The sequence below is a fragment of the Mycobacterium rhizamassiliense genome (assembly GCF_900157375.1).
Taxonomy (GTDB): Bacteria; Actinomycetota; Actinomycetes; order Mycobacteriales; family Mycobacteriaceae; genus Mycobacterium; species Mycobacterium rhizamassiliense.
In genome coordinates this window covers 3718388-3773129 of record NZ_LT721901.1, presented here as the reverse complement: position 1 = coordinate 3773129, position 54742 = coordinate 3718388, and the positions used below count along the sequence as shown (strand labels likewise).

Annotated in this window: 58 protein-coding genes, 3 tRNA genes and 1 pseudogene (2 of these 62 cut by a window edge); 30 read left to right on the top strand and 32 right to left on the bottom strand. The window is 64.7% G+C overall.

All coding sequences use genetic code 11. The annotated features are described in order from the left end of the window. Positions 1-237 carry the 5' portion of a TetR/AcrR family transcriptional regulator gene (locus MRAB57_RS18365; RefSeq protein ID WP_077088618.1) on the bottom strand. 366 nt of this gene lie to the left of the window's left edge, so 237 of the gene's 603 nt are visible here — the first part of the coding sequence; its start codon is at positions 235-237; its stop codon lies beyond the left edge, outside the window. 91 nt (positions 238-328) lie between these two features. Here MRAB57_RS18365 and MRAB57_RS18360 point away from each other — a divergent pair, with 91 nt between their 5' ends. Continuing rightward, positions 329-1249 (top strand): metal-dependent hydrolase, encoded by a 921-nt coding sequence (locus MRAB57_RS18360; RefSeq protein WP_077088617.1) that lies wholly within the window; start codon positions 329-331, stop codon positions 1247-1249. 5 nt (positions 1250-1254) lie between these two features. Beyond that, positions 1255-2343, top strand: coding sequence for a hypothetical protein (locus MRAB57_RS18355; RefSeq protein ID WP_077088616.1), 1089 nt, complete (start codon positions 1255-1257; stop codon positions 2341-2343). On the opposite strand, the gene MRAB57_RS18350 is transcribed toward MRAB57_RS18355, so the two are convergent. Then, positions 2340-2627 (bottom strand): hypothetical protein, encoded by a 288-nt coding sequence (locus tag MRAB57_RS18350; protein ID WP_077088615.1) that lies wholly within the window; start codon positions 2625-2627, stop codon positions 2340-2342. The genes MRAB57_RS18355 and MRAB57_RS18350 overlap by 4 nt on opposite strands. Before the next feature lie 227 nt (positions 2628-2854). After that, positions 2855-3103 carry a hypothetical protein gene (locus MRAB57_RS18345; RefSeq protein WP_077088614.1) on the bottom strand — a complete coding sequence of 83 codons (249 nt, stop codon included), beginning with the start codon at positions 3101-3103 and terminating at the stop codon, positions 2855-2857. Between the two features lie 118 nt (positions 3104-3221). Between MRAB57_RS18345 and MRAB57_RS18340 the strand changes: the two genes are divergently transcribed. Then, positions 3222-3992, top strand: a complete 771-nt coding sequence (locus MRAB57_RS18340; protein WP_077088613.1) for an enoyl-CoA hydratase — start codon at positions 3222-3224, stop codon at positions 3990-3992. Here the strand turns inward: MRAB57_RS18340 and MRAB57_RS18335 are convergent. Beyond that, positions 3989-4900, bottom strand: a complete 912-nt coding sequence (locus MRAB57_RS18335; protein ID WP_077088612.1) for a bile acid:sodium symporter family protein — start codon at positions 4898-4900, stop codon at positions 3989-3991. The two genes, MRAB57_RS18340 and MRAB57_RS18335, sit on opposite strands and share 4 nt — an antisense overlap. Before the next feature lie 271 nt (positions 4901-5171). On the opposite strand from MRAB57_RS18335, the gene MRAB57_RS18330 reads away from it, so the two are divergent. Next, the gene (locus MRAB57_RS18330; protein ID WP_077088611.1) at positions 5172-6542 is read left to right on the top strand and encodes an HNH endonuclease signature motif containing protein; all 1371 of its coding nucleotides are present in this window, start codon (positions 5172-5174) and stop codon (positions 6540-6542) included. Here MRAB57_RS18330 and MRAB57_RS18325 read toward each other — a convergent pair whose 3' ends face one another. From MRAB57_RS18325 to MRAB57_RS18290, 8 genes are all read right to left on the bottom strand, one after another. Next, positions 6543-7724, bottom strand: a complete 1182-nt coding sequence (locus MRAB57_RS18325) for a dihydrolipoamide acetyltransferase family protein (protein WP_077088610.1) — start codon at positions 7722-7724, stop codon at positions 6543-6545. Next, positions 7721-8755 carry a 3-methyl-2-oxobutanoate dehydrogenase subunit beta gene (gene bkdB / locus MRAB57_RS18320; protein WP_077088609.1) on the bottom strand — a complete coding sequence of 345 codons (1035 nt, stop codon included), beginning with the start codon at positions 8753-8755 and terminating at the stop codon, positions 7721-7723. Before bkdB ends, MRAB57_RS18325 begins: the two co-directional genes overlap by 4 nt. A 10-nt stretch (positions 8756-8765) precedes the next feature. Next, entirely contained in the window at positions 8766-9857 is a 1092-nt protein-coding gene (pdhA, locus tag MRAB57_RS18315; RefSeq protein ID WP_077088608.1) for a pyruvate dehydrogenase (acetyl-transferring) E1 component subunit alpha, read from the bottom strand. Positions 9858-10019: 162 nt separating this feature from the next. Further along, a complete protein-coding gene (locus MRAB57_RS18310) occupies positions 10020-10832 on the bottom strand; it encodes an HpcH/HpaI aldolase/citrate lyase family protein (RefSeq protein WP_077088607.1) in 813 nt (270 codons plus the stop codon). Then, entirely contained in the window at positions 10829-11326 is a 498-nt protein-coding gene (locus MRAB57_RS18305; RefSeq protein WP_077088606.1) for a MaoC family dehydratase, read from the bottom strand. The genes MRAB57_RS18310 and MRAB57_RS18305 overlap by 4 nt, the downstream gene beginning before the upstream one ends. Then, the gene (locus tag MRAB57_RS18300; RefSeq protein ID WP_077088605.1) at positions 11323-12468 is read right to left on the bottom strand and encodes an acyl-CoA dehydrogenase family protein; all 1146 of its coding nucleotides are present in this window, start codon (positions 12466-12468) and stop codon (positions 11323-11325) included. The genes MRAB57_RS18305 and MRAB57_RS18300 overlap by 4 nt, the downstream gene beginning before the upstream one ends. Beyond that, the gene (locus MRAB57_RS18295; protein ID WP_077088604.1) at positions 12465-14438 is read right to left on the bottom strand and encodes an acetyl-CoA carboxylase biotin carboxylase subunit; all 1974 of its coding nucleotides are present in this window, start codon (positions 14436-14438) and stop codon (positions 12465-12467) included. The genes MRAB57_RS18300 and MRAB57_RS18295 overlap by 4 nt, the downstream gene beginning before the upstream one ends. Positions 14439-14443: 5 nt before the next feature. Continuing rightward, positions 14444-16024 (bottom strand): carboxyl transferase domain-containing protein, encoded by a 1581-nt coding sequence (locus MRAB57_RS18290; protein WP_077088603.1) that lies wholly within the window; start codon positions 16022-16024, stop codon positions 14444-14446. Positions 16025-16211: 187 nt separating this feature from the next. On the opposite strand from MRAB57_RS18290, the gene MRAB57_RS18285 reads away from it, so the two are divergent. From MRAB57_RS18285 to MRAB57_RS18275, 3 genes are all read left to right on the top strand, one after another. Next, positions 16212-16703, top strand: coding sequence for a nuclear transport factor 2 family protein (locus MRAB57_RS18285; protein WP_077088602.1), 492 nt, complete (start codon positions 16212-16214; stop codon positions 16701-16703). Positions 16704-16774: 71 nt separating this feature from the next. Beyond that, positions 16775-17386, top strand: a complete 612-nt coding sequence (locus tag MRAB57_RS18280) for an SACE_7040 family transcriptional regulator (RefSeq protein ID WP_077088601.1) — start codon at positions 16775-16777, stop codon at positions 17384-17386. A 69-nt stretch (positions 17387-17455) separates the two neighbouring features. After that, positions 17456-18247, top strand: coding sequence for an MmpS family transport accessory protein (locus tag MRAB57_RS18275; protein ID WP_077088600.1), 792 nt, complete (start codon positions 17456-17458; stop codon positions 18245-18247). Here MRAB57_RS18275 and MRAB57_RS18270 read toward each other — a convergent pair. Beyond that, the gene (locus tag MRAB57_RS18270) at positions 18244-19581 is read right to left on the bottom strand and encodes an MFS transporter (protein ID WP_077088599.1); all 1338 of its coding nucleotides are present in this window, start codon (positions 19579-19581) and stop codon (positions 18244-18246) included. The two genes, MRAB57_RS18275 and MRAB57_RS18270, sit on opposite strands and share 4 nt — an antisense overlap. A 70-nt stretch (positions 19582-19651) precedes the next feature. Here MRAB57_RS18270 and cmrA point away from each other — a divergent pair, with 70 nt between their 5' ends. After that, positions 19652-20458, top strand: coding sequence for a mycolate reductase (gene cmrA / locus MRAB57_RS18265; RefSeq protein ID WP_077088598.1), 807 nt, complete (start codon positions 19652-19654; stop codon positions 20456-20458). Positions 20459-20551: 93 nt separating this feature from the next. On the opposite strand, the gene MRAB57_RS18260 is transcribed toward cmrA, so the two are convergent. Continuing rightward, positions 20552-22114, bottom strand: coding sequence for a helicase HerA-like domain-containing protein (locus MRAB57_RS18260; protein ID WP_077088597.1), 1563 nt, complete (start codon positions 22112-22114; stop codon positions 20552-20554). A gap of 106 nt (positions 22115-22220) precedes the next feature. Between MRAB57_RS18260 and orn the strand changes: the two genes are divergently transcribed. Together orn and MRAB57_RS18250 are read left to right on the top strand one after the other, a co-directional pair. Next, entirely contained in the window at positions 22221-22868 is a 648-nt protein-coding gene (gene orn / locus MRAB57_RS18255) for an oligoribonuclease (protein ID WP_077088596.1), read from the top strand. A 46-nt stretch (positions 22869-22914) separates the two neighbouring features. After that, positions 22915-22990, top strand: a tRNA-His gene (locus MRAB57_RS18250). Positions 22991-23051: 61 nt separating this feature from the next. Here the strand turns inward: MRAB57_RS18250 and MRAB57_RS18245 are convergent. The 3 genes from MRAB57_RS18245 to MRAB57_RS18235 all read right to left on the bottom strand — a co-directional run bounded on the left by MRAB57_RS18245 (position 23052) and on the right by MRAB57_RS18235 (position 25050). Then, positions 23052-23273, bottom strand: a complete 222-nt coding sequence (locus MRAB57_RS18245; protein WP_157900631.1) for a hypothetical protein — start codon at positions 23271-23273, stop codon at positions 23052-23054. A gap of 211 nt (positions 23274-23484) precedes the next feature. Then, positions 23485-23808 (bottom strand): hypothetical protein, encoded by a 324-nt coding sequence (locus MRAB57_RS18240; protein WP_077088594.1) that lies wholly within the window; start codon positions 23806-23808, stop codon positions 23485-23487. Positions 23809-23853: 45 nt separating this feature from the next. Continuing rightward, positions 23854-25050: a L,D-transpeptidase gene (locus MRAB57_RS18235; protein WP_077088593.1), complete on the bottom strand. Its 1197-nt coding sequence runs from the start codon at positions 25048-25050 to the stop codon at positions 23854-23856. Positions 25051-25519: 469 nt separating this feature from the next. On the opposite strand from MRAB57_RS18235, the gene MRAB57_RS18230 reads away from it, so the two are divergent. Beyond that, a tRNA-Lys gene (locus tag MRAB57_RS18230) sits at positions 25520-25592 on the top strand. A 297-nt stretch (positions 25593-25889) separates the two neighbouring features. Here MRAB57_RS18230 and MRAB57_RS18225 read toward each other — a convergent pair. The 3 genes from MRAB57_RS18225 to MRAB57_RS18215 all read right to left on the bottom strand — a co-directional run bounded on the left by MRAB57_RS18225 (position 25890) and on the right by MRAB57_RS18215 (position 29118). Further along, positions 25890-26516 carry a hypothetical protein gene (locus MRAB57_RS18225; protein ID WP_245835952.1) on the bottom strand — a complete coding sequence of 209 codons (627 nt, stop codon included), beginning with the start codon at positions 26514-26516 and terminating at the stop codon, positions 25890-25892. A 5-nt stretch (positions 26517-26521) separates the two neighbouring features. After that, positions 26522-28288, bottom strand: a complete 1767-nt coding sequence (locus MRAB57_RS18220) for a putative alpha/beta hydrolase (protein WP_077088591.1) — start codon at positions 28286-28288, stop codon at positions 26522-26524. Positions 28289-28857: 569 nt separating this feature from the next. Next, a complete protein-coding gene (locus tag MRAB57_RS18215; RefSeq protein WP_077088590.1) occupies positions 28858-29118 on the bottom strand; it encodes a helix-turn-helix domain-containing protein in 261 nt (86 codons plus the stop codon). 252 nt (positions 29119-29370) lie between these two features. Here MRAB57_RS18215 and MRAB57_RS18210 point away from each other — a divergent pair, with 252 nt between their 5' ends. The 8 genes from MRAB57_RS18210 to MRAB57_RS18185 all read left to right on the top strand — a co-directional run bounded on the left by MRAB57_RS18210 (position 29371) and on the right by MRAB57_RS18185 (position 35249). Next, positions 29371-29718, top strand: a complete 348-nt coding sequence (locus MRAB57_RS18210) for a DUF732 domain-containing protein (protein WP_157900630.1) — start codon at positions 29371-29373, stop codon at positions 29716-29718. Between the two features lie 21 nt (positions 29719-29739). Further along, on the top strand, positions 29740-29967 hold the full coding sequence (locus MRAB57_RS28625; RefSeq protein WP_157900629.1) for a hypothetical protein: 228 nt from the start codon (positions 29740-29742) through the stop codon (positions 29965-29967). A 358-nt stretch (positions 29968-30325) separates the two neighbouring features. Further along, complete coding sequence (locus tag MRAB57_RS28620; protein ID WP_157900628.1) at positions 30326-30982, top strand: hypothetical protein; 657 nt, start codon at positions 30326-30328, stop codon at positions 30980-30982. 53 nt (positions 30983-31035) lie between these two features. After that, complete coding sequence (locus MRAB57_RS18205) at positions 31036-31329, top strand: DUF732 domain-containing protein (RefSeq protein WP_077088588.1); 294 nt, start codon at positions 31036-31038, stop codon at positions 31327-31329. A gap of 288 nt (positions 31330-31617) precedes the next feature. Beyond that, positions 31618-32577 (top strand): hypothetical protein, encoded by a 960-nt coding sequence (locus MRAB57_RS18200; RefSeq protein WP_077088587.1) that lies wholly within the window; start codon positions 31618-31620, stop codon positions 32575-32577. Positions 32578-32671: 94 nt separating this feature from the next. Continuing rightward, on the top strand, positions 32672-33736 hold the full coding sequence (locus MRAB57_RS18195; protein WP_157900627.1) for a hypothetical protein: 1065 nt from the start codon (positions 32672-32674) through the stop codon (positions 33734-33736). A 92-nt stretch (positions 33737-33828) separates the two neighbouring features. Next, a complete protein-coding gene (locus MRAB57_RS18190) occupies positions 33829-34488 on the top strand; it encodes a recombinase family protein (protein WP_245835951.1) in 660 nt (219 codons plus the stop codon). Positions 34489-34628: 140 nt separating this feature from the next. Then, the gene (locus MRAB57_RS18185) at positions 34629-35249 is read left to right on the top strand and encodes an HNH endonuclease (RefSeq protein ID WP_077088586.1); all 621 of its coding nucleotides are present in this window, start codon (positions 34629-34631) and stop codon (positions 35247-35249) included. Positions 35250-35289: 40 nt separating this feature from the next. Here the strand turns inward: MRAB57_RS18185 and MRAB57_RS18180 are convergent, their stop codons facing one another. Next, positions 35290-36039, bottom strand: a complete 750-nt coding sequence (locus tag MRAB57_RS18180) for a GIY-YIG nuclease family protein (RefSeq protein ID WP_077090674.1) — start codon at positions 36037-36039, stop codon at positions 35290-35292. A gap of 82 nt (positions 36040-36121) precedes the next feature. Here MRAB57_RS18180 and MRAB57_RS18175 point away from each other — a divergent pair, with 82 nt between their 5' ends. Next, positions 36122-36949 carry a hypothetical protein gene (locus tag MRAB57_RS18175; protein WP_157900626.1) on the top strand — a complete coding sequence of 276 codons (828 nt, stop codon included), beginning with the start codon at positions 36122-36124 and terminating at the stop codon, positions 36947-36949. A 420-nt stretch (positions 36950-37369) separates the two neighbouring features. On the opposite strand, the gene MRAB57_RS18170 is transcribed toward MRAB57_RS18175, so the two are convergent. Together MRAB57_RS18170 and MRAB57_RS18165 are read right to left on the bottom strand one after the other, a co-directional pair. After that, on the bottom strand, positions 37370-38266 hold the full coding sequence (locus MRAB57_RS18170) for a hypothetical protein (protein WP_245835950.1): 897 nt from the start codon (positions 38264-38266) through the stop codon (positions 37370-37372). A 586-nt stretch (positions 38267-38852) separates the two neighbouring features. Further along, positions 38853-38925 (bottom strand) — tRNA-Ser (locus MRAB57_RS18165). A gap of 381 nt (positions 38926-39306) precedes the next feature. Here MRAB57_RS18165 and MRAB57_RS18155 point away from each other — a divergent pair. The 3 genes from MRAB57_RS18155 (at position 39307) to MRAB57_RS18145 (ending at position 41122) form a co-directional block, all read left to right on the top strand. Beyond that, on the top strand, positions 39307-40251 hold the full coding sequence (locus MRAB57_RS18155; RefSeq protein ID WP_077088583.1) for a DUF6602 domain-containing protein: 945 nt from the start codon (positions 39307-39309) through the stop codon (positions 40249-40251). Between the two features lie 272 nt (positions 40252-40523). Continuing rightward, the gene (locus MRAB57_RS18150) at positions 40524-40907 is read left to right on the top strand and encodes a helix-turn-helix domain-containing protein (RefSeq protein ID WP_245835949.1); all 384 of its coding nucleotides are present in this window, start codon (positions 40524-40526) and stop codon (positions 40905-40907) included. Next, positions 40907-41122 carry an excisionase family DNA-binding protein gene (locus MRAB57_RS18145; protein ID WP_077090672.1) on the top strand — a complete coding sequence of 72 codons (216 nt, stop codon included), beginning with the start codon at positions 40907-40909 and terminating at the stop codon, positions 41120-41122. The genes MRAB57_RS18150 and MRAB57_RS18145 overlap by 1 nt, the downstream gene beginning before the upstream one ends. 616 nt (positions 41123-41738) lie before the next feature. On the opposite strand, the gene MRAB57_RS18140 is transcribed toward MRAB57_RS18145, so the two are convergent. From MRAB57_RS18140 to MRAB57_RS18120, 5 genes are all read right to left on the bottom strand, one after another. Then, a complete protein-coding gene (locus MRAB57_RS18140) occupies positions 41739-43055 on the bottom strand; it encodes a hypothetical protein (protein ID WP_157900625.1) in 1317 nt (438 codons plus the stop codon). Further along, positions 43052-43453 (bottom strand): hypothetical protein, encoded by a 402-nt coding sequence (locus tag MRAB57_RS18135; RefSeq protein ID WP_157900624.1) that lies wholly within the window; start codon positions 43451-43453, stop codon positions 43052-43054. Before MRAB57_RS18135 ends, MRAB57_RS18140 begins: the two co-directional genes overlap by 4 nt. Positions 43454-43708: 255 nt before the next feature. Next, positions 43709-44122 (bottom strand): hypothetical protein, encoded by a 414-nt coding sequence (locus MRAB57_RS18130; RefSeq protein WP_157900623.1) that lies wholly within the window; start codon positions 44120-44122, stop codon positions 43709-43711. Between the two features lie 75 nt (positions 44123-44197). After that, positions 44198-44386: a helix-turn-helix domain-containing protein gene (locus tag MRAB57_RS18125; protein ID WP_077088578.1), complete on the bottom strand. Its 189-nt coding sequence runs from the start codon at positions 44384-44386 to the stop codon at positions 44198-44200. Between the two features lie 112 nt (positions 44387-44498). Then, positions 44499-45770: a tyrosine-type recombinase/integrase gene (locus MRAB57_RS18120; RefSeq protein ID WP_077088577.1), complete on the bottom strand. Its 1272-nt coding sequence runs from the start codon at positions 45768-45770 to the stop codon at positions 44499-44501. 330 nt (positions 45771-46100) lie between these two features. Here MRAB57_RS18120 and MRAB57_RS18115 point away from each other — a divergent pair, with 330 nt between their 5' ends. Continuing rightward, positions 46101-47852 (top strand): DUF3556 domain-containing protein, encoded by a 1752-nt coding sequence (locus MRAB57_RS18115; RefSeq protein WP_077088576.1) that lies wholly within the window; start codon positions 46101-46103, stop codon positions 47850-47852. Between the two features lie 44 nt (positions 47853-47896). Here MRAB57_RS18115 and MRAB57_RS18110 read toward each other — a convergent pair whose 3' ends face one another. Then, entirely contained in the window at positions 47897-48124 is a 228-nt protein-coding gene (locus tag MRAB57_RS18110) for a DUF3618 domain-containing protein (protein ID WP_077088575.1), read from the bottom strand. A 90-nt stretch (positions 48125-48214) separates the two neighbouring features. Between MRAB57_RS18110 and bcp the strand changes: the two genes are divergently transcribed. The 4 genes from bcp to MRAB57_RS29225 all read left to right on the top strand — a co-directional run bounded on the left by bcp (position 48215) and on the right by MRAB57_RS29225 (position 51199). Then, positions 48215-48688 carry a thioredoxin-dependent thiol peroxidase gene (gene bcp, locus MRAB57_RS18105; protein ID WP_077088574.1) on the top strand — a complete coding sequence of 158 codons (474 nt, stop codon included), beginning with the start codon at positions 48215-48217 and terminating at the stop codon, positions 48686-48688. A gap of 455 nt (positions 48689-49143) precedes the next feature. Beyond that, positions 49144-49425: a DUF1883 domain-containing protein gene (locus tag MRAB57_RS18100; protein ID WP_077088573.1), complete on the top strand. Its 282-nt coding sequence runs from the start codon at positions 49144-49146 to the stop codon at positions 49423-49425. A gap of 530 nt (positions 49426-49955) precedes the next feature. Beyond that, positions 49956-50357 carry a DUF2510 domain-containing protein gene (locus MRAB57_RS18095; protein WP_077088572.1) on the top strand — a complete coding sequence of 134 codons (402 nt, stop codon included), beginning with the start codon at positions 49956-49958 and terminating at the stop codon, positions 50355-50357. 17 nt (positions 50358-50374) lie between these two features. Beyond that, the gene (locus MRAB57_RS29225) at positions 50375-51199 is read left to right on the top strand and encodes an Rv1352/Rv1906c domain-containing protein (protein ID WP_483869922.1); all 825 of its coding nucleotides are present in this window, start codon (positions 50375-50377) and stop codon (positions 51197-51199) included. A gap of 198 nt (positions 51200-51397) precedes the next feature. Here the strand turns inward: MRAB57_RS29225 and MRAB57_RS18085 are convergent, their stop codons facing one another. Next, a complete protein-coding gene (locus tag MRAB57_RS18085; RefSeq protein WP_157900622.1) occupies positions 51398-51730 on the bottom strand; it encodes a hypothetical protein in 333 nt (110 codons plus the stop codon). A 12-nt stretch (positions 51731-51742) separates the two neighbouring features. On the opposite strand from MRAB57_RS18085, the pseudogene MRAB57_RS29220 reads away from it, so the two are divergent. Continuing rightward, positions 51743-51808, top strand: a pseudogene (locus MRAB57_RS29220) (peroxiredoxin); the annotation flags it as partial. A 9-nt stretch (positions 51809-51817) separates the two neighbouring features. On the opposite strand, the gene MRAB57_RS18080 reads toward MRAB57_RS29220, so the two are convergent. Next, on the bottom strand, positions 51818-53170 hold the full coding sequence (locus tag MRAB57_RS18080; RefSeq protein ID WP_077088569.1) for a cytochrome P450: 1353 nt from the start codon (positions 53168-53170) through the stop codon (positions 51818-51820). Between the two features lie 116 nt (positions 53171-53286). Between MRAB57_RS18080 and MRAB57_RS18075 the strand changes: the two genes are divergently transcribed. Next, positions 53287-53727 (top strand): nitroreductase family deazaflavin-dependent oxidoreductase, encoded by a 441-nt coding sequence (locus MRAB57_RS18075; protein ID WP_077088568.1) that lies wholly within the window; start codon positions 53287-53289, stop codon positions 53725-53727. Here the strand turns inward: MRAB57_RS18075 and MRAB57_RS18070 are convergent. Then, positions 53724-54742: the 3' portion of a dipeptidase gene (locus MRAB57_RS18070; protein WP_077088567.1), read on the bottom strand. The gene runs 307 nt beyond the window's last position; 1019 of the gene's 1326 nt are visible here — the last part of the coding sequence; its start codon lies beyond the right edge, outside the window; its stop codon occupies positions 53724-53726. The two genes, MRAB57_RS18075 and MRAB57_RS18070, sit on opposite strands and share 4 nt — an antisense overlap.

Sequence of the window (54742 nt, the reverse complement as noted above, 5' to 3'; positions counted from 1 at the left end):
GATCTGCACGACAAAGCCCCCCAGCGCGACTTCGGCAACGGCGGTGAACAACTCCTCGGTGCCGGCGAAGTAGCGGTAGACGGTGCGCCGGGTGATCCCGAGCGCGTCGGCGATGTCGGAGACGGTCGTTTGTGCCGCGCCGCGCCGGTCTACCAGCCGAAGGGCGGTGTCGACGATGCGCTTGCGCGCCTCGGCATCGTCCGCGGGCGGCGCACCCGCCCATCCCTTGCGTGCCATCAGCCTTGACTCTCCCCTTCGGTTCAGCCAAGAATACACACATAACACATGCATGGGCATTGTGTGTAATGACTAGTCCGCCGGAGGAGCCATGACGACCCTCGAGGTCCGCCGCCCCAAGTTCGACTTCACCGGCGACGTTCCGTGGGAATGGAATCCGGCCAACCCGCAATTCTCGTTCTTCATGAACGCGACGTCGATCATCGCGATCTGCTTCGAGCAGATGATCGTCGCCGCCGTCCAGGAGGCCAAGCCACTGCTCACCGACCCCGAGGCCGCCGCCGAGGCCAAGGCGTTCCTGCGCCAGGAGGCCCAGCACGCGAGCACGCACCGCAAGCACGTGGCCGCGCTGATCAAGCGCTACCCCGGGCTGCAACACACCCTCGACACCGCGATGGCCAGCTTCGACAACGTCACCGCGACCACGCCGCTGAAATATCGGTTGGCCTACATCGCCGACCTGGAGGCCACCTTCACCCCGAGCTTCAAGATGATGCTCGACAACGAGCAGACCCTCTTTCGTCCCGGCGACGAGCGGGTGGCGTCCCTGTTCATGTGGCATTTCGTCGAAGAGGTCGAACACCGCAGCTCGGCACTCATCGTCTACGACGCGGCATTCGGCGACAGCTGGTACCGGATGCGCGCGCTGCCCCGCGTGTTCCGGCACCTGACCGCGGTGACCCGGATCATCGCCGACGGCGTGAATGATCATGTGCCCGAACAGGATCGCAAGCTCGACGCGCGCACTCTGCTGCCGACGTTCGGGATACGAGAGGCGCTGCGGCAGCGGCTGCCGTTCGGCGCCAAGCCGTCCACGCCGCCGATGCCGAACGCCTTCGCCACCGTCCCACGCAAGGAGCGCTACGTCGCCGTCGGCCGCGTCCTGCTGAGCCAGACGCCGTTCCACAACCCCGCCAACGAGCCGCTCCCCCGCTTCGCCGACCGCTGGTTCGAACGGTGGAACTCCGGCGGTGATGTAACCCGTTGGTACACAGCCGAACCCGTGGCCTGACGCCGATGACTCAGCAGTGCACCGTTGACTTCGACACCATCGCGCACCACCTGGGCGGTTTCACCTGCCAGCACGCCCCGGCCTTCATCCACCTGCGTAACCCGCTGGCGCTGAGCAACTGGACGCTGCCGGTGCTCGAGCTGATGATGGTGGCGGGCGCCGTCATGGCGCTGGTCCACTCCATCCGCCGGCTGCGCCGCGAGGGCGACCCGACCAACCTGGCGCTGTGGTTCGCCACCGTCGCCTACCTGTTCGTCATCGAGATCCCGCTGTACTTCCCCAATGTCTTCGGCGTTCAAGACCAACTCGGAACGGTGTTCGCGCACAACGCTTTCACGGTGCAGTTTCTCTACGAGCGGCTGCCCCTCTACATCATCGCGCTCTATCCGGCGGTGGTCACCCTCGCCTTCGAGATCGTCCGCAGCCTCGGGGTGTTCCGCGATCGCGGTGTCGTGGTCGGCGCCATCTGCGTCGGCTTCGTGCACCACTGCTTCTACGAGATCTTCGATCAACTGGGCCCGCAACTGCGGTGGTGGGAGTGGAACGGCGCCAACCCCATCAACCGTCCGATGTTCGCGTCCGTGCCGATGACGAGCGTCTTCATCTTCGCCACGCTCGGCCCGATCGTGGTCACCGCGCTCGTGCTGCTGTTGGTCGGGAAACGCGTCCCCCGCACCGGACGTGCCGTGGCCTGGCGGACGGTGCTTGCCGGGGCGCTGGTGCCGATTGGCTTGGCGCTGTTGAGCATTCCCACATCGTTGTTCGGCGGCCCCAACCCCAACACGACGGCCCAGGCCATCATCTTCGCGATCGAGCTGGGCGTCGTCGCGCTGATCGCCCTGCCAGTGTTGATCGGGCAATGGCGGCGCGGCCGACGGGTCTCCTCCAACCGATTCGTGCACGCGTTCGGCCTGGTGTACCTGATCGTGCTCGCCGTGCTGTGGGGAGGCGCGCTGCCCGAGTACCTCGGCGCGGTGCAGGGAGTCACCGCCGACGGCACACCGACCGGGAACCTGGTCTACGCGTCGGTCTGCTTCGTGATCGCGGCCCTGGCCGTCGCTAGCGTCAGCGGTCGGGGCGGAGACGACGGCTAGGCCAACCCCGCCGGAATGGCGTTGCCGCGGCGGGCACGTAGGCGATTCCGGTAGCGCCGGATGCGGCTCAACTTGCCGGTGTCGCTGTGCCGCTCGGCCGGCGCCGCCTGGAAGTCAGTCGCCGCGCGCAACACCACGGCGTCAGCAACCGCGTAGTGCTCGGCAGTGCGCCGAGCCGCGTACTCGGTTCCCAGCACGTCCACGACGCGGTCGCCGTGAATGTTGGTGTACTCGACGGCCCACACCTCGGATGGCGGTCGGTGGAACACGTATTGCTGGTCCATTGGGCCTCCTTCAGCACCGCGCCATGCCGCACTGCATAGGGTTTCGTCAAAAACGGCGCTCAGCAAACGAACATTCGCTGAACTGAGAGATTTATCGCTGCCGGACCGGCGTCCCCAACACCGCGGCGCAACGGCTTTAGCTGCGGAATCGTCCGAGCCTCGCGGTGGTACGACCGCGGAACATTCGTTTTGATCAGGTCGCGACGAATGTCCTGCCACGCGGTCAGCTATGTCAATTTGTAGTGCCACACCAGCTGGCGATGTCCGGTCGAGGCCCGGTCACACCACATGGTGCGCCCATCGGCGTCCTGAGCGGTGGCGTGCCGGACCGAGCACGACTGACCCGACGACGGCGCGTTGAGGAGGGCGACGACGATGCCCACCGCGACGACGCCCGCCAGAATCAGCGAGACGATCGCCAACCGGACGACGCAGGTCGACGTGCTGATTCGTACGTTGTGCAGGGTGCCGACCATGGGCGCCTCCGTCCGTTGCTGTCCGGTTCTTTGAGCAGCATCACCGCGGGGTCTTGGCGGATTCTCAAAAGATCCTTGGCCCCGAAAGCCGGGCCCGGCCGCGAAGTACGCTGGCCCGATGGCCCCAACTGACCTGGTCTTGTACCGCGTGGACAATCACGTCGCAGTCATCACGATCAACGACCCCGATCGCCGCAACGCGGTGACAGGTGAGTCGTCGGCGCTGCTGCGCGCCGCCGTGGAACAAGCCGAAGCCGACACCGACGTGCACGCCGTGGTCGTCACCGGCGCGGGCAAGGCGTTCTGCGCCGGCGCCGACCTGAGCGCGCTGGGGGCCGCGGGCGGCGGCGCGGCGGAATCGGGACTGAAACAGCTCTACGACGGATTCATGGCCGTGGGCAGCTGCACGCTACCCACGATCGCGGCGGTCAACGGCGCGGCAGTCGGGGCCGGGTTGAATCTGGCACTGGCCGCCGATGTGCGGATCGCCGGCCCCAACGCGCTATTCGATGCCCGGTTCCAGAAGTTGGGGCTGCATCCCGGCGGGGGCGCAACCTGGATGCTGCAGCGCGCGGTGGGCCCCCAGGCCGCCCGGGCCGCCCTGCTGTTCGGCATGCGCTTCGACGCCGAGGCCGCCGTGCGATACGGGTTGGCGCTCAGCGTCGCCGACGATCCCGTTGCCGCCGCCCTCGAGCTGGCCGCGGGGCCCGCAGCCGCTCCGCGTGAGGTCGTGCTGGCGACCAAGGCCACCATGCGCGCGACCGCTAGCGTGGGGTCGCTGGATAACGAGCAGCACGACCTCGCCATGCGTACCGAGCTTGGGCCGCAAGCACACTCGCTCCAGTCGCCCGCGTTTGCCGAGCGGCTGGCCGCGGCGCAGCGCCGCTAGGCGGGCTGTTCGTCCACGACGTTCTCGACGCTGCTCTCGACGCGGGGGACGTCGCGGAATGCGGGGTCCAGCCGGCGCACGGTGCCGATGAACGCCAACGCGATGAAGGGTGCGACCATACCGTAAACGGCTGCCGGGGTGGCCATTTCGAGACTGTTGAGCAGCTGCGGGCTCAGCGCGATGCCCAGCGCCACCGTGGCGTTGTGCATGCCGATCTCCAGGCTCACGGCGATGGCTTGCCGTGGAGCAAGGCGCATCAACCGTGGCACCAGATAGCCGACCGTGAGGCTCACGGCGCAGAAGCACACCACCGCGCCGGTCAACACGCCGAGGTTGCTGAAGAGCGTCGCGTGCCCCTTGATCACCGACGCGGTGATGACCAGCACCAGCAGCAGTGCCGCCACTACTCGGACGGGCCGCTGAAGCCGCTGGGCCAGGTCCGGGAATCGATGGCGTATCGCGATACCGACGGCGACCGGCACGAGGACAAATCCGAACACCGCCAGGAACTTGCCCGGCTGTAACGGGATGAAGTGACCGTCGCCTTGGAACCACGCCATCGAGACCGCCAATATCGCCGGCAGGGCGAACACGGACAACACGGCGTTGATCGCGGTGAGGGTGACGTTGAGGGCCAGGTCGCCGTTGAACAGATGACTCAGGACGCTTGACGTCGTCCCACCGGGAGTAGCCGCCATCAGCATGAGGCCGATCGCCAATACCGGCTGGAGATGAAAGGCCTCGGCGATCATCAGGCACAGCGTCGGCAGCACCAAGGACTGACAGATCAGGGCGACCGCCAGCGGGCGCCGCACGGTGGCGGCCCGCTTGAAGTCGGCGACGGTAAGCGTCAGCCCGAGGGCGAGCATCACCACCACGATGACGAACGGGAAGTACCGGTTGTCCATCACGCTCCAGGGTATTGGTGCACGGCCGAGGATTTCGACCGACGAATGCTAGCTTGCCTTATACCCCGGCATGTTGCCCGACTGAGACAACGGCCGCTCGAAATGATCGATTTCCAAAACTTCGGTCGCCCCGGCCCCGGCGGTGTGTTGTTTTGCCCGCCTCCGAGCGACAAATCACCACCTTCGCACACTCGTTAATCTCTTGTGTCACTTTGGTTTCAGTGGTCTCTGAGCGGGATTTTGTGTCGGTGGGTGGGTCTAGTTTCGGGGTATGAGTTCGGCGGATGACGAGGCGGCCACGGCGGCATTTGATGCCTTGGATAAGGCGCTCGCCACCGTGGCCGCGCTGAACTTCACCGCATCCAACACTCGCAACCGGCTCGCCTCACTAAATCGCTGCGAGCAGGTGCGCCGCCGATTGCCCGCCGTGGAGCATCCGCTGATCAATCAGCTAGCTCGCGAGGCCACGCCAGAAGAGTTGGGCGGCACCCTGTCGCATTTGATCGCCGAGGCCACGCTGATCAGCCGCGCCGAAGCCAGCCGCCGGGTGCGGGAGGCCGCTGATCTCGGCGAGCGCTGTGGGCTGACCGGCGAACCGTTGGAGCCGGTGCTGGCCGCGACCGCCGCCGCCCAACGGGCCGGTCGGCTGGGTTCCGGGCAGGTGGCGGTGATTCGTCGCTTCTATCACCAGCTGCCGGGCTTCGTCGATGTCGACACCCGCGCGCACGCCGAGGCCCACCTGGCGGCGCTGGGTACCCAACACCGGCCCGAATCGTTGGCGGACCTGGCGGTCCATCTGATGGATTGCCTCAACCCCGACGGCTCATTCACCGACGACGACCGGGCACGCCGGCGTGGGCTGACCCTGGGCAACCAGCAGCCCGACGGCATGTCGGCGCTGCGCGGCTGGCTCACCCCCGAGGCCCGGGCGTCATTGGAGGCGGTGCTGGCCAAGCTGGCCGCACCGGGCATGTGCAACCCCGCCGATGACACCCCGTGCATCGACGGCGCACCCACCGAAGACGCCATCGAACACGACGCCCGCAGTGCGGCGCAGCGCAACCACGACGGGTTGAACGCCTCGCTTCGCGCGGTGCTGGCGTCGGGGGAATTGGGGCAGCACAACGGATTACCGGCCTCCATCATCGTGTCCACCACGCTGGCCGAGCTTGAGCAAGCCGCGGGCCGCGGCATTACCGGCGGGGGGACGCGGTTGCCGATCAGTGACGTGATCCGCCTGGCCCGCCACGCGCATCACTACCTCGCCGTGTTCGACAAGGGCCAGGCCGTGGCGCTGTATCACTCCAAACGGCTGGCCGCACCGGGTCAGCGAATTGTGTTGTACGCCAAGGACCGCGGTTGCAGCGCTCCCGGATGCGCGGTGCCCGGCTACTACTGCGAGGTCCACCACGTCACCGACTACGCCCAATGCCGCAGCACCGGCATCGACAACCTCACCCTGGCCTGCGGGCCCCATCACCGACTGCTGGGGCCCCGCGGCTGGACCACCCGAAAACGCCGCAACGGCGACACCGAATGGCTGCCACCGCCACACCTAGACCGCGGCCAACCCCGCACCAACAACTTTCACCACCCGGAGAAACTGCTACGGGAATCCGACGCCGAGGACGACGCCGCGTAGCTACAAATCCAGGAGCGCGGTCTCGGGCGACTCGATCAGCTCGCGCAGCTCGCCGATGAACTTGGCCGCCTGGGCACCGTCGGCGATGCGGTGATCGAAGACACACGTCAACGTCATCGTCGAGCGTGCCACGACCTCGTCGTAGACGACGACCGGGCGCGGCTTGATCGCTCCCATGCCGAGTATCGCGGCCTCGGGGTGATTGATCACCGGCACTCCGTCATCGGCCCCGAGCGCCCCGAAATTCGAAACCGTGAACGTCGAGCCACGCAGCTCGGCGGGGGCGAGCGTGCCGTCGCGCGCGCCGGAGATCAATTCGGCTGTCCTGTCGGCCAATTCGCGGGTCGTCTTGGCCTGGGCGTCGGTGATCACCGGAACCAGCAGCCCGCGCGCGGTCGCCACGCCGAAGCCCAGGTGCACGCTGGGGTGGACACGCAGCTGCGGGCCCTGCGGCGAATCCAACCACGTCGAGTTCAGAATCGTGTTGTGCGTCAACGCGATAACGAGCAGCCGCAGCGTCAGGACGAACGGTGTGATCTCCGGGTGCGCGGAACGGAATCGGTCGCGCAGCCGGAGCAGCGCGGTGCAGTCGACCTCGACGCTGACCTTCGCCGCCGGAATTTCGCGATGCGACAGCGCCATCTTTTCGGCCATCCGGGCCTGCACGCCGCGAACGGGCCGAACGTCGGGCCCGGCCGCGGCGCCGCGGGCGGCCGCCAACACCTGGGCGCGGCTGATCACCTCGCCCTCGCCATGCGGCACCAAGGTCAGGTCCACCGCCAGCTCTTTGGCCAGCTTGCGCACCGGGGGCGCGGCCAGCGGGCGGCCGGTGCGCCGGCTGGTGTCGATGCCCGCGTCGGCGCCGTAGCCGACCAGCGTGGGTGGCGGCTCCGCGTGGCCGTTGGTCGCGTGCACCTCACCGTTGAGCGGCGCCGTGTCGATGCGAACCAGCACCGCACCCACGTTGAGGACGTCGCCTTCCTCGCCCGTCCGGTGCACGACCCTGCCCGCGTAAGGACTCGGGATCTCCACCTCGGCCTTGGCGGTCTCCACGGTGCACAGAACCTGGTTCAGCTCAACGTCATCGCCGACGGCCACGCTCCAGCTCGACACCGTCACCTCTTCCAGCCCCTCACCGAGATCGGGGACCTGGAACGACTTGACCCTGTCGTCTGGGCTCACGGTTGTTCCAGCGTTCGCTCGACGCAGTCCAGCAGCCGGTCCGGGCCGGGCAGCCACAATCGCTCCAACCGGGCCGGCGGATAGGGCGTGTCAAAACCGCACGCGCGCAACACCGGAGCTTCCAGTTCGTAGAACATCTCTTCCTGGATGCGGGCGGCCAGGCCGGCTCCGTAGCCCAGGCTGCGCGGCCCCTCATGCATCACCACACACCGCCCGGTCCGGTGGATGGACTCGGCGATGGTATCGAAGTCCAACGGGACCAGCGATCGCAGGTCGATGACGTCCAGGCTCCAACCCCGTTGCCGCTGAGCCTCTTCCGCGGTACCCACCGCGGTGGCCACCAGGCTGCCGTAGGTAATGACGGTGACGTCGGTGCCGGGGTGACGCACCATCGCCCGGCCGATGGGTGGTTCCGGCCGGGAGGTGTCGACCAGGCCGCGGCCCTGATAGCGCCGCTTGGGCTCCAGGTACATCACCGGGTCCGGGCAGTCGATCGCGTGCCGCAGCAGCCAGTAGGCATCCGACGGGCTGGACGGGACGACCACCTTCAACCCCGCGGTGTGCGCCCAGTAGGACTCGGTGGAATCGGAATGATGTTCGGCCGCACCGATACCGCCGAACGACGGTATCCGGACGGTGACCGGCATGTTCACCTCGCCGCGGGTCCGAGCGCGGTACTTCGCCAGATGGCTGACCACCTGATCGAACGCCGGGTAGGAGAATCCGTCGAACTGGATCTCGGGCACCGGCACGAAGCCGCGCAGCGCCAGCCCGACGGCGATGCCGATCAACGCTGATTCGGCCAGCGGGGTATCGAAACACCTTTCCTCGCCGAATGTTTCGGCCAGACCCTCGGTGACGCGGAACACTCCGCCCTCGACCGAGACGTCCTCCCCGAACACCAGGACCCGATCGTCGGCGGCCATCGCGTCGCGCAGCGCGCGGTTGAGCGCCTGCACCATGGTCAGGGACTGCACACCTGTTTCCGGCTCGACCGCGGGTACGGCCGGAGGGTCGGCGAGCTGAGTCATCAACGCCCCCTTAGTCGTTCCGGGCCAGTTCGGCGCGCAACTGTTGGCGCTGCGCCTCCAGGCCGGGCGTGATCTCGGCGTACACGCTCGTGAAGACCTCGTCGATGTCGACGTCGGGCGCGTCGAATACCGCGTCGCGCAGCTCGGTCCGCAGCCGCTTGGATCGGGCGGCGACGCGTTCCTCCAGGCGCTCCGACCACAGGCCCTGGCCCTGCAGGTAGGTGCGATACCGCGGGATCGGGTCCAGCGCCGCCCAGTGGTCGACTTCCTCCTGGGTTCGGTACCGGCTCGGGTCGTCCGACGTGGTATGCGGGCCAAGGCGGTAGGTGACCGCCTCGACCAACGTCGGGCCGCCGCCGGATCGCGCGCGGGCGGCGGCCTCGGCCATCACCCCGTAGCACGCCAGCACGTCGTTGCCGTCAACCCGGATTCCGGGCATTCCGTAGCCGATCGCCTTGTGCGCGATGGACGGCGCGACGGTCTGCTTCCAGATCGGCACCGAGATCGCCCATTGGTTGTTCTGCACGTAAAAGACGCACGGCGCGCCGAATACGGCCGCGAAGTTCAGCGCCTCGTGCACGTCCCCCTCGCTGGTGGCGCCGTCGCCGAGGAATGCCACCGTCACCGAATCCTCGCCGAGGCGTTGCGCGGCCATCGCCGCCCCGACCGCGTGCAGCGTCTGGGTGCCGATGGGAATCGACATCGGGGCGCAGCACTTCTTGGTGAATTCCATTCCGCCATGCCAGGTTCCGCGCCAGGCGGCGCCGACGTGCCCGGGTGGGATGCCGCGCACCAGATACGCGCCCAGTTCCCGGTATTGGGGAAACAGCCAGTCGGTCTTGCGCAGGCAGGCGGTCGCGCCCACCTGTGCGGCTTCCTGTCCACGGCAGGACGCGAACAGCGCCAACTGGCCCTGGCGCTTCAGGTTGACGAACTCGGTGTCCAGCTCCCGAGTGACGACCATCATCTCGTAGAGCCAGCTCAGCGTCTCGCTGGGAAGGTCACGGCCGTAGCGCCGTTCGGTCGTCGGGGTGCCGTCGGCGGCGATGAGCTGCACCGGCTCCAGGTCGACAGTGATCGGCATCTGGGGAATTTCTGCCATACCGCCTCCCTGGCTCAGGGTCGCGCGGCATGAGGCCACAGCGGGCCGGAAAGGCTTCGCTCGCTGCGACACTGGCGTACTGACCATTATGCGCTCAAATGCGAAGACGCGGAGCTGATCGCGGATTAGACGCGAACGTGTCGCCCGAGGGGCGGCCAGCGATTAGGACTCGCCGGCCCGCTTCAACATCGCCGCCGCGTGCTTGAGGACCGGGCTGTCCACCATCTGGCCTTCGAACGCGAAGACCCCGCGCTCGCTGCGCGCGGCGGCCAAAACCCTTCGCGCCCAATCCAATTTCTCGTCGCTGGGGCGGAAGGCCTCGCGCACCACCGCGACCTGGCTCGGGTGGATACACACCGTTCCGTTGAAGCCCAGCGCCACGGCGTCTTCGGCTTCGGCCCGCAGACCGTCAAGGTCGCGGATGTCGAGATGGACCGCATCGAGCACGACCCGGCCGAAGGCCGACGCCGTGAGCAGGGCCGTCGACCGGACATGGCGGGCCACGTCGCGATACGTGCCGTCGGCGAAGCGGCTGGAACTACCGCCGAGCGTGGCGACCAGGTCCTCGGCGCCCCACATCAGCGCCACCGTGCCCTGGGCCGCCGCGATCTCGCGGGCGAACACCGCGCCGCGCGGCGTCTCCAGCAGCGCGATCACATCGAGCGGTGCCAGCGCCTCCACCTGCGCGGCCGACTCCGTCTTGGACAGCATCACCGTCTTGTACGGGGTACCGGCCAGGGCCTCGAGGTCGCGGGGGTACTCCGCGGTGTCGGCCGCGTTGATGCGCACCACGGTGCGCTCCGGGTCCAGCGGCGTGTCCTGCAGCGCCTTGCGGGCGGCCGGCTTGTCGGCCTCGGCCACCCCGTCCTCGAGGTCGAGGATCACGACGTCGGCCGCGGTGGCGGCCTTCGCGTAACGCTCGGGTCGGTCGGCCGGGCAGAACAGCCACGCGGGACCGGCGGCTTGCAGGTTCACTGAGCCTCCCCATCGGCCGGGCGCTTTTGCACCAGGGTCTTGCGAACCGCGCGCGCGACGACGTCGCCGTGCTGGTTGCGTCCGGTGTGCTCGAGGCTCACGATGCCTTCGCCGGGCCGGCTCTTCGACTCGCGCTTGTCGGTGCACACCGTCTCGGCGTACAGGGTGTCGCCGTGGAAGAGCGGCTTGGGGAACGACACCTCGGAGAAGCCCAGGTTGGCCACGATGGTGCCCAGGGTCAGCTGCGTCACCGACAGCCCGACCAGCGTCGCCAGGGTGAACATCGAATTCACCAGCCGCTCGCCGCGAAAGCCCGGCTGTTCGGCCGCCCAGGCCGCGTCGAGGTGCAGCGGCTGGGTGTTCATCGTCACCGTCGTGAACAACACGTTGTCGGCCTCGGTGACGGTGCGGCCCGGCCGGTGCAGGTAGATAGTGCCGATCTCGAATTCCTCAAACCACAAGCCGCGCTGGATAATTGACTTACCGTCTGTCATGAGAGTCCTAGGGATCGGGCGATGAGCATCAGCTGCACCTCGGTGGTGCCCTCCCCGATTTCGAGGATCTTGCTGTCACGGTAGTGGCGCGCCACCGGATACTCGTTCATGAAGCCGTATCCGCCGTGAATCTGGGTAGCGTCGCGGGCGTTGTCCATCGCCGCCTCCGACGCGATCATCTTGGCGATCGCCGCCTCCTTTTTAAAGGGCTTGCCAGCCAACATCTTCGCGGCCGCATCGTAATACGCGGTGCGGGCGACGTGTGCACGCGCCTCCATCCGCGCGATCTTGAAGCTGATCGCCTGATACGAGCCGATCGGCTGGCCGAACGACTGGCGCTCCTTGGCGTACTTGACGCTCTCGTCGACGCAGCCCTGGGCCGCGCCGGTGGACAGGGCGGCGATGGCGATGCGGCCCTCGTCCAGGATCGACAGGAAGCCGGCGTATCCCCTGCCGCGAGCACCCAGCAGGTTTTCCTCCGGCACGCGGGCGTCCTCGAAGCTCAGCGGGTGGGTGTCCGACGCGTTCCAGCCGACCTTGTTGTAGACCGGTTCGACGGTAAATCCCGGAGTGCCGTTGGGCACGATGATCGTGGAGATCTCCTTCTTGCCGTCGACGGCGGTGCCGGTGACCGCGGTGACGGTGACCAGTGCGGTGATGTCGGTGCCCGAATTCGTGATGAACTGCTTGGACCCGTTGATCACCCAGTCGCCGTTGTCGAGCTTGGCGGTGGTGCGGGTGCCGCCGGCGTCGGAACCCGCGCCCGGCTCCGTCAGCCCGAAGCCCGCCAGCGCCCGGCCGGCGACCAGGTCCGGCAGCCACTTCTGCTTCTGCTCTTCGCTGCCGAACCGGTAGATCGGCATGGCGCCCAGGCCTACACCGGCCTCGAGGGTGATCGCCACCGACTGGTCGACCTTCCCGAGTTCCTCGAGGGCCAGCGACAGCGCGAAGTAGTCGCCGCCCATGCCGCCGTACTCTTCCGGGAACGGCAGGCCGAACAGCCCCATCTCGCCCATCTTGGCGACGACCTCGTACGGGAAGCTGTGCTCCTCATCGTGTTTGGCCGATACCGGCGCAACCACGCTCCGCGCGAAGTCGGCCACGGTGGCGCGAAGGTCTTCGTATTCCTTGGATAGCGTCATGATTCCTGATCCTTAATTCGTGCCAGTACCTGGTCGACCTTCACCTGATCGCCGACGGAGACCAGCACCTCTACAGTTCCCGAAGCCGGGGCGGCCAACGAGTGTTCCATCTTCATCGCCTCGACCACGACCACCACGTCGCCCTCGGCGACCTCGGTATCCGATTCCGCTTGCACCGCAATCACATTGCCCGGCATGGGACTGAGAACTTCGGCCTGCTTTTCGCCGGCCGCGCGATGGATCTTCTGTTCCTCGGCCTCGCGAAGGTGCCAGGTGCCGCGGTCGTCGGCGATCCACAGGTGCTGACCCTCCTCGGCCCACCGGTAGTCGCGGCGCACCCCGTCCAGCGTCACAGTCATCGCGTCGGGCCCGACTTGCGCACTCGCCAAGACGGTTTCGCCGTCGCCAACCTGCACCGTCGCGGCCTCTGGGGGCCCCCACACCGAAACCGTCTCGGTGCGCAGCGGATTGCCCAGCGCAGTGCGGACGGGCGCCACCACACCGCCGACGCGCCACCCCGTCGGCGCCGCCCACAGATCGCCCTGCGCGCGTTGGGCCAGGGCCCACTGTCGGTACAGGCCGCCCGCGGCGAGCACGTCGTCGGGCACCGGTAGCGGCGCGAAGTCCGCCACCCGCTCGTCGAGCAGCGCGGTGTCCAGGTCCCCGGCGCGCACCCGGTCGTCGGCGAGCAGGAATCGGAGGAACTCGATGTTGGTCTGCACGCCGAGCACCGCCGTGCGCGCCAAGGCTTGGTCGAGCCGCCGCAGGGCCTCGTCGCGGTCGGCCCCGTGGGCGATCACCTTGCTCAACATCGGGTCGTAGTCGCTGCCGACCGTCGTGCCCGCCAGCAGCGACGAGTCCACCCGCACGCCGGCCCCAACGGGCTCGACGACACCGAGCACCTGTCCACCGGTGGGCAGGAATCCGCGCGCGGGATCCTCGGCGTACACCCGGGCCTCGATCGCGTGACCGTTGAGTTCGATGTGGTCCTGGGCCAGCGTCAGCTTCTCGCCTGCGGCCACCCGCAGCTGCCACTCGACCAGGTCCAGGCCGGTGACCGCCTCGGTGACCGGGTGTTCGACCTGCAGCCGGGTGTTCATCTCCATGAAGAAGAACTCGTCGGGACGATCGGCCGAGACGATGAACTCCACGGTGCCGGCGCCGAGGTAGTCCACGCTGCGGGCGGTGTTACACGCGGCGGCGCCGATGCGCGCCCGGGTCTGCGGGTCGAGCAACGGCGAGGGCGCCTCCTCGATGACCTTCTGGTGGCGCCGCTGCAGGCTGCACTCACGCTCGCCGAGGTGGATCACGTTGCCGTGGCTGTCGGCGAGCACCTGCACCTCAATGTGCCTGGGCCGCAACACGAACCGCTCCAGGAAAAGTGTGTCGTCGCCGAACGACGAAGCGGCCTCGCGCCGGGCGGTCACCAGCGCGTCCCGCAGCCGGGCCGGGTCGTCCACCAGATGCATGCCCTTACCGCCGCCGCCCGCCGACGGCTTGATGAGCACCGGGTAGCCGATGTCGTCGGCCGCGGTCACCAGGTCGTCATCGGTCAGCCCCGGCTTGGCGATCCCGGGCACCACCGGCACGTCGAACGCGGCGACCGCGTTCTTGGCGGTGATCTTGTCGCCCATCACCTCGATCGCGCGCGCCGACGGCCCCAGGAAGACCACGCCGGCGCGTTCGCATGCCGCAGCGAATTCTGTTCTCTCGGAGAGGAACCCGTAGCCCGGATGGATCGCCTGGGCTCCGGTACGCGCCGCGGCGTCGAGCACCCGGGCGATGTCGAGATAGCTCTCCCGCGCGGGGGGCGGGCCCAGCCGCACGGCGGTGTCGGCCTCCCGCACGTGCCGCGCACCGGCGTCGGCGTCGCTGTAGACGGCGACCGAGCGGATGCCCAGCCTCCGCAGGGTGCGGATCACCCGGACCGCGATCTCGCCGCGGTTGGCCACTAAGACGGTCTCGAACACTGCACTCACATCCGGAATACGCCGTAGGAAACGGGTTCCAGCGGCGCCTGGGCGCACGCCGAAAGGGCAAGCCCGACATGCATTCTGGTGTCCGCCGGATCGATGATGCCGTCGTCCCACAGCCGCGCCGTCGAGTAATACGGATTGCCCTGGTCTTCGTACTGCGCGCGGATGGGCGCCTTGAAGGCGTCCTCTTCGTCGGCCGACCACGGCTTGCCCGCCCCGGCCAGCTGCTCGCCGCGAACGGTGGCCAGCACGGACGCGGCCTGCTCGCCGCCCATCACCGAGATTCGCGCATTCGGCCACATCCACAGGAAGCGCGGCGAGTACGCCCGGCCACACATCGAATAGTTACCCGCGCCATAGGATCCGCCGATCACGACTGTCAGCTTGGGCACCCGGGCACACGCCACCGCGGTGACCATCTTGGCGCCGTGCTTGGCGATGCCGCCCGCCTCGTAGTCGCGGCCCACCATGAAGCCGGCGATGTTCTGCAGAAAGAGCAGCGGGATGTTGCGCTTGTCGCACAGCTCAATGAAATGCGCGCCCTTCAAAGCGGATTCGCTGAACAGCACACCGTTGTTGGCGATGATGCCGACCGGGTGGCCGTGGATACGCGCGAACGCCGTCACCAGCGTCTTGCCGTATTTCTCCTTGAACTCGCTGAATTCACCGCCGTCGACCAGTCGCACGATGACCTCACGGACGTCGTAGGGCACCCGCGGGTCCGGGGGCACGACGTCGTAGAGCTCGGCTTGGGAGTGCGTGGCCTCGACCGGTTCGCGCACCTCCCACGGGCTGGGCTCGCGCGGGCCGAACGTCGCCGCGATCGAGCGCACGATGCGCAGCGCGTGCTCGTCGTCGTCGGCGAGATGGTCGGTGACGCCGGAGACCCGCGAGTGCAGGTCGCCGCCGCCGAGGTCTTCGGCCGAAACGATCTCTCCGGTAGCGGCTTTCACCAGTGGCGGCCCTCCGAGGAAGATCGTGCCCTGCTCGCGGACGATGACCGCCTCGTCGCTCATCGCCGGCACGTACGCGCCGCCCGCCGTGCACGAGCCGAGCACCGCCGCCACTTGCGGAATCCCCTTGGCGCTCATGGTCGCCTGGTTGTAGAAGATCCGCCCGAAGTGCTCGCGGTCGGGGAACACCTCGTCCTGGCGCGGCAGGAAGGCGCCGCCGGAGTCGACGAGATAGATGCATGGCAGCCGGTTCTGCAGCGCGACCTCTTGCGCGCGCAGGTGCTTCTTGACCGTCATCGGGTAGTAGGTGCCGCCCTTGACCGTCGCATCGTTGGTGACGATCACGCACTCGCGCCCCGACACGCGGCCGATTCCGGTGATGATCCCGGCACCCGGTGATTCGTCGTCGTACATGCCGTCGGCGGCCAGGGGGGACAGCTCGAGAAACGGGCTGCCGGGATCGAGCAGGCGGTCCACGCGCTCGCGGGGCAGCAGCTTGCCGCGGCTGACATGGCGCTCGCGCGCACGCTCGTTGCCACCCAGGGCGGCGGCCGCGAGTTTCGCGTTCAGCTCGCCGACCAACCGGCGATGCTCGTCGGCGAACGACGGCGCAGCCGTTACGGACATGCTCACGACGGGCCTCCTCGCCGAAACCTGGCGTTCAGTTAATGATCATTAACTGGCGCTGAGGATACCACCGGTCGCGGCGCCGCGTCCAGGGTCCGCGGTCGCCCACCGTTCGCCCTGCGTCGCCCCATCCGCGCCGCCCGCGGCACCGAATACGAGGTGTTAGCGGGACGCAGGAGGAAGACAAATGAATCGCGACCAGATGATCGAAATATGGGAGCAGCACATGGCGTACGAATTTGAGCATCGGGACGCCGATCTCGCGGTCTCCACCATGGTTCTCGACGCGACCGTCATGCACCTGCCGACCATGAGCGGCGGCGTGGGCAAGGAGTGCCTGCGGCGCTACTACGCCGACGTATTCATCCCCGGCATCCCGGCCGACACCGCCAGCGAGCCGATCGCCCGGTCGGTCGGCGACGGCGTGATCGTCGACCAGTTCATCATGCGGATGACCCACGACCGCGAGATGCCGTTCCTGCTGCCGGGACTGTCACCAACCGGCCAAACATTAGAAATACCAACGGTGGTCGTCGTGAAGTTCCGCGACGAACTCATGCAAAGCGAACGGCTGTACTGGGATCAGGCCAGCGTGCTGAGCCAGCTGGGCCTGATCGACCGGGACCTGCCGGTCGCCGACGTCACCGCGATGTCGTGCTTCCTGCGAAAGTTCGGATGATTGCCGGCAACTCGTGTTATGTTAGTGGCGATTAACTGAAATTCCGGACAAGTCGCGGGCGGAGGTCCGTTATGACGGAAGCCCCAAATCGCCGCAGCCAGTTGAAGTCTGACCGGCGCCAACAGCTTCTGTCGGCGGCCGAACGGCTGTTCGCCGAACGCGGTTTTCTCGCGGTGCGGTTGGAAGACATCGGCGCGGCCGCCGGCGTCAGCGGTCCGGCCATCTATCGCCACTTCCCCAACAAAGAGTCGATGCTCGTCGAGCTGCTGGTCGGGATCAGCGCCCACTTGCTGGACGGGGCCCGCGGCGTCACGGACGCAACCTCGGACGCGACCGCCGCGCTGGACGGCCTGATCGATTTTCACCTCGACTTCGCGCTGGGCGAGCCCAACCTGATCCGGATCCAGGACCGCGACCTGGCCTACCTACCGGCCGCCGCGGAGCGGCAGGTACGCAAGGCGCAGCGCCAGTACGTGGAGGTCTGGGTCGGCGTGCTGCGCGAGCTGAACCCCAAACTGGCCGAGGCCGAAGCCCGGCTGACGGCGCACTCGGTGTTCGGCCTGCTCAACTCGACACCACACAGCATGAAGTCGCCGGAGCGGCCGGTCCGGGCGGCACGCTCACGCGCCGTCATGCGGACCATGACCGTCGCCGCGCTGGGCGCTGGAGGCCAGCTGCGCTGAAGCGCGCATCAACAGAAGAGTTCACGCCCACCCCGTTGGCCCAGGTACCCTGCAAACCATGAGGTGGACATGAACGATCCGCGGCCGACAGAGCGGCTTGGTCCTGCTCTACCGCGTTCTGGATCGACCGGGCCGCAGGGCCCGTCGTATGCGCCTCCCGCCGATCCGGCGTACGCCGATCAGGCGCCTTACGCGCCGACGTATGGCGGCTACGCCCCGCAGTGGGCGCCGGGCCCGAATGAAACCAATTCGACCAGACGGCTGCCGGCGTATTGGCAACAAGGCGAGCCGCCCCCGGGCGGAGGACTGCCGCCGGAGGACCACGCACCCCCGCCGCCCGAGGGCCCGAGATCGCCCCGCTGGTTGTGGATCGCCGCCGGGGCGGCGGTGCTGCTGGTCGTCGCGCTGCTGATCGCGCTGGTGCTCACGAACGGCAGCGTCAAAGACCAAACCGCGGTGCCGCCGCTGCCCGCGATGCCCGGGTCGAGTTCGGAGAGCCCGACCCCGCCGCCGTCGACGCGCGCCTCGACCCCGCGCGCCCGGCCGCCGTTGCTCCCTCCGGGCGCCACCACGCCCGGGACGACCGCCCCGGGCGTGCAGCAAAACGTCGTCTATAACGTCGACGGCGACGGACGCGCGATCAGCATCACCTACTGGGACACCGGCGACGTCATCCAGACCGAGTTCAACGTCGCACTGCCGTGGAGCAAGCAGGTAAGCCTGTCCCAGTCGGCCGCACATCCGGCCAGCGTGACCATCATCAACATCGGTCACAACGTCACCTGCACGGTCACCGTCGAGGGCGTTCAGTTGCGCCAGCGCACCGGGGCCGGCATCACCATCTGCGACGCCGGGCGCTAGGACGGTTCCGGCGCCATTTGGCGCGGCGGAACCCGAACCACCAGCATCGCCAGCAGCCCGGCGACGAGCACCAACGCGATTCCGCCCAGCCCCGCGCGGACAGCGCCGAAGGTGTCGACGAAGACGGAGAACAACCACGGCGCGATGAATGCGACGGCCCGACCGGTCATCGTGTACAGGCCGAACGCCACGCCTTCCCTGCCGTCCTTGACCATCTGCAGCAGCAGGGCACGCGCCGATGATTGCGACGGCCCGATGAACAGAGCCAGCAGCAGGCCGCACGCCCAGAAGGCCACCGAACCCGACAGCGCCAACAGCGTGAGCGTTACGGCGACGATCGCCGCCAGCGACGCGACAATCACGGGCTTGGATCCGATCCGGTGGTCGACGAAGCCGCCCGCGACCGCGCCGACCGCGGCCACCACGCTGGCCGCCACACCGAAGATCAGCACGTCGGCTTGGGTGATGCCATAGACGCTGACGCCGAGCACGGCGCCGAAGGCGAAGATCGCCGAAAGCCCGTCCCGGAACAGCGCGCTGGCGCCCAGGAAGTAGACCAGGTTGCGGTCCCGCCGCCATTCCGCGGAGATCTCCTGCCAGAGCTTGCGATAGCCGCCGAGCATCGTCGTCGGCCGGTGTGTCTCCGCCGAGCTCGGTAGCCGATGCGCGACCAGCAGCAGGGGCAGACCGAATACCGCCAGCCAGGCCGCGGCCGCCAGCATCGCCACCCGGACGTAGAGCCCGTCGTGCAGGGGCAGCCGCAGCAGCCCGCGCGTCGCATCAGGGCCGGAGCCGGAGCCGGAGATGAAGCAGGTATAGATCAGCATCAGCAGCACGACGTTGCCCAAATAGCCCGACGCCCAGCCCAGGCCGGAGATCCGGCCGGCTGTCGACGGCGTCGAGAGCTGGCGCAGCATCGCGTTGTACGGAACGCTGGCCAGGTCACCGCAGGCCGCGGTGGCCCCGAGCAACGCCAGCCCCGCCCACAGGTAGCTGGGTTGATCGCGAATGAAGAACATCGCGCAGGCCAGCGCCACGGCCAGGGCGGTCAACACGCTCAGCACCATCCGTCGGCGATGCGGGGACTCCACCCACACGCCGATCAGCGGGGCCAACAGCGCCACGGTCAGACCGGCGATGGCCCCGGCCCGCCCGAGCCAGCTCGCGGGCGTGGTGTCGCCGGGAAGGCCCACGCCCACGCTGCTGGTCAGATACACGGAGAACACGAACGTGGCCACGATCGCGTTGAGGCCGGTGGAGCCGCAGTCCCACAGCGCCCACGCCGCGACCTGGGAGCGCACCACTTTGCCCGACGCCGATTCCGGCTGACCCATGCCCGGCACTCTATGTGTCGCGCGGGCCACGCGCCGCGTCCGGCTACGGCGGCTGTCTACGATTGGGCCCATGCCGGTACCCGCTCCCAGTCCCGACGCGCGCGCAGTTGTCACAGGGGCTTCGCAGAACATCGGCGAAGCGCTGGCCACCGAGCTGGCCGCGCGCGGACACAGCCTGATCGTCACCGCGCGACGTGAGGACCTGCTCAACGCCCTGGCGACGCGCCTGACCGAAAAGTACAGCGTCGCCGTCGAGGTGCGACCGGCCGATCTCGCCGACCCCGCCGACCGCGCGAAGCTGTGCGACGAGTTGGCCGCGCGCCCGATCTCGATCCTGTGCGCCAACGCGGGCACCGCCACCTTCGGTTCGGTCGCGGAGCTGGACCCGGCCGGTGAGAAGGCGCAGGTGCAGCTGAATGCCATTGCGGTGCATGACCTTACGCTGGCGGTGTTGCCGGGTATGATCGAGCGCAAGGCCGGCGGCATCCTGATTTCCGGTTCGGCGGCCGGAAATTCGCCGATCCCCTATAACGCCACCTACGCGGCGACCAAGGCGTTCGCCAACACCTTCAGCGAGTCGTTGCGCGGCGAGCTGCGCGGCTCCGGTGTGCACGTCACGCTGCTGGCGCCTGGCCCGGTGCGCTCCGATCTGCCCGACGACGCCGAGCGGTCACTGGTCGAGAAGCTGGTGCCGGACTTCCTGTGGATCTCGACCGAGCACACCGCCCAGATCTCCCTGGATGCGTTGGCGCGCAACAAGATGCGCGTCGTTCCAGGGCTGACGTCCAAGGCGATGTCGGTCGGGAGTGGGTACGCCCCGCGCGCGATCGTGGCACCGATCGTGGGCGCCTTCTACAAGAAACTCGGCGGCGGCTGACTTTCGGCGCGGTCCGCGACCGTAACCTGGTTGCGAAAAATCACGAGAAATTCCGCAATGCCGTTACGCTCGCGGCTCACGGGCGGCTAGCCGCTACTTCCGCCGACCCCGGCCGCCGCTGAAGATGTTCTTCACCACTTCACGTATCACGGTGTTGATTCCGCTTTTCACCGTCGGGTTCTTCAGCACTTCCTCCCACACCGCGGGGCCCTTGGGTTCGTAGGGCTCGGGCATCGGCGGGATATCGAAACCCGTTGACGGCGGACGATAGTCAGGTTCGGCGGACCGTTGCTCCGCTGGCGTCGCGGGCGCCGACGGCGTCACCGATTCGTGCGCGATCGTCTGTCCGTACTTGGCCTGCAGCGGGCTGGCTTTGGCCGCGGCGGCGACCTCGTCGGTGCCGATGGCCGCCATCAGGGAACGCGGTACCCGCATGCGCGTCCACGCGACCGGTGTCGGAGCGCCCTTTTCGGACAGCACCGTGACGACGGCCTCGCCGATGCCCAGCGAGGTCAACGCCGACTCCAGGTCGTAGACATCGGTTTTCGGGTAGGTGCGCACGGTCTTGGACAGCGCCTTCTGGTCATCGGGGGTAAATGCCCGCAGGGCGTGCTGAACGCGGGCGCCCAACTGGGAGAGCACGTCGTTGGGCAGGTCCGTGGGCAACTGGGTGCAGAAGAACACCCCGACTCCCTTGGAGCGAATCAGCTTAACCGTCTGTTCGACCTGTTCGAGGAACGCTTTGGATGCGTCGGTGAACAACAGGTGCGCCTCGTCGAAAAAGAACACCAGCTTGGGCCGGTCGACGTCCCCGACCTCGGGCAGCACGGTGAACAGGTCGGCCAGCAACCACATCAGGAAGGTGGAGAAGATGACGGGCCGCATCGACTGGCCAGTGAATTCGAGCAGCGAGACGATGCCGTGGCCGTTGCTGTCGACCCTCAGGAGATCGTGCGAATCGAGCTTCGGCTCACCGAAAAACGTGTCGCCGCCTTCGGATTCGAGATTCAGCAGGGCCCGTAGGATGACACCCGCCGTCGTCGAAGACACCCCACCCAGGTTCTTCAGGTCGTCCTTGCCCTCGTCGCTGGACAGATAACTGATGACCGAGCGCAGCTGATTCAGCGTGACCAGCGGACGATTCTTGTCCTTCGCCCAGTGGAAGATCAGCCCGAGCGTCGATTCTTGGGTGGCATTGAGGCCCAACACCTTTGACAACAGAACCGGGCCGAAGCCTGCAACGGTCGCCCGAACCGGCACACCGATCCCGTCGGTGCCCAGCGACAGGAACTCGACCGCGAAGCCCGTCGGCTGCCAGTTGTCACCGGTGTCCATGGCGCGCGCGGCGGTCCGGTCGTTGGCCTCCCCCGGCTTGGACAGACCGGACAGGTCGCCCTTCACGTCGGCCATCAGCACCGGGACCCCGGCGGCGCTCAGCTGCTCGGCAATCAGCTGCAGCGTCTTGGTCTTCCCGGTACCGGTTGCCCCGGCCACCAGCCCATGCCTGTTGATGGTGGCCAGCGGGATGCGAATCTGAGCGGTCGGGTCGGCCACTCCGTCGACCACGACGGTCCCCAGCTCCAGCGCCTGACCATCGACGGCGTAGCCGTTCGCAATGCGTTGCGCGGGCCCGCCGGCCGCCGATTCGGTACTCATCCTTGCCGCGCCTCTTTTCTGTAATCCCCCATACAGTTCGGCATCGTTCACACTACTTGCCAGGGGGCGGCAACCCCAGCGCTCACGTGGGCTTACGCTGAGCGCTGTGCGCGACGAATTGGTGTGGATCGACTGCGAGATGACTGGGCTCGATCTGGGCTCGGACAAGTTGATTGAGATCGCGGCGCTGGTAACCGATGCCGACCTGAACATCCTGGGCGACGGCGTCGACGTGGTGATCCACGCCGACGACGCCGCGCTGTCGTCGATGGTCGACGTCGTCACCGAAATGCACACGCGCTCCGGGCTGATCAACGAGGTGAAGGCCTCCACCGTCGATATGGCAACGGCCGAGGAGATGGTGCTCGACTACATCCGCCAGCATGTCAAGCAGCCGAAGACCGCGCCGCTGGCCGGCAATTCGATCGCGACCGACCGGTCGTTCATCGCGCGCGACATGCCCGGCCTGGACTCGTTTCTGCACTACCGGATGATCGATGTGAGCTCGATCAAGGAGCTCTGCCGGCGCTGGTACCCCCGCATTTATTACGGCCAGCCGGCCAAAGGGCTCGCGCACCGGGCCCTGGCCGACATCCAGGAGTCCATCCGCGAGCTGCAGTTCTATCGACGCACCGCGTTCGTGCCCCCGCCGGGGCCGTCTACCAGCGAAATCGCGCAGGTCGCCACCGAGCTGGGCGGCACGCCCGACGAATCGGGGGAAATGGATTCGGCGGCCGAGCCACCGAGCCGCTAGTATCGACAGTCGCTGCAGGTGCCGACGCGTTCGGCGCGCAGCCATGGTGGGTGTAGTTCAGCTGGTAGAGCGTCAGGTTGTGATCCTGAATGTCGCGGGTTCGAGTCCCGTCACTCACCCCAACTGGGTCGGAGGGGCATGTGCCCCTCTGACCTTTTTCTTTTGAGGTCGCGGGTGCGCTGACTACGCGGTGTGGTACTCGTGAAATTCCGCGCAGATCGCGAACCACACACCGCGGCCCTGGCAGCCGCTCAGGCAACGAACCTGCTGGATCTCCGGTGTGAGCCACGTGCCCGCGGCGGTGCACTCCTGCTTCAGGTACAGCACCAAAGGGCCGTCGCATATCTCGCAGGCGTCTTCCTCGGTGTAGTACTTCGACGACATCGGTGCTCCGTTGGCATTCATGAATCACCCCCTTGGTGAGACTGCTGGTTACAGAATCCTCCATGGGGAGGTCACACAAGCCAACGCCACGCCGAAGGGCAACGAACCACATCGCTTGTGACACAACAGGCCGGGCGAGCGGCAGGTCTGCCCAGGGGCCCGAAACACGCTCCGCGGCCATTACATTCGCGCGAGCTGGTCAGGGCCACGGGAAGCCGGATCCCGATGGCGATTACTTGCCCGGGTGGACCGGCCTTTTCAACGTGCAGACGATGCTCCACTCGAAGCGCAATTCCCCGCCTTTTTCATAGCCACTGAAATGGTGGGTGACCTGGGTGCGCTGTACCGGGGAGGCGACGACCTCCCAGCCCTGTTCGCCGTAGGCGTTCAACTGCGGCGTGGCCTCAGCGATCAGGGCGTCCAGCGAATCACTGGTGTAGTAGACGAATTTGGTCTCCCAGCGCTGGGGATACCACTGACCGTCGGACGCCAGCCACCAGCCCGGCCCGGCCCGGGCGAAGGAGTAGTCATAATCCCGGCACCCTACTTTGTTCACCTTGTCAGATGAGTGAATGACAAATGACGGAAAGGTGCCGACGCGTCAGGTGTTGGCGTTGCCCGCTTTCCACTGTGGCCAGGGCATGTTCCAGTCGCCGAGCCCCTCGGTCGCCGGCAGGGTCGACCCGACGGTGTTGATGACCTCGACGATGTCCCCGCTCTTGCTGTGGTCGTAGAACCACTCGGCATTGCTCGGACTGACGTTCAGGCAGCCGTGACTGGTGTTGGTGTGCCCCTGCGCGCCCACCGACCATGGCGCCGAGTGCACATAGACGCCGCTATAGGACATCTGCGTGGCCCAGTCGACTTCGGTGCGATATCCGTTGGGCGAGTTGACCGGAACCCCGTAGGTCGAGGAGTCCATGATGATGTGCTTGAACCGGCCACCAATGATGTAGTCGCCGTTGGCCGTTGGGGTGCTGTCCTTACCCATCGACGTCGGCATGGTCCTCACGACCTCACCGTTGACCCGCACGGTCACCATCTTGGTGCTGTCGTCGGCGGTCGAGATCACCTCGTCGCCGATGGTGAAGTGCGTCTTGACGTTGTCTTCGCCGAACATCCCGTCGCCCAGGTCGACACCGTAAGTGTTGACCGCCACGTCGATGGCCGTTCCGGACTTCCAGAAATGCTCTGGGCGCCAACGCACTTCGCGGTTGTTCAGCCAATAGAACGCGCCCTCGACGGGCGGGTTGGTGGTGATCTTGATGGCCTTTTGAGCCGCGGCGCGATCGGCGATGTTCTCGTCGAACCGGATCGCCACCGGCTCTCCGATGCCGACGACCTCGCCGTCACCCGGCGCGACGTAGGGCATGGTGAGGTGGGCTGGCGAACTGGTCGAGAAGGCCATCTGGCGGCTCGCCGCGCCGCCCAGCCCGAGCGCCTTAACCGTGAGCGTGTAATGCCGGTTGTAGCCGAGCTGCTCGGTGGTAGACCAGCGCAGCCCGTCGGGGCTGAGCTGGCCGTTGATCGCCTTGCCGTTGTCGTTGACCATGGTGACCGCCCCGAGCACGCCGTCGGCGACGCTCACGGTCACCGGGGCGTCGACGGTGACGCCGACGGCGCCGTCGGTCACCGACGAGGTGAGCTTGGGGACCAGCAGATCGGCGAACGGCGTGCCCTTGTCAAAGATGACCTTCGCCGGCGCGGCGGTGTGGCTGCTGCCACAACCAACGCTGACCACAGCAAACACGGTCATCGCGGCAGCCAGCCATAATCGGCTTCTGCGCAAAGGCGTCATTCAGTGACCTTCCAACTCGATCCACGTTCATTGGTCACCGCTGACCAGCAACAGTGCAAGTATTCTAATGGTTTTTCACCGCTCCGAAGACCGACTTTTCGGTGCGTCGCGGCGAAGTGTCGCGATCGGGGCTGGCTACGCCGACTGGCCGACCGGGTCGCGCCGCCGTTCCTCGACGCGTTCACCGGTCGCCACCGCCTCGACACGCGCGAGCTACGATCGCCATCATCGTCAACACCAGGACCGCCGACGCCCGGGCGAGCATCCCGAAGCGGCTCCGAACGGGCACCGTTGTGCGGAACGGTGTTCTGACACCCGCAGTGTCACAAGACTTTTCGGATTTCGGCCGATTGCCACGTCGCCCCCCGGGCCCCCGGGGTCGACGAGGCGGCCACGCTTGGCCGCACCAGCGATTTCGCCCTGGGTTAGAATATTTGTTATTGTCGCGGACGCGGTTCTGCCGCACCAAGCGCCGTTAGCTCAGTTGGTAGAGCAGCTGACTCTTAATCAGCGGGTCCGGGGTTCGAAACCCTGACGGCGCACAGCTCAGAGGGCTTTTCATGACCTGACTGTACACATTCCTGTACACATTCGACGTGGCTTATTGGCCATGCCGAAGAAACTCACCACCGGCTCCGACGAGATGTCAGTGTTCGCGGGAATCCGGCTGCGATGCAAGGTGTTCAACCGCGGCAACGTCGTGACACTGGGCCGCCGTCGGACCCCCATCGCCGCATCCCCTTGGTCGGCACCGTCCCCCAGTTCCAACATCATTGTGGGGTTCTCCTGCAGCGGGGTCTTGCTAATCGTCGGTGTCCGCGGTGGGGCGACAGCCACAGCTAGCTTCCGGGCGGGCTTTGGCGAATCACCTTGGGGAACGGTATGTCATCTTTTCGTAAGTTACCGGCGAAGCACGGGGAGATGACCGTGAGGGTCGGCGAATAGTTTGCGGGGTACGCCGCTTCGATTTGAAGGCGGTAGCCGTCCGGGGCGTATGCGAAGCGGTTGGGTTTCTCAAACCCATCGCGCTCCATGACGGTGACATTCCAGCTCTGCCAGAGCTGCCCGGTGCGGGTTATCAGATCTGCTGGCCGAATGCCCTGGGGGCCAATGACGTGCAGGGCAGCTGTGTACTCGGTTGGGCCGGGGCCGGGGCCGGTGTAATTGTCGTCGCAACCCAGGTTGCTTCCGCCCTGAGCGTCGCTGCTATCGAGCACAGTGCCTGGCGGTAACCCGTTGACCGTCTTTTGCAGGTACTGAAGGACGGTGGCTTGCGCCTCTTGCTGACTGTTCGGAACCTTCGGTGACTGGGCGACAGGGGTGTGGTCCATCGGGCCTCCTGGGATGGGTGTGGCGCCGGAAGGGGTTTTCGGGCCGAGCGGTGTCATTGGTTTGGTAGAGGAGCAGGCGCCGACGAGCGCCGCTACCGCGGCGATGATGACGAAGTATCGAGACGATCGGGTCATAGTGGTCATGGTGTGAAGGAGGGTGGGGTGACATCGACCCTGCCTGCGATGATACGGCCCATGTTGTTCAGGGCTGGGTTGCCCGGATCCCAGTAGCTGCTGTGCGCGGCCACCGTCGGCAGGCCCAGTGGCCCGCCCGGTCCAGGTGATGCTTCAAACGGGATGCCGCCAAATCGTGAACTCATTGGGTCGGGGCCGAGTGTCATGCCGGTGACCACGCCGATGACGTCGTTTTCTGCTCGGGTCGCAAAAACATGCGCGCCAGGGTCAAGGTTGAGGTCGGCGGCATGTCCAGCGAGTACCCCGGGGCTGCCCACAGCGATGACATTGTTGGCGTCGAGATGGTGGCCGCCGAGCGCGGCTGCTCCGACTTCGGTCGATCCGTAGCTGTGTCCGATGACTGTGTTGATTGAGGGGCCACCTGCCACCGTGTCGTTGTGGGAGGCTCGAATTCCGGCTTGGAAATCATCGAGCGCAGCGGCCCCGTTGCGGGCGTAGCTGGGATCCGCGGCGTCAAGCAGATTCATCGGTCGGTCATACCCCATCCAGGTGGTGACCGATACGTCGCCGGGTTGAAGTGTTCGGTCGGCGTTTCGGGCCGCCCAGTACATCTTCTGCGACTTATCGGCGCTGCCGCTGTACCGGGTGGTGTCCTGGCCGGTACCGGGGACGAACGTGGCGTTGCGTTTCGCCGTATCGGGGTTGTTGATGGACGACGCGGCGTGGCCTTTGTCGTCGACGATGAGGAGATATTGGGGCAGCTTGCCCGAGGACGGGTCGATTTCACTTGGCGGCGGTCCGATCGTTTTTTTCACATCTGCGTAGCCGTCGTGTGCCCGGTTGGCCTCGTCCCATTGTTGTTGCCAGTCTCGGTACTCCTTGCCCTGCAAGAAGGGCGTATCTCCGTTCGCCCAATCGGGATGTTGGGCACGCAGGCGGTCCAGGTCGGCTTGGTTGGCCGCCTGCAGCTCGTCGAGGTGCATCCGGTTGTAGTGGTCGCGGTCCACGGCTGGCATCCCGCCGTGGTTGCCGATAAACCGATCGTGGTCGTACGCGGCGTCTTTCTGCTCCTTCGTGAGCGAGTTCCACACTTGTGCAAACTGTTTAGGATCGTCGGGCAACGGCGGAACCGGCGGCAGTGGGCCCTCTTGCGCCCGGATACCTGCGGGGTCATAGCCCTCGGCGCGTAGCGCTCCCAATGCGTTCTGCAATGTGTACGAGTAGCCGTCGCGCGTTGCATTCACGCTGCCCAGCGCGGCCTTGGTGTCGTTGATGGCGTCGTCTTCACGGGCGGTGATGAAGGCGTCCACCTGTTGTCGTTCCGCCGCGGTGAGGGTCGGGTTCTTCTCCAACGCCACGGCCTCGCCGATCTCCTCGTCGAGCTGCTGTAGCTGGCCCTCGAGGGCGGAGATTTGCCCGGCGGCAGCCTTTTGCGCCTGGGCCAGGGAGGCGGCGATGTTCTCCAAAGTGACGCCGATTTTGGGTAACTGAAGCGACTGCGCGCCGAGGGACTTCGTTACCTTCTGCACTTCGGCTGAGTCGTTGATCGGGTGCTCGCCGCTGTCTTCTCTATTCCACGACGCCTCAAAACGCTGACGGGCTTGCTCGAAGGCGTTGTTGGATTCGGCGGTGCACCGGCCCGCAGCGTGAAAGGCCTCCGCCAGTCCAGAAATCTGCGCTGGACGGCCAGCTTGCAGGCTTTGATTGATTGCCCAGGGGTCGCCGCCAGCCTCTCCGATCAGGAGGGGAACGCTTATGTAGCGGAGCTGCATCCCACAACCCGCAGCCTCGCGGCGGTGCGTGACATCGACACCCCTCCCATGCTCGTCGTGAGCCTACCTCCGACGACCTGACCGTCAATTCACCTTGAATTGGGAGATCTGCATCAAGGGCGGCCTCCAACCCAAAGCATTCAAGCGAAAGTCAACTGGATCATTAGTTCACGCAAAATCAATTCCTCACAAAGTGCGAGCAATTAGGCCCGCCAACGCAGGCTGTGAAGGACCCCATACATCTTTGACCAGCGCTGTTGCGGCAGCGGCGTGCGCAAAATTGTCAAATGCATGGAAATTAAGTACAACAAATAGACAATCAGACCACTTTACGCAATCGGTTAAGTCAACGATTTAGCTCGCGACCAGTAGTTTTGCACTAAAAACGTGTGCGAATCGCCAAATTTGGACCAAAAATATAGGTTCGAAGTACGAGACAGCTCCGAGTTTGGGTTCGCTTTGGATGCGGTGACTGTCGCGGCGGGAGGACGTAGCCGAACCTGAATGCCAGCCCCTTGGGTCTTGATTTGGCTATATCGAGCTGGGCGCGAAGTCGGGTCCGGGTCGGACTACGGATTTCCGTCCATGAGCTGTCCAGCAGTGACCTGCAGCGCCTCGGCGATATCGAACAGCCGCTCGTAAAGCAAGCCTCGTCGGCCAAGTTCGGCGTCGATCAATACGTTGCGGGTGACGCCCGACCTCAGGGCAAGAGCTTCTTGCGTCAGGCCTCGCTCGGTGCGAAACATTCGGATTCGCTCTCCGACTTGGCGGCGACGGAGTTCCCAGGCGGCGACCCGTTCGGGATCGTTCTGACTGGGTCGCGTTGGCACCGTCCTAGTAGTCAGCCAAAGCCCCGGACTGTCTGCCCTACTAGTAGTACATTGAGGTGGGGCAGTACCTGCCCCTGTGGGGTTCCCCGGAGTTACCGACACCGTCGACGTGGAAAAAAGATGAAGGCTGTTTCGGGATTAATTGCGACCGCGGCTGCGGGCATCCCTACTGGATCTCGGCACGGTCCGCGACCTCCTCGGGGATCAGGGCGCGACCCCACGCTGAGCCAGCTCGCGGCTTCGGCGATCGCTGTGCCCCTGGCATTGCTATCGATCGGCGTCGCTCACGCCGACACCGACGATGACGCCTATCTCAATGCCCTGTCGGGTCACAACATCCAGTCCATTGGGGGGCCCGGGGACCTAATTGACGCAGGCCATCAGGTCTGTGGCTTCCTGAGCCCCAGCGTCAGCCCGGCGATGGTGACCAACTATGTCCTCCGTGCCTCGGTAAACGGCGGCCGCTTCTTCACCACCTTTGGCAGCGCCCACAATCCGCTCACGAACAGCCAGGCGGGCGTCCTCGTCACCTCTGCCATCGGCACGTATTGCCCAAACAGTCCCGGCGCCGAACATTGGCGCGCTCCGTTCTCCGAGTGAATTGAGGTCGGTCCTGTGGGCATGACGTTGCTCAAGGCGGTCTCCGCCACCGCCGCGATCGCTGCGGGGATGTTCTTCGGAGGCGGCTTCGCCAGCGCCACACCCGGCGACGGGTGCTACGGCAATACGTATTTTGATCCGAATCGGTGGCACTGTGAGCCGATCAACCCGGCCCCGGCGCCGCCACCACCCCCTCCCGGGCCGGGCCAGTGGGGCGTACCCCCTTACGGCTGCTACTGGTGCCATTGATGGAGATCAACTTCCTGCCAGTGGTCTGGATCCTGAATGACCAGCACCACCTTCACCGCATAGCACGACCAGTCTCGAAACCTATTTGCTGCCTTACGGATACACGGTCGGATATATGAGCAGGGCCTTGTCCTTGATCGTCATAGTCGTAGTCACAGTATTGGCCGGGTGCTCATCGCAGAAACTGACGCCGTCGGAGACTGCTCCGCCCGACCGACTTACCGGAGCAATGAACGATTGGGTGAATGCGGTGTGCAAAAGCCGTGGTCCTCTGCCCATGACACACGGACCGGTAATGAGTGGCGCAACAAATCCAATGGAATGTCCCTCTACCATGCAAACAGCAAACGGGGGACGCATGCCCGCGCCCATCCTGATCGGCACCTACAGCTCAGAGCCTGACCTGCAATACGACCTCGGTCAGGTCGGTGCCTATGCGAAGGGAAATGAAGGCAGCCAGTACTTCCTATTCGCCTCCGTCCGGACCAACTCGGACCAAGCGCTGGCCGCCGAGGCTGCGATGCTAGAACCATTGCGCCCGTATGGCTTCGAGATCTTCCCGCCACCGAACTCGCTGGGCGCGACACCACCCCCTGCGGCAATACCGGGCACTATCAGTTCGGTGCCTGCACCTAACGCAAACCCGCCAACCAGCACCGCGCAGCCCTATTGGGATGGTCCTTGGCTGCGGAACTATTCCGAAGGCAGCCAAGATTGCACTAGCCGCGGGCTTGACTATTGGGTTGTCCAACCTGGCGGCGACACAGACATATATGCCCTCAAATTGGGCTGCTTCCCCGAGGATTGGGTGCAAGCCCTCAACAGTCACTGCCAACAGCAGCCTTTCTCACCCGGAGGACAGTGCGCCGTCTGGGACCAAAACAGCATCATGAGCACGTTCGGACAACACGGCGATCTCCTCATCGTCGCCCTCACCCGAGACTGCCTTAACCGCGCCGGACTGACGGGCTTTCACGAAGGACCACTTCACCACGACTGCGTAATGCGTCCGTAGGAGTTCGCACCATTAGGGAAGGAAATACTGTGAGGCGACTTACAGCTTCGGCCATGGCTGTGCCCCTGGCGCTGTTGTCTATCGGTGTTGCTCACGCCGATAGCAATGACGACGACTTTGTCCAGAAGGCGAACAACAATGGGGTCGTGGGCGCTCCGGCTGATCTAATCCGCATCGCACACCAGGTCTGCGGAGGCCTCGATAGCGGCAACTCTCCGGATGCCATCGCAGATGCGCTTGTCTCCCAGCTGGGGCTGCGATCAGACAGGGCGGCGATCTTCGAGTCATTTGCCGTTGGGCATTACTGCCCGAAATACAGCAATCTGCAATTCAACAATCCCCACTAGTGTCCGCGCTGGCATCAGGATCGCGAGCACCGACAACTCTGGGAGACAAATCGATTAACGGGCGTCCGTGGGGGCGCCACCGTCGTGTCCTCGATTCAGCGCCGAAGTTGTCGTGGTGTTTTTTGTTGGTGGGGCTCTCGCGATCAGCCGCGGACGCAGACTGTTGCTGGTTAGGCTTCGAGCCGTGAGGCGGATGCTGATTATGGCCGCGGTCGTCGCTGCAACTATCACCACGATGACGCGGGTCGGTACAGCAACCTGTCGTACCCGCTGCCTACCGTTGCCCCTATGACCATCCCGAACATGGGACTGAACGCCGAGCAAGCTGAGACGCTGCTCAACCTCGCCACCAACGGTGTCCTCAACCGCGTCGATGAGCGGGGCCAGCGCTGCGGGGAGCTCTACCAGTGGGGGCTGCATCCACGCACCGCCGATCCGGGGAGTGCTCTGGCCGCCGACGACGCGGCCTTCAAAGCGACGTACCCACTCACGTTGGCGGGGCCGCAGGCCGTATCCGAGCACGCTCTGTTTCCGTTGATGAGCGCCGCTGAGAGTCTGCACACTGCAGGGATTCTGATCGCCCGTCGCAAGTCGCATCGGCAGCCGCACATCGCGGAGGTGCTGCAGCTGTGCCGGGTGGCGATGGAGTGCGCGGCCCTGACGATCTGGCTGCTCAACGATCCGTCGAGCGACATTCGCCGAGACCGGTGCATGTCGGAGGAGATGGAGCAGCTGGAACAGCAGCGCCGGTTCCTGGCGATCGGTGAGGAAGAGGAGACCACCAATCCGAGCCGGTACCCGCCACAGCTACTGACGATGAACGGCGACCACCGTCGGAAGTTCAACATGATGGTTGCCGACGCGAAGGCGGCGTACACGTTCGACAAGACGCCGTCATTCACCAAGATGATCCGCGAGTCCGCGCAGTGGGTCGATGCTCACGTCCCCGCTCATGACACCGGAGAGATCGGCGACCATGGTTTGGAGAACCCGGCCAGGTCCCTCTACTCCTACGGTTCCAGCTTCATCCACGGCTACAAGTGGATGACCGACTACGCCCGGGGCGGCACCGTGTTCACCCTGATCGCCGACGCCCTCGCCGTCACGCTGAACATGGTGGAGTGCGCCGTCTGCCTTTATGAGGCTGCTTCCCGCGATCCGGGGAGCGGACGCCGGGACGAGTCCTACGTCCCGAAACGGTTCGAGCCAACGATCGCTACGTGGTCCACGGAATTGTTCGGTCGATAGGTTCCGTCGATAGTGGGCTGTGCCGCGGCCCTAGTGATCTGGTCCCACTCGAACCGCCACCCAGACGAACACCTAACCGGATAGGTTGGCTCCGATGACATTTCCAAGTTACGTCTGGAACACGGTATACGGCCAACGGCCACATCGACAGATCGCGGCAACCCTGTTCGACCTCGCCGCCGACTGGGCGCGGCGCGCCATGGATCAACCCGAGCCGGACGAGACGGCCCTCGACAAGACGGTGCGGCTAGCCGCCATCGGACAGGCCGCGGAGTTGTTGATCAAATCCACGTTGGCTGGAATCGCGCCCGCACTCTTGGCCGAAAAAACAACCATGTCGACGCTGCTGCCTCTCGCGGGAGCCACTCACAAAGCCACGCAGGGCAAGATGACCACAGCGGGTGCAGTTGAGTCTCTCAGACGGCTCAACGAAGTCCGACCCGCCAATACGCCGCACATTCCTGAGCCAAAGCTGCTGTTCGATGTGCGCAACGGCGCGATCCACATGGGGCTGGCTCCCACCGAGGATGATGTGGAGTCGTCGCTGACGGAGTTGGTCACGCTCACTGATCAAGTGTTCAAAGTGCGCAAGGCCCTTCTGCAGGACAGTGACTGGGGCGCGTTCTGGTCAACTAAGCACATCAAGATCGTCGAAGCGCGTCAGCGTGCACACTACGAGAGGCTTGTTCGCGGTTTCAATGAACTAATTGCTACAGCCAAGGCAGCGTACGCTCGACTCACCGCTGGCCTTGATCAGAACGAACGTAACCGCGTTGTAGCCGAACTTGTCGCACGCGCCCCAGTGGTTGAAGACACGCAAACGGTCAGACCGCATACGTGCCCTGCCTGCCAGAACCAGCTGTGGGTGGTGTACGACGTCTTACGCGAGGTCGACATCGACGAGTCCGACATGCCACATGGAGTAGCGTTTTTCGTAAGGATCAGCGCGACAGTCGATTACGCAGAGTGTCCCGTCTGCAACCTGACCCTCGACGGCGACGAGCTAGCGCTGACCACCATCCCGTTCACGCTCGACCTCGGGGAGGACGAAGCCACCGAAGACGAAGCAGAGGGTTGGCGCGATGCCCGAGACGCAGAGATCGAAGATCGGTGGGACGACTACCCGGGCGACCCTGACGACGAGCAATATGAACCTTGATGTTGTGACGTCTGGTGTCCGTCTCGAATATGACCGGTTGCGGGATACGTCATGCCCACGTGTCGAGGATGCGTGTTTTCCCACGACCGGCTGTGCCGGAAGTACATGCCGAAAGCGCATCGTTCGGGAAATACGGCAGCGACCATTTCGGTTCACTGAGCGTGAGCCTAAATTCCGCGACCCAGGCAGTTTCCACGGTGATCGGCTACGCGCGCGTGTCGACGATTACGCAGACCCTGGAGCAGCAGACTGAGGCGCTGGCCGCCGCGGGGGCGGGGAAGGTCTTCCACGACGTCATGTCCGGCGCGCGGGACGACCGCCCCGGCTTTGCCGAGTGCCTGCAATACCTCCGGGACGGCGACACCCTCGTCGTGTGGCGGCTGGACCGGCTGGGCCGCAACATGCGCAGCATCGTCAATACGCTCCACGAGCTGACCGAGCGGGGGGTGACGGTGCGGTCCCTGCACGACGGGGTCGACACCTCGACGAGCACCGGGCGCATGGTCGCCGGGATCCTGATGTCGATCGCCGAGTACGAGCGCGAGCTGGTGCGGGAACGGACCGCACTCAAGCTGGAGCATGCCCGCAAATCCGGACGCAAGTTTGGTCGGCCCGCCAAGCTCAGCCCCGAGCAGGCGGCACTTGCCGGGCGGATGAAATCCAACGGGGAGACCGCGGCGACCATCTGCAGCGCCCTCGGGATTGGCCGGACCACGCTGTATCGCTACTTGGCCCACCACGAAGGGGAATGAGAATTTCCGCCAGGGCGCCCAGCGGAAGCGCATGACACGGCCCCGGGTGCCCGAAAAACGAGGCTTCGGCTCCAACTCCGCTGCACACGGAACGTGGCAAGCCCACGTGCGCTCAGGTAGGCCGGGGCTAACCTCTGATGGTGGACAAAGCCGACACCGACGTACCCGAGCTGCTGCCGGTACTCGTGGATGCTGTGTTGCCGCTTCTCAAGCCCTACGAGTTCAGCCTGTACCTGCTCCTGCTAAGGGCCAGCGAGTTTCGCGGCGGCGAGATCCGCATCGGGAAGCGGACTATCAGCGCCCGACTCGGCCAGGGAACCCGTGCGAGCCGGGGCAACTACAACCACATCACTGAGAAGCTGAATGTCCTCGCCGAAGCTGGGTTCATCGCGGTGGGCGACACGTCGCGAGAGGGAACGCAATACCGTGTCCTGCTTCCTGAGGCGATTCCGGCAGTGCGCGAGGTGATCGCGACGTCGGAGCCGCCCGAGCAGGAGCCCGACTACTTCACCGACCCCGTGCTGAGGGCCGAGCTCATGGAGCGCGACAAGTGGACGTGCCGATACTGCGGCGAGGTGGTGACGGCGACGACCGCAACGCTCGACCACATCATTCCCCAGTCGCTTGGGGGGCCAAACACCCCCGAGAACCTCACGACCGCCTGCCTGACATGCAACGCCATCAAGTCGGGCCGCACCTACGAAGAGGCCGCACCGGAGATCCTCGGGGCCCTGGTGCGCAGGAAAGCCACGACGTCGTAGTCAGTTGCTGGTCGGCAGCCCGTTGGCCCGGGGCGGCGCGCTACATGAACAGGCGGCGGCGCTTGAAGGCCGCAACGTCGGCCTTGGTCAGTTCAAACCATTCACCGTTTCGGCGGCGGTCACGGAATCGCTCGTGCCAGTAGCGTTCGATCCCCACGGCGTCGTCGGTCCCGATGGTGTGCACCACTTCCAGCTTCTCAGGTAGCTGCAGCCCGATCTCGTAGCTACGACGCCCGTGATCGTTCGACCGGCCGATCTTGTGGAACTTCCCCGACCTAACAAGGTAGACGTACCCCGGCACTGGCTGCGCCGCATCGGGATCGTCGGTCTCCTCGGGTAGCTTGGCCAAGGCCTCCACGACCATATCGGGCAGCAGGGAAGCGACGTCGGCGAACTCTGGCGTGCGTTCGATGAAGTCCCGGAGCCGGTCGATCTGTTGCTTGGTATTGCCGAGACGCTTCTCGATGACATTCGAGTTGGGGAATGTGGGGTCAGCCTTCTTCGCCATTCGCCGCTGCCCAAGTGACGGGAGTCGCCTCACCTGGCGAGTCAACTCGGCGAGGTACCTCAGCAAATCGTCATCGTCGTAGATCTGTTGCTGCAACTGCCGAGGCACATACCCTGCCTCACTCACGGCATCGCCCCAGTTCGCCCACAGGCCGCCCCTGAACAGGTAGAGGGGCATACCCGTCTCCGCGACGAATCGAGTCTGTCCGACGGGCACGCCGCCGTTCTCCTCGGCGAGCCGCCGAATCGCTCGGATCACCGCTGCCTTCTCGACGTCGCTCATCCACAGGATGGTAGTGAGCGCGGGGACGCGCAGCGGGAGAACAAGCGCGGCGTTGTCGGCCTTCGGGCATAGGGTGCGCCTCATGGCCTCAACGCCCACCCCGCAAGCCGTGATCGAGGGCTTTCTCCTGCGTAGTCGCCGGGTGTTGTCGCACTCGCTGATCCGTGAACAGGCAGAGCTGATGTCGAAGCTGCACACCGGGCAGTTCACGATCACGGTCACCGTGAATACCAAGACTGGCGAGGAGAGCTACCGGCGGAAGTGCGAGTACCCGGACGAGGAGGCGCTGGAATCGCTGGCGGGCCGGGTGCGCCCGTTGATCTTGAACTCGGAGCCGATCTACTACCGGAAAGTCCTCGACGCGCTTGAGGCCGTTGTTGGGACCGAGAAGCTCAACGAGGAGATCGACCTGGCGTGGTGGCACGACTACTGGCACAAAGTCGTCGACGCAAATCTCGATGCCCAGGCGTACTGGGTCGCCACGCCGAACGGCAAAACCACCGACCGCAAGCTGATGTACGCCTGGCTCTACGGCGACGTCATTCACGCCAAGTCGCCGAAGTCGCCGGTCATCCGCGATCTCGACATCGATCAGCGCTACTACGCTGCCGCGCCGGGCATCGCCCGCATCTGCGACCGCGTGATCTACACGCAACTGATGATCAGTGCGCTGATCGAGAAGGGCCTGCTCACCGTCGACCCCAACGTGCTGACCGAGGCCGTGGTCGTCACTACCACCGTCGTGGACGAACCCGTGAATGCTTACACCGCGCCGGTCGGCGCGCCGCTGCCTGCCGACCTCACCAACCCTGATCCAGAGGTCTGGAAGACCCCGCACCAAGACCTGGCCGAGTTGTTGGACGACGCCGACAACGCGCCGCCGCGGCTACCGTCGCCCGCCAACGAGTAGGAAGCCTGGCCGATTGTGGCCCCCGCGAGCCATGACCCTACGGCGATAATGATGATGACCGCACACCGAGGAAGGCCGCCACCATGACCGAGTCGACGCGGGCCGAATTGGCCAAGGAATCGGCCTTCCGGCCCAGCGCGGCTAACGGCTGGGGATGGACCTGGCAGCGGTGTGGCCGCCACGAGTACCGAAGTGCTTGACGCACAGCACTAATCCCGACGATCTCGTTCCGCGGAAACCTTCACCGACGAACGTGCCGCCTCTGCGGATTGCGGCCCGGTATACCGCGGGATGACGCTAGGGTTCCGCGGCCTGCAGAACCAGTCAGGACGCAGCCTGCCGGACAAACCCGTAGCAGTTGGCGCGGTGTCTCGCACATACCCCCGCCGCGGCTCGCCCATCTGGATTCTGGACCGGCGGTCACTTCTTCCGGCGCTGCCGCTTCGTTTTCCGCTTCGGTTGCTGGCGCTGGCCGCATCGTTCACTCCGGTTGCCTCCACTGGGTGGCCCAAAGAGTTTGCGGTACCCCTCGGTATTCATGCCCATCTCTTCCTCGTACCACTTCAGATGAGCCTCAGCGGCTTTCGTGTACGCCATCTTGATCTCCGCGTTCCGCTCGTTGATTTCGTTCACGAACCAGTTGAAGAAGGCGGCGGCGGTGTTGACGTAGCTCTCGATAACAGGCCCCAAGTCGAAATGCTCGTCATTTGCCCGCAGGTATTCCTTTGCCGGGGCGGTCCACTTCTTCCACTTCAGCAGTTCATCCCTGTCGAGTGTCAGCCTGTTGATGAGCAGGTTCGGCTTTCCGCGTCCCCCGCTGAATGTGGTGCTGATGCGCGGCAACGGAACTGACCGGTGCGTGCAGTAGTTTCGCAGCTCGGTCATGAACTCCGCTTCACCGGTCTCGAACGACGCCTTTCGGTGATCGGTGTATTCGCCCGTCTCGAATTCCGACCCGTCACCCCAGCAGTGCCGCATTACGACTCGCTGCGCTTCAATCAGGGAGTACACCGAAGTGAGGTAGTTGTGAAGGAACCGCACCAGTTCCTTCTCGAACTCGTCTTCAACGTCACGCGAGAAGTGGCTGCGGGTTCGCAGAAACTGGTCGGCATGGCGTGACAACTCCTCGGCGTTCTTGTACATCACGTGCCCCGAGCGCCCGAGCGCAGCAAGGTCGCCGTTCAACCGAAACCCGGGCATCGCCTCAAGTTCAGCCATGCGTTTGTCTCTCTCGATGCCGAACGGGCTAGTCCAGCTCTTCAGCACTGTCGGCTCGTCGCCCTCGGCTTTGTCGGTGTCTTGCCCGTGTTCACTCACGTCTATATTGTCCCAGCGGCCCCCGACATCCCTCGGCGTGTCGCGCGCCCGGCGGTGGTCTCCGGGTCCGACCTATCCCTGCCCTGGGCCGGTGGGTCGCTGGTGTGATTAGGACGGGCGTCAGGAGCCGCGGTCAGAGTCGAAGTTGACGTTGTGCTCGTTGTAGTCCAAACCGACGTTGTGCTCGTCGTAGTGATACCGACGTTGTGCTGGCCGTAGTTCCATACCGACGTTGTGCTCGGAGTCGACACCGACGTTGTGCTACGACCGGCGGCCGGTGCTCCACCGACTATGAAGCGGGTCGGTCGCCGGTGTCCTGATCGCCGAATTGGAGCGACAGCTCCCCATCTGACCAAATCGATCGCCATCACCACGGCCGGATCGTCCGGGTCATGCCCCTCGGCTCTGATGGCTTCGCGCTCGATGCGTCCATACCGGATTGGACGCAATCCCGTCGCCATCGGTTCTCACGGGCTTGGGGAAGACGTCGGTGATGACCAGGACGCCGCTCGCGGAGGGCGATCAACCAACTCGGTTGGGTCAGGTCCTGTCCTGGCCTGGCCTGGGGAGGAAAGGAAAAGATGGGCGGGCTGGGCCGGACTCGAACCGGCAACCTTTCGCTTAGCGGGCGATTGCTCTATCCATTGAGCTACCAGAACTCAAGATTAGCATCGCCTGGTTCCGTAACCGGCGGCCTACGACGAGAGGGGGCCTGTGGTCAGCTATACAGATGGGGCTGCCTATGCTCGCCGGTCATGTCCGATCAACGACCCGCTCTCGCGGCGGCCGTCCAAGTCGCCGAGTATCTCCACACCACTACCGCTTCGCTCGCCCAGGATCGGTACCGAGGGATTGGTCCGAAGTTCATCAAGCGCGGCAGTCGGGTGCTCTACCGGTGGTCCGACATCGTGGAATGGTTAGACCACAACACTTTTCAACGCACTGACGATCCGAGACAGCAGCGATGAGCGACGCCGTCGACCCTTGTCCAAGCACTGTCTCATCCCGGAACTGTCAGACCGCGTGGCTAGGCTTGATGGATGCCCCAGGAACACCACCAGTGGCTCGCTGACGTGAACAGATCCATCGTCGAGTCATACGAGCGTGAGCAGGAGATGGCGCGCACGTCGGGGCGCACACAGGAGACTGGACACGTCGTCGAGTCACTGTGGGACGGTGTGCTTACGGATTGGCTGCCACCGCAGTACGAGATCGGGAAGCGCAAGTACATCCTGCTCGAAAACGAAAATGGTACAGCGCTCCCGAAGGAAACTGACCTCGTTGTCTTTCACCCTCACTATCCGGAAAAGCTTCGCAAGAAAAGCTACGTGCTTGCCTCGGGCTTGGCGGCTGCCTTCAGCGTTAAACGCACAGTTGACAAGGCCGCCATCAAAGAGGCGTACGAAGAGGCGACAACCCTTCGTCGTGGGATGAAGATACGGGATGCAACTAAAGTGAAGGATTACTTAGTGCCGCCTGTGTTCTTTGGACTTCTGGGCGAATCCCACGATTGGAAAGCTCCGGGAAGCAATCCGAAAGAAAACATTAAGTCGATAACAACTGAGTTCGATCGAGATCTGGTTAGTTCTCCACGCGAAGGACTTGATTTTCTATGCGTTGCCGACCTTGGAGCTTGGAGCCGCCTGTCCATAGTCTTAACTGAGAGGTTCCTACGCGAAAATCCAAACGTCGCCCCCTGGCTAGGGCTGGCCAGCGGAACATCGGGTCAAGAATCTCTCGTCGTGTCCGGCCTTCGTCACGACTATGAACAGCAAGATCTGTCCCCTCTGACCAACTTCATCGGCGCGCTGTGGGGAAAGCTGGCTATCAACGACCCGACACTTCGGCCCCTCGCGGACGGACTTCGCATTACGAACACCACTGACACATTGGGTAGCTTCGGCATGCGCTCATTCAAGTTCGCCGACGTGGCTACTCCACAGATCGCTGCTCAATACCGGAATCACGGAACCTTTCACTACTGACCCGAGCCAGACGTCCGTTATCTAGCTGATCTAGCTGGCGGATCGTCGCCGAAATAGCCTGTCTCTCAACCTCTTTCGCCATGTGGTTGATTTGCGTCAAAGATGTGGGGTGGTGTTGGGACTAGATGCTGCCGAAATCATTACAACTTCCCTCGTGCGGCCTTTCAACGTCGCCACCTCTGGCAGGGATCAGCGCGATCGTTCATGACTCGAATCCCCCTCCTTCAGAAGTCGCGGTGGTCAGCTGACTCGCTCTGGCCGACAATCGTTCGGTGGAACTTCCGACTTGGGTGACGATCACTCAGGTAGCTGAGCACTGCGGCATCGACCGCACCGAGGTCTACAAGATCCTGCCCAATTTGGATATCCGACGCGTCGGCGTCCGTGGCGGGGTGACGCCCTTAGGCCGCCTGATCCGAATTGAACGGGGATCGCTGCTGCGACTCCGGGGCGAACCAGAACCGGCACCGCCGGAGCTTCCTCGCTGGGTGACGATGCAGCAGGCAGCCGAGTACTACCAAGTCAGCCCGACCCTGATTCGCAGGATCATCGCCCACGAGCAGCTCGATGCGCGCCGCATCGGCACGTCGCGGAATATCCGGATCGATCGGGAATCACTATTGCAGCTCGGCCGATTCAAAACCTGGACGCCGTGATGACTCGCCGGTACATCACGATCTCCGAAGCCGCTGAGTACCTTCAGATCAGCGATCGAACCGTGCGTCGGCTTATAGCCGATGGCGAACTTACGGGTTACCGCATGGGGCGGTCCCGCCGCGTGATCCGCGTCGACCTCAATGAGATTGACGATGAGTTGATGCGGCCGCTCAACGAGCCGCCGCGGCGAAACCGGAATCGGCGGACACCCTGAACAACCCGCCCGGTGCAACCGCGGTCCCCGCGGGATCTGGCGATAATGACTGTGACCACTCAGAGTGAAGAAGGCCGCACCCATGACGGAGGACGCCATGGATGGTGAGAGGTAGAAATGGGCGTGAGCGTCAGGGGTAACAGTGATCCCCACCTTCACTCGCCCTGCCCACGGTGTGGGTATGCGACTCGATATAAACAGTGGTCCGTCACATGCGCCTGCTCCGATTCCAAACGCCGGATGCTCCGTACTGTCTCCGCACCTCCGCATATCGTTGCGATCTGGGCCGGGCAAGAGGCCCGAAATGCCAAGCTGCACAACGTCGACCACAGCCATATCCCACCCCTGCGACTCACCGCTAGGTATGCCGGTGGAAGGCCTAGGGCACCGCACGATTGAGGGTTCGACAGCCTGCAAGGGAGTGGCACACCCCACGGCTGGCGGAGTGAGAAGGGCACCGGCCACAGCAACTCTGACATTCCCATCCCGAAGCTGACGATGAGTAAGAGGCCAAGAACGCCGAGTTGCCCGAGATCGTCGACACTCACAGCGGGCCCCTGCGGAGCGCCGATCGGTATACCGCTTGAAGGACCGAGCGCGGAGACTTCCAGGGCGACTACTGGGATCTGATCACATTCACCCAGTAGGCCTCCATTGTCCGAATTGCTGCCTCGGCACGTAGGTGATCGGTACCGTCGAACTCCTCATTCAGCGCCGCGAATGTCTTCTGGGCGATAGGGCAAGTGCTGCTGAAGGTGAAGGCCTCGACCATTTCGTAACCCCCCGGGTCCCAATTTCCTTTTACGAAGACACGATTCACCGTGACCGTGGAGGGAATGCCGAATTTCTTCATTGCTGCGACCATTCGCCTGCGGTCTGCTGCCCAAGGATCGGCCCGGTGAAGGAACTCGTAAGCCTTCAGCTCCTGCCGACGCTGGTGGGCATCGACCGCGACAGAACCCTGGGTATCAGTCTTGGCCACCACCCAGCGGTAGCGGTCCTCCTGGGAGTCCAGCCGGTGGGATTCCAGATGCCCTAACCACCGTTTCCAGTGGGTCACGTCGCCGCTGTGGTCTAGCACGGTCTGGTAGGTCAGGGGGGTGATCTGATCGAGCCTTTTCATCACCTTCAGCGGGAGCTTGCAGGGTGGCTTCTTCTTCTTCTTTGGCTTGAATTTGTGCAGCGTAGAAGGGGTGGTACTCATAACACCCTCCATGGCAGGGACGCTGAACCGATATTTGCTTGCGTAAGCGAAGCCCTCACCACCGAGGCCGCGAACCTGGCCCTGCTCTACCTGAACGATGATGCCCAGCTCGACCAGACGCTTGAGCCGATTGCACACAGCAATCGGGCTGATACCCAAACGTTCACCGGCAGGACGGCAGGGGTAGGTGAACTCCTCTTGGTTGAGTCTCTGGCGCTCGGCAACCAGATCATCGAACGTCTTCACTAAGGCGTCTGACCTAGGCCTACCGCGTCGACGTGAATTAGGTGTACTCACAGAACCCCCCATGGTCTGGGAGGGAGGTGTCTCTAGTCGCTGTCGTAGTACCGAGACGTCAGGGAGTACCTTTGCCTGGTCGTGGTGCTGAGCCTTCTCCCAAGCGTTCAGAAGCTGCTTGGCCACCCGGTCGCGGCTGGGGGTGCCGGTCAATTGAAGGATGTCGGACTTATTCCGCTTGTTGGATCGCCCCAGCTTCTCCGACGCCGCCCAGGAGAACTGGTACCAGTCGACAAAGTCCTGCTTGGTCTTGCCCTGCAGCATCATGGACATGGCGACACTCACCAGGACACCGAACAGCTCTGATTTGCCCAGGTCATCGGAGTTGAGTTCAAGCGCCACGCTCCACTTAGTGAGGCTGTCGGCATAGGTGTCGTCTGCGAATGACACGGGGATGGCGTGGAGACCCCGGGTAAACGTTGAAGCGGTCATTTCTGACCACCCCGCCACAAGTGCGCAAGAAGGCTGTCGAGGTCGTCGAACACCATCCGGTAGCCCCGGCCCTGGCACTTCGGACTCTGGGCGCCGGGCAAGAACACATTGCAGCCAAGCGACTGGATATCCACACCGGGATACTCCGGCAATTTGCCGTTGCCTGCGCTGGAATGCTTACCGGAATATCCGTCCCTCTTCAAAGAAAGGTGCGACGGGCGATAAGCACTGGAGAAGAGCATGGGCTCGGACACCAACATGTCCGCGGCGAGAATTTGCTTCGCGATGGAGAGTGCGACGAACTCTGGGTAGGTGCGGCAGGCCCATTCGAGCACTGGCTGGATATTCTCCGGGGCATTGCCAAAGACTAACTTGGCATCTTTGCGGCGAAGTTCCATCACGCCACCGGTCCAATTTGACGCGGTGGGAAATATGGCGATAGAATATAGAGCATCAAAGTAAATCCTCTGGGCCCCGTTTTCGATGATGGCGACGGGGCCCAGGTAATTTTATTAGGTAATGGCTTTTCGATCAAACCGACAAATCAGCCTTGCGCGTCAAATCGCATCGAGCCAAATTGACCTGCGAACGCCCCCGTCCGGCACCCAGCGCCTAGGGCTAAAGCCGATCTGTCAACGATGGCCGCAGAGCTTTCATCCATCGAAGAGCGGGCCCGACGCCATGCCGTCGGCCGCCATTCGCATCACCCCGACCATCCAAAACCGATCGCCACGAGCCGCAGCGAGCCGATTGGCTTTGTCCCGCATGACTTCTGGCGTCGGATAGGTACGGACTAAGCCGTCAACTATGCCGGTCAGCACATCAGTGGTGAGGTCTTTGTGGCTGTTGACGGTGATCTCCTTGCCCACCGCTGACCGCCCAAGGGTTAGGTTCAGTTCCGCATCCAGGTCTTCCTCGACGGTTTGACACCCAGGGCAGAGATAACCTGCCGCGATGCCCGCGATCATTTCGGCATTCCACCCGTTTGGATTGCGCATCCGCCTGCCGCATCGACTGCATCGCCTAATCTTCGGCTTGCCTGTGATTTCATCACCGGACGCTTTCATGCTCCCAATCCCTCCTGCTCCCGAATCCAGCCTTCGACCACAGATCGGCGCCGATCATCTCTCCTGCCCGCACCGTCAGATCTTCGGTTCGAAGGCGGGCAATGACGCGACGTATCGCTCTAATTCCTGCAGGGTGAACTTCAGCGACCGACCATCCTGGACCGCAGCCAGACTCCCGGCACGGCGTAGCTCATGGATCCGTCGTGTGGTGGTAGAGAGCAGGTCTGCAGCAGCGTCGTGGTCGTACAACAACTTCTCAGGCATTGGCCCTCCACATCAGTAAGCGAAACCTGGGAGCGCACAGAGGCTCCTGAGGTTTGGATCTCCCGCTTACGTGTGACTGTCGAGTCGGCCTACGGCTGACTCTCAGGGAGGGTTATTTAATTGCACCCACAACGCTACCAGCTGAGGACAGAAGCAACCTTTCCAGCCTGTTCAGAGCCGTTTTGGCCTGGGTCTGGTCGACGTGGATATACATCCGGTGAGCCGCCACCGACGACTGGCCCATGATGACCATGCGGGTTTCTTCGGGCACCCCTAGTTCCTGTAAAAGGGTGGCAGTCGAGTGCCGGATTGCGTACACATCGACCTTGGGGAGCCCGGCGGCCTTGAGGACGGCACCCCAGTACTTGGCATCGTCGTGCCGGGTGAGGGGCCTGCCATCAGGCCGGTGCCAGACCAGGTTGTGCGGGTTAGGTCCTGGTCGTTGACGATGCCGGTCAAGCATGACCCGCAAGGGCTCAACGATCGGCACAAGCCGGGTACCGGCCTGCGTCTTGGGTCTGGTCCACAACAGTGTGCCCACACACTCCCGGTACTCAAAGCCCGCCGGGAGATCCCACCTAGCCTGGGAGCAGAAACTGGCCCGCTTCTTCCCGCACGGGTACGCATCCCCTTGTGGCTCACCACATCCGTGGGCCTTGTCGACCTGCTGCAGTTGCCACGCCAGATCCATCAGACCGTTGTCGAGATCCACGCGGTCCCATTCCAGGCCCAGCAGCTCGGCTGGCCGGGCACCGGTGAGGAAGCCTGCGATCCACCGGGCGGCAAGGGCGGGTGCGGTCTCGTCGTCTTCCTCAAGATCGATGGCAGCCCGGATGGCTGTCTTGGCGGTGTCGGAGATAAGGACACCACGGGTCTGCTTGAGATGCTTGGGCCTCTCGACAGCTTCAGCGACGTTGCGACCGATCAACCCCTCTCTCACTGCGTCTTTGAGCGCCATCTTGAGCGTCTTATGTGCCCGCTGGGCATTGGCTGGGGTCGTGGCCTGCCTGAGCATATATCGGACCTCTTCAGCGGTCAGGTGTCGTAGCTTGCGGGTGCCGATGTGTGGCGTGATGTGCAGTCGGATTGCTTCGTCGTACCAGTCAAAGGTGTTCGGCCGCACATGGGGTTTCTTGATGTCGTCGGCCCAACGTCTCAACCAGACCGCGACGGTAGTGGTGGAGCTGACCGGAATGACCCCCTTGGCCACCTCGGCCCGAAGATCGTCACGCTTGCGCTTGGCCTCGGTTTTGTGCTTGGCATAGACCCGTTTCTGTCGCCGGTTGCCGTCAGCGCTGGGGATCTCGACAGTGCCCACCCACATGCCGTCCGCTCGCTTGAACAGGCCGCCATCGCCGTAGGGGCTGCGCTTCGACTTACTCATTGCGCAGCCTGACTGTACACATTCACTGAACACATAACTGTACACATTCGGTTGGATACTTACTGGATACGTACTGGAAGTAAAAGAGGCTTTGAACTGGCATTTGTTGGCTAGAGTGACTGCTACCGATCCACCCTACACCTGACTCTTAATCAGCGGGTCCGGGGTTCGAAACCCTGACGGCGCACCCACTGGAAACGTCTCTCGACGTGCCGATTTTGTCGGCGTCGCAAAATGTGTCCCACCCCGCGGTTGCCGGGAGTAGCTTTTCCTCGGTGCCTGGCTGACGATTGGCACCCCTTGTGAAATAGCTGCGCCGAAGGAGCCGCAATGGGGTTCATCCAGCCCAACCTGCCCGTCGTCGACATGGCCGAGTGGAGCAAGCTGTCGCGCGCCGAGCGCATCGTGCCGATGGTGCGCCATATCGCCCAGCACGGCTTCGGCACCCCGTTGTTCATGCACGTGATGTACGGCATCAAGATCGTGCTCTACATCCTGGGCGCCTGGACGTTCGCGTGGACCACCGCGGGCATGGACGTTAAAGGCGGCTTCACCGACGTCACCGCATGGTGGACGGAACCCATCGTGTTCGAGAAGGCGGTGCTCTACACGATGCTGTTCGAGGTCGTCGGCCTCGGCTGCTGCTTCGGGCCGCTGGCCGGACGCTACTTCCCGCCGATGGGCTCGATCCTGTTCTGGTTGCGGCCCGGCACGATTCGGCTGCCTCCCTGGCCCGGCCGGGTGCCGCTCACCGGCGGCAACACCAGAAGCCCGTTCGACGCGTTGCTCTACGGCGCCCTGCTGGCGCTGCTCGTCACCGCGCTGCTATCCGATGGCACCGGCCCAATTCCCGCTCTGGGCACGGCAATCGGCGTGCTGCCGCGGTGGCAGACCATTGCGATCCTCGCCGTGCTCGCCGCGCTCGCCCTGCGCGACAAGGTGATCTTCCTGGCCGCCCGCGGCGAGGTGTACGCGCCGCTGGCGCTGGTGTTCCTGTTCGCCGGCACGGACATCATCGTCGGGGCCAAGGTCGTCTTCATGGTGATCTGGCTGGGCGCGGCGACATCAAAGCTGAACCGCCACTTCCCTTTCGTGATCTCGACGATGCTGGCGAACAATCCGTTCATTCCCTCCGGGCCGCTGAAGCGGTCGATGTTCAAGCACTATCCGGATGATCTGCGGCCCAGCGGGCTGGCGGGCTTCGTCGCCCACTTCTCCACCGCCGTCGAGGGATTGGTGCCGCTGGTGCTGTTCTTCTCCCACGGCGGCTGGCCCACCGCCATCGCCGCATTCGTGATGATCGTGTTCCACCTGAACATCCTGTTGGCCTTCCCGATGGGGGTGCCGCTGGAGTGGAACGTGTTCATGATCTTCGGAGTGCTGTGGCTGTTCGTCGGACACGCGAGCCTCGGCCTGTCCAACCTGACCGACCCGCTGCCGGTCGCCATCCTGTTCGTGGTCATCGCGGGAACGGTCGTCGCCGGAAACCTCTACCCGCGCAAGGTGTCCTTCCTGCCCGGCATGCGCTACTACGCAGGCAACTGGGACACCACGATCTGGTGCGTCAAGCCGTCGGTGGACGACAAATTCCGCACCGGAGCGCGCGCACTGGGCCCGATGCCGCACCTGCAGCTCGAGCGGCTCTACAAATCGAAAGAGGAAACCGTCGTCCCCCTGCACCTGGCCATGGCGTTCCGCGGCATGAACACCCACGGGCGGGCACTGCTCACCTTGGTGCACCGCGCGCTGGCCGGCTACGACGAGGACGACTACAACCTCTGCGAGGGCGAGACCTTGTGCGCCATGGTGCTCGGGTGGAACTTCGGTGACGGGCACCTGCACAACGAATGCCTCATCGAGGCGCTGCAGCAGCGCTGCGGGTTCGAACCCGGCGACGTCCGGGTGGTGATCCTGGACGCGCAGCCCATCCACATCCAGCGGCAGGAATACCGGCTGGTAGACGCGGCGACGGGCGAGTTCGAGCGCGGCTACGTCGACGTCGAGGACATGGTCACCACCCAGCCGTGGGCCGATGACCTACCCGTACACGTGCAGCGCAGCGCGGCCGCCGACACGTCCTAACGCGCAATCCGCCTGCGCGCCAGCCGGATTCGGCCGCAGCGAGGTCAGCGATTCTTGATCCGGCGGATCACCACGAACACGACGACCGATCCGATGCCCGCCAGCGTGATGGCCACCGGGGGCTTCGTGACGAAGCCGATGACGCGGATCTTGAGGTCGTCGGCGAGATGGCGAGGATTAGCGCGCTCGGCAAGCGAGTCGACGGTCGCCGCGAGCTGGTCGCGGGCGCGATCGATCTCCTGCTTGATGGCTTCGGGGTCCCGGTCCGCCACTGTGCTGCCCTCCAAGTCCTCCGTAGTCCGCCTGGTGCACCTGAGGAACTACCCTAGTGCCGACGCGCAGACGAACAGAAAGGGATCACGTTGACCGAGACCACGCGGCTCGCACCCGGCGATAAAGCGCCCACCTTCAGCCTGCCCGACGCTGAGGGCAAGAAGGTATCGCTGGCCGACTACAAGGGCCGCCGGGTCGTTGTGTACTTCTACCCGGCCGCCTCCACGCCGGGGTGCACCAAGCAGGCCTGCGACTTCCGCGACAGCCTGGCCGAGCTCAACGGGGCTGGCCTGGACGTGGTCGGCATCTCCCCCGACAAGCCGGAGAAGCTGGCCAAGTTCCGCGACGCGGAGGGTCTGACGTTCCCGCTGCTGTCCGATCCCGAGCGCAAGGTGCTGACCGCCTACGGCGCCTACGGCGAGAAGCAGCTGTACGGCAAGACGGTCACCGGGGTGATCCGCTCGACGTTCGTGGTCGACGAGAAGGGCAAGATCGCCGTCGCGCAGTACAACGTCAAGGCCACCGGCCACGTCGCCAAGCTCCGGCGCGACCTGTCGGTCTAGTCGGCACATTCGACAACCAATACCCAGAAGATCATCAAGTCCGTTACGTAGCCCTATCGACCGTCAACTGCGGATCACCAATGCGCTGCCCCAGGTCGCTTCGGGCAGCAGCGAGTTCACCGAGCGGCAGCGGGGGTGGGGACGCAAGCTGACCATAGCTCGCGACACGCCCGAGGTGTGGGACCAACACGGCTCTAGGACTAGGGAATTTCAAGAATGTTATTCACAACATCTTGTGTTGCGCCGATTTGTGGGACCACAGGGGTAGTGTTTGGTCCGTCGTTGAGACAGCGAATAGCCCCCAGACCGGGGGTGAGTCCACCGGCCGAGGGCTACCGCCTCACATTGTGGGAATGCTGAGGGGCACGTTACACCCTGGCCGACTTCTGGGCCTTCAATGGGGTCCCGGAATTAGGACTCAATTTCCAGAAGCTCGGCGGCCAGGAGATAAACCCATGGAACACTTGAAGTTCGACCTCGGCCAGCAGCCCGCAGGAGCCACTGTCGAAGTCACGCTGGGCCTTGCGGCCAACGTGAAATTGATGTGCCACACGGACTACCGCAGGTACGAGGCAGGCCGTGACTACCACTGCTACGGCGGGTACTACGACCGCTCCCCGGCGCTGTTGACCATTCCCAGCCTGGACAACTGGTACATCGCAGTCGATCTCGGCGGACATGCTGGTGAGGTGCGGGCGTCGGTGCGGGTGATCCCGCCCGTCTCGCGTACGGCCTAGTTCGTGCGGAAAGGCGGCACCGTTCTTATGGGCGGTGCCGCCTTTCAGCCCAGCCTTCCAATCCAGGTAGTCCTGGTACGTCGGGACAGCGATCGGCGGGGAGCTGCCCGTCAGCATCGCCATGTAGAAGTCCTCTATAGAAGGCCCTGTTGGGTCCGTGCGCTTGTCTCGTTTGCGATCTTCGGTCGTCTCATTCCCCTATCTCCTATTCCATCGAGCGTTAGCCCCGCGTCTACCGCAGTCGCTCGCGGTCATCGACTCATCTGGCATACCAAGCGATTTCAGCATCGAGAGCAGAAGGCCCTGTGTCTTACGGAGGTCGTCAACCTCGGGCATCGAGGTAGTCTGCTTTTTGTAACCGAGGACCCGAGTGTCGTCGTCCGCAGCTCGTACTACCCGGCGCAGCCTCGCCACTTCATCGGCCAGAAAACACGCGCCGAAACCAGTCAGCAATTGGATGGCCCGTTTTCGCCAACTCTTCCGACTTCAACCTGTATGTTGCTGAGGGTTTCGGAGAAGGGGGAGATGCAATGACCGCACCGTCACCTGCGCCGGGGTGGTATCCCGATCCGTCGGACCCTATGAAACAGATCTACTGGGATGGCACTGCATGGAGCGGACCTGCCGCGCCCGACAACTCCAGCAACAGGAACCGTGCCGTTGCAATTGGCGTCTGTGTGCTTGTCGGCGTCGGGCTCGTGATGTCGATGCAATCGGTCAGCCTCCTGACCGGTTCAGGGCCGGTGTGGACCGGGGTTGCGGTCGTAGCAGCTGGCACAGCTCTTGCATACTTCATGCGCGCTGCGAAAGGCGTCCGCGTCATTGCCGCCGTGGTCCTAGCGCTTTCTGTCGCGAATGCCCTCTACATCGAGAATCAGCTGTCTCAGAAGAGGAACGAGATCACGCACATGTTCAACCACGACCAGCCCTGACTAGGCGAAGCAGAAACGTGCCTCGGTCAACAGCGAACGCAAACGCCTCCCAGACAATTGGCGCGGCGGGCGTGCGAATCGAACCCGTAAAACGTTTGGCGCTCTTGGCTATCGGTGCATGCACTATCGCCGCATGTGGCATTACGGCGCCCAATGGGACCGGCCCTTCGACCAAAACCGTGACGGTGACGCCGCCTGCCGCCTCGGCTACGAGGACATACTCACCGCCGGCCACCTCAACACAGACTGGACCGAAGTCGGTGATCGACAGGGACGGGACGTACGTAGTCGGAGTGGACATCTTTCCGGGGATGTACCGGACGCCTGGCGGCACTCGCTGCTACTGGGCGCGGCTGCGTAGCCTTGATACCAGCGACATCATCGACAACAACAACAGCACCGGTCCTCAAGCCGTCGACATCCTCTCCACCGATCGGGCGTTCCTCACCGAGAACTGTCAGACATGGTCTCTCGCGTCGGCCCCAAGTAGCGCTACTGCCGTGCAACCGCCCTGGAACCCCGGAGCCACCGCCACGATGCCCGGCACAGACGCCGCTGGCTTCCTCGGTGGTCCGCGTTGCACCTACCGTGCTGCCTTCATGCTCCGTACCGCTCAATCAGCGGTGGTGATCTGCGACGACGGCTCGGGAACCTATAGCTACAAGGGACTGCGCCTGAAGGACAACGCGAAACTCGAACTGCCAAGTGCCTTTGCGACCGCAAACGGTTTTACCGCGAGTAACACCGATGGCACACGCTACGACGTCAGCCGCGCTGGCCTGGTCATCTCCTCTCCGGGCGGGGATGTTGACACCGAGCAGGCAATTGCGGCTGCACCGTGAGGCGTAGCTTGCGGCAGCGGGCCGTTCCAAAGCGGTGTCAATCGACGCCTGCTTCCCTTCGGTAGTCACCGACAGTCGGGGCCGTCGTAGAGCCTGGGCTCATCAGAAGTCGCCGGTAGTATTCGGCCACCGTCAGCGTCGGCGGCTTCTGTATGTGCTTGCCCCTGCGGCGATCCCGCTGCAATATTTTGGGATTGCTCACTTGGTGGCCCCTCTGTTTCGGTGGCCCCATCGGGGCGCTGCGGCGGCTCTACCCGCCTCGCTGCGGAACATCGGCCTATCCGGTTGGATGCCTGCGCCCTCATCCTCGTCGCCCTCAGGCGGCGGGAATAGGTCTAGTTGCTTGATCAGCGCCACGAACTGCGCCCGGTACTGGCGCAGCTCGACAAGCTCGGGCATAGCCAGGGGTTGCTTGTTGGACCCCTGCACCCGCCGGGACTCGGCGTCGTCAACCTTTGTCTGCGTCGTGGCCCCACGCGGCGGGCAGTGCAGCACGAGGGCGTCGACGACGGCGCGTAGCGACGTGGCCATGTTGTTAGGAGTGTCGCGCAGTACAACGTGAAGGCCACCGGCCACGTCGCCAAGCTCCGGCGCGACCTGTCGGTCTAGTCAGACGCCTCAGTCGCCGATGACGGCGGCCTCTTTGTACTCGGTGATCGGCCGCGCGACCCCCTGCTCGTCGCACACCCGCTGCAGCTTCTCCAGCGTCTCGTCGATCCCCGGACCGAGCCGCCTGCCGGGGGTGAATGTGGCCGGCAGGTGCTGCATGCCCTGGATCACGCCGATCGTCGGGTAGTGCACGGTGCCCTCGGGTTCGCAGCGGTAGTCCGGCATCCGGTCCAGCACCGCCATGAGCATCGACTTGAACACCACCCGCGCGACGTTGGAGCCGATGCAGCGGTGGACGCCGAGCCCGAAGCTGAAGTGACGATTGTTCTTACGCCCGAGGTCCAATCGATTCGGGTCGGTGAACACCGCCGGATCGCGGTTGGCCATCGCCCAGGACAACCACAGGCGGTCGCCCTCCTTGAATTGCGCGCCCGCGATTTCGAGATCGGCGGCGATGGTGCGGCCATCCCCCGGCGCGGGGGTGAAGTAGCGCAGGAATTCTTCGGTCGCCGAGTCGAGCAGAGTTTCGGATTCCCGCCGCAGCAGTTCGCGCTGCTCGGGATTCTCGCCCAGCCATTCGAGCGCGTGCGCGGTCAGCGCCGTCGTCGTGTCGAAACCCCCGCCGATGATCAGGCCGAGCATTCCGAGCAGTTCGGCGTCGGGGGCGGGCTCGCCGTCGATCTCGAGCCGTGCCAGCGCGTCCACCAAGCCGGGACGCGGGTTCTCGCGGATCTCGAGGAGATGGTTGAACAGGTCGGCTCCCATCGCCATCGTCTGCTCCAAAACCCTTGGGGCATCCGGCGAATCAGCGGGGGTGTAGACGTTGGCGTGGGCCGGCTCGCAATAGAGCTGCCACTTCTTCAGCGGAACGCCCATCATCGCCAGGGTCAGGACGGCGGGCACGACGTTCGCCAGGTCGTCGACGAAGTCGATCCGCCCGGCCTCGATTTTCTCATCGATGCTCGCCCGCACGATCTCGTCGACGAACGGCGCCCAGCGCCTGACGGCCGCCGGCGACAGGTAGGGGTTGAGGATGCCGCGGTAGGCGCCGTGCTCGGGTTCGTCCATCTCGAGCATGCCGCCGCGGACGCCGGTGCCCTGCGGCAGCGTGGGAATGGTGATGCCCTTGTAGCCGGTGCCTTCGCCGGTGACGTCGTGGTCGTTGGACACCTGCGGACAGCGGGCGAGCTCGAAGACTTCGCTGCTGCCGGCGGCCACCCAATGCCCGTCGTAGGTGTCGGTCCAGGCCAGCGGGCATTTGGCGTGCATGTCCTCGGTGATCTCGGTGAACCGCTCGCGGTACTCCGGGGTGTGGCGATCAAAGTGGTAACGGTTGGCCTTGCTGACGTCTTCCGTCGTCACGTTGGCGCCTCCTTGCGCACGCGTCGCTGCGTATAGAAGCAGTATGCAATGAGACGGTCGGTCTCGGAAAGCATTCTGAGGGCCCGTCGCCCAGTCGACTCGGCAATACTGACCGCATGAGTTCCTTCGCAGAAAAAGCGCTCGCCGGATTCATCCGGTTCCACGACCGGGTGTACAAGGGAACCCACGGTTGGATCGGGCACCGGATGATGCTGATTCCCAGTTTGCTGCTGCACACGGTGGGCGCGAAGACCGGTGAGCCGCGCGCGGCATCGCTGGCCTATGGCCGTGACGGTGACGACTACCTGGTGACCGCGTCCAACGGCGGTGCGCCGCGATCGCCGGGCTGGTACCACAACTTGAAGGCTCGCCCGGACGTGGAAATCAACGTAGGCCCAAGGCGTTTCGGCGCCACCGCGCGGCCGGTGCTGCCGGGCGATCCCGCCTACGATCGGCTCTTCAAGATCGTCAACAAGGTCAACAGGGGCCAGTACGCCAGGTACCAGGAGCAGACGTCGCGCCCGATCCCGATTGTGGTGCTGACACCGAAGCGCTAGGCCAGGTTGGCCAGCAGCAGCGCCTCGGCGATGGCCGCGCGTTCCAGCACGCCCAGGTCCAGACTCTCGTTGATGCTGTGGGCCTGCGTCGCGGGGTCCTCGACGCCGGTCACCAGGATCTTGGCCTGCGGGAACGCCGCAGCGAACTCGGCGATGAACGGGATCGAGCCGCCCATGCCCATGTCGATGGCGTCCACGCCCCAGCCCTGGCGAAACGCGGCCCGCGCGGCGTCGTAGACCGGGCCGCTGGCGTCGATGGCGTAGGGCTCGCCGACGTCGCCGCGGGTGACCGCCAGCTGCGCGCCCCACGGCGTGTGCTGCTCGAGGTGAGCGGTCAGCGCGTCCAGGTGTTCCGCGGCGTCGCCGCCGGGGGCCACGCGCATGCTGATCTTGGCCCGGGCCCGCGGGATCAGCGTGTTCGACGCCTTGTCGACGGGCGTGGTGTCGATGCCGATCACCGTGATGGCGGACTTGGCCCACAGCCGCTGCGGCGCCGAACCCGAGCCGATCTCCGACACCCCGTCGAGCAGACCGGAGTCCGCCCGGACCCGCTCGGGCGGGTAGTCGACGTCGGCCGCCGTGCTCTCGTGCAGCCCTGCCACGGCCACGTTGCCCTCGTCGTCGTGCAGGCTGGCCAGCAGCCGCACCAGCACGCTCAGCGCGTCGGGAACCACACCGCCCCAGATGCCGGAGTGCAGCCCGTGATCCAGCGTGGCGACCTCGACCACACAATCGACCAGGCCGCGCAGTGTGACCGTCAGCGACGGCGTCTCGGTGCTCCAGTTGTCGGAGTCGGCGATGACGATCACGTCGGCGGCCAGCGCGTCGCGGTGCGCGGCGAGCAGGCGCCCCAGGGACGGTGAGCCGGACTCCTCCTCGCCCTCCACGAAGACGGTGACCCCGACCGGCGGTTGGCCGCCGTGCGCCCGGAACGCCGCCAAATGCGTTGCGATTCCGGCCTTGTCGTCGGCGGTGCCGCGGCCGTAGAGCCGGCCGTCGCGCTCGGTCGGCTCGA

What these genes read in the sequence shown, in the direction of transcription:
- MRAB57_RS18360 (WP_077088617.1), top strand. Translation starts at nt 329, where the DNA reads ATGACGACCCTCGAGGTCCGCCGCCCCAAGTTCGACTTCACCGGCGAC.
- MRAB57_RS18355 (WP_077088616.1), top strand. Translation starts at nt 1,255, where the DNA reads ATGACTCAGCAGTGCACCGTTGACTTCGACACCATCGCGCACCACCTG.
- MRAB57_RS18350 (WP_077088615.1), bottom strand. Translation starts at nt 2,627, where the DNA reads ATGGACCAGCAATACGTGTTCCACCGACCGCCATCCGAGGTGTGGGCC.
- MRAB57_RS18345 (WP_077088614.1), bottom strand. Translation starts at nt 3,103, where the DNA reads ATGGTCGGCACCCTGCACAACGTACGAATCAGCACGTCGACCTGCGTC.
- MRAB57_RS18340 (WP_077088613.1), top strand. Translation starts at nt 3,222, where the DNA reads ATGGCCCCAACTGACCTGGTCTTGTACCGCGTGGACAATCACGTCGCA.
- MRAB57_RS18335 (WP_077088612.1), bottom strand. Translation starts at nt 4,900, where the DNA reads ATGGACAACCGGTACTTCCCGTTCGTCATCGTGGTGGTGATGCTCGCC.
- MRAB57_RS18330 (WP_077088611.1), top strand. Translation starts at nt 5,172, where the DNA reads ATGAGTTCGGCGGATGACGAGGCGGCCACGGCGGCATTTGATGCCTTG.
- bkdB (WP_077088609.1), bottom strand. Translation starts at nt 8,755, where the DNA reads ATGACTCAGCTCGCCGACCCTCCGGCCGTACCCGCGGTCGAGCCGGAA.
- pdhA (WP_077088608.1), bottom strand. Translation starts at nt 9,857, where the DNA reads ATGGCAGAAATTCCCCAGATGCCGATCACTGTCGACCTGGAGCCGGTG.
- MRAB57_RS18305 (WP_077088606.1), bottom strand. Translation starts at nt 11,326, where the DNA reads ATGACAGACGGTAAGTCAATTATCCAGCGCGGCTTGTGGTTTGAGGAA.
- MRAB57_RS18300 (WP_077088605.1), bottom strand. Translation starts at nt 12,468, where the DNA reads ATGACGCTATCCAAGGAATACGAAGACCTTCGCGCCACCGTGGCCGAC.
- MRAB57_RS18290 (WP_077088603.1), bottom strand. Translation starts at nt 16,024, where the DNA reads ATGTCCGTAACGGCTGCGCCGTCGTTCGCCGACGAGCATCGCCGGTTG.
- MRAB57_RS18285 (WP_077088602.1), top strand. Translation starts at nt 16,212, where the DNA reads ATGAATCGCGACCAGATGATCGAAATATGGGAGCAGCACATGGCGTAC.
- MRAB57_RS18280 (WP_077088601.1), top strand. Translation starts at nt 16,775, where the DNA reads ATGACGGAAGCCCCAAATCGCCGCAGCCAGTTGAAGTCTGACCGGCGC.
- MRAB57_RS18275 (WP_077088600.1), top strand. Translation starts at nt 17,456, where the DNA reads ATGAACGATCCGCGGCCGACAGAGCGGCTTGGTCCTGCTCTACCGCGT.
- MRAB57_RS18270 (WP_077088599.1), bottom strand. Translation starts at nt 19,581, where the DNA reads ATGGGTCAGCCGGAATCGGCGTCGGGCAAAGTGGTGCGCTCCCAGGTC.
- cmrA (WP_077088598.1), top strand. Translation starts at nt 19,652, where the DNA reads ATGCCGGTACCCGCTCCCAGTCCCGACGCGCGCGCAGTTGTCACAGGG.
- MRAB57_RS18260 (WP_077088597.1), bottom strand. Translation starts at nt 22,114, where the DNA reads ATGAGTACCGAATCGGCGGCCGGCGGGCCCGCGCAACGCATTGCGAAC.
- MRAB57_RS18245 (WP_157900631.1), bottom strand. Translation starts at nt 23,273, where the DNA reads ATGAATGCCAACGGAGCACCGATGTCGTCGAAGTACTACACCGAGGAA.
- MRAB57_RS18235 (WP_077088593.1), bottom strand. Translation starts at nt 25,050, where the DNA reads ATGACGCCTTTGCGCAGAAGCCGATTATGGCTGGCTGCCGCGATGACC.
- MRAB57_RS18225 (WP_245835952.1), bottom strand. Translation starts at nt 26,516, where the DNA reads ATGACCCGATCGTCTCGATACTTCGTCATCATCGCCGCGGTAGCGGCG.
- MRAB57_RS18220 (WP_077088591.1), bottom strand. Translation starts at nt 28,288, where the DNA reads ATGCAGCTCCGCTACATAAGCGTTCCCCTCCTGATCGGAGAGGCTGGC.
- MRAB57_RS28625 (WP_157900629.1), top strand. Translation starts at nt 29,740, where the DNA reads ATGACGTTGCTCAAGGCGGTCTCCGCCACCGCCGCGATCGCTGCGGGG.
- MRAB57_RS28620 (WP_157900628.1), top strand. Translation starts at nt 30,326, where the DNA reads ATGCCCGCGCCCATCCTGATCGGCACCTACAGCTCAGAGCCTGACCTG.
- MRAB57_RS18205 (WP_077088588.1), top strand. Translation starts at nt 31,036, where the DNA reads ATGGCTGTGCCCCTGGCGCTGTTGTCTATCGGTGTTGCTCACGCCGAT.
- MRAB57_RS18200 (WP_077088587.1), top strand. Translation starts at nt 31,618, where the DNA reads ATGACCATCCCGAACATGGGACTGAACGCCGAGCAAGCTGAGACGCTG.
- MRAB57_RS18195 (WP_157900627.1), top strand. Translation starts at nt 32,672, where the DNA reads ATGACATTTCCAAGTTACGTCTGGAACACGGTATACGGCCAACGGCCA.
- MRAB57_RS18180 (WP_077090674.1), bottom strand. Translation starts at nt 36,039, where the DNA reads ATGAGCGACGTCGAGAAGGCAGCGGTGATCCGAGCGATTCGGCGGCTC.
- MRAB57_RS18175 (WP_157900626.1), top strand. Translation starts at nt 36,122, where the DNA reads ATGGCCTCAACGCCCACCCCGCAAGCCGTGATCGAGGGCTTTCTCCTG.
- MRAB57_RS18155 (WP_077088583.1), top strand. Translation starts at nt 39,307, where the DNA reads ATGCCCCAGGAACACCACCAGTGGCTCGCTGACGTGAACAGATCCATC.
- MRAB57_RS18145 (WP_077090672.1), top strand. Translation starts at nt 40,907, where the DNA reads ATGACTCGCCGGTACATCACGATCTCCGAAGCCGCTGAGTACCTTCAG.
- MRAB57_RS18140 (WP_157900625.1), bottom strand. Translation starts at nt 43,055, where the DNA reads ATGACCGCTTCAACGTTTACCCGGGGTCTCCACGCCATCCCCGTGTCA.
- MRAB57_RS18135 (WP_157900624.1), bottom strand. Translation starts at nt 43,453, where the DNA reads ATGGAACTTCGCCGCAAAGATGCCAAGTTAGTCTTTGGCAATGCCCCG.
- MRAB57_RS18130 (WP_157900623.1), bottom strand. Translation starts at nt 44,122, where the DNA reads ATGAAAGCGTCCGGTGATGAAATCACAGGCAAGCCGAAGATTAGGCGA.
- MRAB57_RS18125 (WP_077088578.1), bottom strand. Translation starts at nt 44,386, where the DNA reads ATGCCTGAGAAGTTGTTGTACGACCACGACGCTGCTGCAGACCTGCTC.
- MRAB57_RS18120 (WP_077088577.1), bottom strand. Translation starts at nt 45,770, where the DNA reads ATGAGTAAGTCGAAGCGCAGCCCCTACGGCGATGGCGGCCTGTTCAAG.
- MRAB57_RS18115 (WP_077088576.1), top strand. Translation starts at nt 46,101, where the DNA reads ATGGGGTTCATCCAGCCCAACCTGCCCGTCGTCGACATGGCCGAGTGG.
- MRAB57_RS18100 (WP_077088573.1), top strand. Translation starts at nt 49,144, where the DNA reads ATGGAACACTTGAAGTTCGACCTCGGCCAGCAGCCCGCAGGAGCCACT.
- MRAB57_RS18095 (WP_077088572.1), top strand. Translation starts at nt 49,956, where the DNA reads ATGACCGCACCGTCACCTGCGCCGGGGTGGTATCCCGATCCGTCGGAC.
- MRAB57_RS18085 (WP_157900622.1), bottom strand. Translation starts at nt 51,730, where the DNA reads ATGGCCACGTCGCTACGCGCCGTCGTCGACGCCCTCGTGCTGCACTGC.
- MRAB57_RS18075 (WP_077088568.1), top strand. Translation starts at nt 53,287, where the DNA reads ATGAGTTCCTTCGCAGAAAAAGCGCTCGCCGGATTCATCCGGTTCCAC.